Annotated in this window: 43 protein-coding genes, 1 tRNA gene and 1 pseudogene; 23 read left to right on the forward strand and 22 right to left on the reverse strand. The window is 46.8% G+C overall.

Annotation, left to right across the window (positions count from 1 at the left end; translation table 11 throughout):
- The first annotated feature begins 180 nt into the window (after positions 1-180).
- The 4 genes from QUA13_RS02555 (at position 181) to QUA13_RS02570 (ending at position 5776) form a co-directional block, all read left to right on the forward strand.
- Complete coding sequence (locus QUA13_RS02555; protein WP_333196442.1) at positions 181-1716, forward strand: iron uptake porin; 1536 nt, start codon at positions 181-183, stop codon at positions 1714-1716.
- A gap of 11 nt (positions 1717-1727) precedes the next feature.
- Positions 1728-2105 (forward strand): hypothetical protein, encoded by a 378-nt coding sequence (locus QUA13_RS02560; protein WP_333196388.1) that lies wholly within the window; start codon positions 1728-1730, stop codon positions 2103-2105.
- Positions 2106-2211: 106 nt separating this feature from the next.
- On the forward strand, positions 2212-5580 hold the full coding sequence (locus QUA13_RS02565; RefSeq protein ID WP_333196389.1) for an SdrD B-like domain-containing protein: 3369 nt from the start codon (positions 2212-2214) through the stop codon (positions 5578-5580).
- Positions 5567-5776: a hypothetical protein gene (locus tag QUA13_RS02570; protein ID WP_333196390.1), complete on the forward strand. Its 210-nt coding sequence runs from the start codon at positions 5567-5569 to the stop codon at positions 5774-5776. Before QUA13_RS02565 ends, QUA13_RS02570 begins: the two co-directional genes overlap by 14 nt.
- 107 nt (positions 5777-5883) lie before the next feature.
- On the opposite strand, the gene QUA13_RS02575 is transcribed toward QUA13_RS02570, so the two are convergent.
- From QUA13_RS02575 to QUA13_RS02590, 4 genes are all read right to left on the reverse strand, one after another.
- The gene (locus tag QUA13_RS02575) at positions 5884-8616 is read right to left on the reverse strand and encodes an FHA domain-containing protein (protein WP_333196391.1); all 2733 of its coding nucleotides are present in this window, start codon (positions 8614-8616) and stop codon (positions 5884-5886) included.
- 279 nt (positions 8617-8895) lie between these two features.
- The gene (locus QUA13_RS02580) at positions 8896-9798 is read right to left on the reverse strand and encodes a serine protease (protein ID WP_333196393.1); all 903 of its coding nucleotides are present in this window, start codon (positions 9796-9798) and stop codon (positions 8896-8898) included.
- A gap of 20 nt (positions 9799-9818) precedes the next feature.
- Positions 9819-10454 (reverse strand): COP23 domain-containing protein, encoded by a 636-nt coding sequence (locus QUA13_RS02585; protein ID WP_333196394.1) that lies wholly within the window; start codon positions 10452-10454, stop codon positions 9819-9821.
- Between the two features lie 446 nt (positions 10455-10900).
- Positions 10901-11938, reverse strand: a complete 1038-nt coding sequence (locus tag QUA13_RS02590; RefSeq protein ID WP_333196396.1) for an NADP(H)-dependent aldo-keto reductase — start codon at positions 11936-11938, stop codon at positions 10901-10903.
- 315 nt (positions 11939-12253) lie between these two features.
- Between QUA13_RS02590 and QUA13_RS02595 the strand changes: the two genes are divergently transcribed.
- From QUA13_RS02595 to QUA13_RS02615, 5 genes are all read left to right on the forward strand, one after another.
- Complete coding sequence (locus tag QUA13_RS02595) at positions 12254-13393, forward strand: DegT/DnrJ/EryC1/StrS family aminotransferase (protein ID WP_333196398.1); 1140 nt, start codon at positions 12254-12256, stop codon at positions 13391-13393.
- 149 nt (positions 13394-13542) lie between these two features.
- On the forward strand, positions 13543-14418 hold the full coding sequence (crtB, locus tag QUA13_RS02600) for a cyanoexosortase B (RefSeq protein ID WP_333196443.1): 876 nt from the start codon (positions 13543-13545) through the stop codon (positions 14416-14418).
- On the forward strand, positions 14418-15137 hold the full coding sequence (locus QUA13_RS02605) for a cyanoexosortase B system-associated protein (RefSeq protein WP_333196399.1): 720 nt from the start codon (positions 14418-14420) through the stop codon (positions 15135-15137). The genes crtB and QUA13_RS02605 overlap by 1 nt, the downstream gene beginning before the upstream one ends.
- 128 nt (positions 15138-15265) lie before the next feature.
- Positions 15266-16846 carry a polysaccharide biosynthesis/export family protein gene (locus QUA13_RS02610; RefSeq protein WP_333196402.1) on the forward strand — a complete coding sequence of 527 codons (1581 nt, stop codon included), beginning with the start codon at positions 15266-15268 and terminating at the stop codon, positions 16844-16846.
- 172 nt (positions 16847-17018) lie between these two features.
- Complete coding sequence (locus QUA13_RS02615; RefSeq protein WP_333196403.1) at positions 17019-19247, forward strand: AAA family ATPase; 2229 nt, start codon at positions 17019-17021, stop codon at positions 19245-19247.
- A 243-nt stretch (positions 19248-19490) separates the two neighbouring features.
- Here QUA13_RS02615 and QUA13_RS02620 read toward each other — a convergent pair whose 3' ends face one another.
- Positions 19491-19769 (reverse strand): hypothetical protein, encoded by a 279-nt coding sequence (locus tag QUA13_RS02620; protein ID WP_333196405.1) that lies wholly within the window; start codon positions 19767-19769, stop codon positions 19491-19493.
- 445 nt (positions 19770-20214) lie between these two features.
- On the opposite strand from QUA13_RS02620, the gene lpdA reads away from it, so the two are divergent.
- On the forward strand, positions 20215-21654 hold the full coding sequence (lpdA, locus tag QUA13_RS02625; RefSeq protein ID WP_333196406.1) for a dihydrolipoyl dehydrogenase: 1440 nt from the start codon (positions 20215-20217) through the stop codon (positions 21652-21654).
- A gap of 70 nt (positions 21655-21724) precedes the next feature.
- Here the strand turns inward: lpdA and QUA13_RS02630 are convergent, their stop codons facing one another.
- From QUA13_RS02630 to QUA13_RS02640, 3 genes are all read right to left on the reverse strand, one after another.
- Entirely contained in the window at positions 21725-22114 is a 390-nt protein-coding gene (locus QUA13_RS02630; RefSeq protein ID WP_333196408.1) for a HEPN domain-containing protein, read from the reverse strand.
- Complete coding sequence (locus tag QUA13_RS02635) at positions 22111-22437, reverse strand: nucleotidyltransferase domain-containing protein (protein ID WP_333196409.1); 327 nt, start codon at positions 22435-22437, stop codon at positions 22111-22113. Before QUA13_RS02635 ends, QUA13_RS02630 begins: the two co-directional genes overlap by 4 nt.
- Before the next feature lie 160 nt (positions 22438-22597).
- Positions 22598-25198 carry an AAA family ATPase gene (locus QUA13_RS02640; protein WP_333196411.1) on the reverse strand — a complete coding sequence of 867 codons (2601 nt, stop codon included), beginning with the start codon at positions 25196-25198 and terminating at the stop codon, positions 22598-22600.
- A 150-nt stretch (positions 25199-25348) separates the two neighbouring features.
- Between QUA13_RS02640 and trpC the strand changes: the two genes are divergently transcribed.
- Complete coding sequence (gene trpC / locus QUA13_RS02645) at positions 25349-26248, forward strand: indole-3-glycerol phosphate synthase TrpC (RefSeq protein WP_333196445.1); 900 nt, start codon at positions 25349-25351, stop codon at positions 26246-26248.
- 163 nt (positions 26249-26411) lie between these two features.
- Here trpC and QUA13_RS02650 read toward each other — a convergent pair whose 3' ends face one another.
- Complete coding sequence (locus tag QUA13_RS02650) at positions 26412-26600, reverse strand: hypothetical protein (protein ID WP_172189440.1); 189 nt, start codon at positions 26598-26600, stop codon at positions 26412-26414.
- Between QUA13_RS02650 and QUA13_RS02655 the strand changes: the two genes are divergently transcribed.
- Together QUA13_RS02655 and QUA13_RS02660 are read left to right on the forward strand one after the other, a co-directional pair.
- Positions 26599-26844, forward strand: a complete 246-nt coding sequence (locus tag QUA13_RS02655) for a DUF5340 domain-containing protein (protein WP_041623669.1) — start codon at positions 26599-26601, stop codon at positions 26842-26844. The genes QUA13_RS02650 and QUA13_RS02655 overlap by 2 nt on opposite strands.
- 78 nt (positions 26845-26922) lie before the next feature.
- Complete coding sequence (locus QUA13_RS02660; protein WP_333196412.1) at positions 26923-28080, forward strand: alanine--glyoxylate aminotransferase family protein; 1158 nt, start codon at positions 26923-26925, stop codon at positions 28078-28080.
- Positions 28081-28135: 55 nt separating this feature from the next.
- On the opposite strand, the gene QUA13_RS02665 is transcribed toward QUA13_RS02660, so the two are convergent.
- From QUA13_RS02665 to nblR, 4 genes are all read right to left on the reverse strand, one after another.
- Positions 28136-28348, reverse strand: a complete 213-nt coding sequence (locus tag QUA13_RS02665; RefSeq protein WP_172189436.1) for a DUF2949 domain-containing protein — start codon at positions 28346-28348, stop codon at positions 28136-28138.
- 180 nt (positions 28349-28528) lie between these two features.
- Positions 28529-28660, reverse strand: a complete 132-nt coding sequence (locus tag QUA13_RS02670; protein ID WP_281363550.1) for a hypothetical protein — start codon at positions 28658-28660, stop codon at positions 28529-28531.
- A 658-nt stretch (positions 28661-29318) separates the two neighbouring features.
- On the reverse strand, positions 29319-29855 hold the full coding sequence (locus QUA13_RS02675; RefSeq protein WP_333196413.1) for a DUF192 domain-containing protein: 537 nt from the start codon (positions 29853-29855) through the stop codon (positions 29319-29321).
- 94 nt (positions 29856-29949) lie between these two features.
- Positions 29950-30645: a response regulator transcription factor NblR gene (nblR, locus tag QUA13_RS02680; RefSeq protein WP_172189432.1), complete on the reverse strand. Its 696-nt coding sequence runs from the start codon at positions 30643-30645 to the stop codon at positions 29950-29952.
- Positions 30646-30949: 304 nt separating this feature from the next.
- Between nblR and rbsK the strand changes: the two genes are divergently transcribed.
- Positions 30950-31870 carry a ribokinase gene (rbsK, locus tag QUA13_RS02685; RefSeq protein WP_333196415.1) on the forward strand — a complete coding sequence of 307 codons (921 nt, stop codon included), beginning with the start codon at positions 30950-30952 and terminating at the stop codon, positions 31868-31870.
- 132 nt (positions 31871-32002) lie between these two features.
- Here the strand turns inward: rbsK and QUA13_RS02690 are convergent, their stop codons facing one another.
- Positions 32003-32317, reverse strand: a complete 315-nt coding sequence (locus QUA13_RS02690; protein ID WP_333196417.1) for a TRADD-N-associated membrane domain-containing protein — start codon at positions 32315-32317, stop codon at positions 32003-32005.
- Between the two features lie 154 nt (positions 32318-32471).
- Here QUA13_RS02690 and QUA13_RS02695 point away from each other — a divergent pair, with 154 nt between their 5' ends.
- Together QUA13_RS02695 and QUA13_RS02700 are read left to right on the forward strand one after the other, a co-directional pair.
- On the forward strand, positions 32472-33569 hold the full coding sequence (locus QUA13_RS02695; RefSeq protein ID WP_333196419.1) for an ATP-binding protein: 1098 nt from the start codon (positions 32472-32474) through the stop codon (positions 33567-33569).
- Positions 33570-33866: 297 nt separating this feature from the next.
- Positions 33867-36737 carry an AAA family ATPase gene (locus QUA13_RS02700; protein ID WP_333196421.1) on the forward strand — a complete coding sequence of 957 codons (2871 nt, stop codon included), beginning with the start codon at positions 33867-33869 and terminating at the stop codon, positions 36735-36737.
- A gap of 290 nt (positions 36738-37027) precedes the next feature.
- Here the strand turns inward: QUA13_RS02700 and QUA13_RS02705 are convergent, their stop codons facing one another.
- A complete protein-coding gene (locus QUA13_RS02705) occupies positions 37028-38305 on the reverse strand; it encodes a ribulose bisphosphate carboxylase small subunit (RefSeq protein ID WP_333196423.1) in 1278 nt (425 codons plus the stop codon).
- A 128-nt stretch (positions 38306-38433) separates the two neighbouring features.
- On the opposite strand from QUA13_RS02705, the gene QUA13_RS02710 reads away from it, so the two are divergent.
- Positions 38434-39705, forward strand: coding sequence for an aspartate aminotransferase family protein (locus QUA13_RS02710; protein WP_333196424.1), 1272 nt, complete (start codon positions 38434-38436; stop codon positions 39703-39705).
- A 65-nt stretch (positions 39706-39770) separates the two neighbouring features.
- Here the strand turns inward: QUA13_RS02710 and QUA13_RS02715 are convergent, their stop codons facing one another.
- On the reverse strand, positions 39771-39971 hold the full coding sequence (locus QUA13_RS02715) for a hypothetical protein (RefSeq protein ID WP_333196427.1): 201 nt from the start codon (positions 39969-39971) through the stop codon (positions 39771-39773).
- A gap of 494 nt (positions 39972-40465) precedes the next feature.
- Between QUA13_RS02715 and QUA13_RS02720 the strand changes: the two genes are divergently transcribed.
- From QUA13_RS02720 to QUA13_RS02730, 3 genes are all read left to right on the forward strand, one after another.
- Positions 40466-40882, forward strand: coding sequence for a helix-turn-helix domain-containing protein (locus QUA13_RS02720; RefSeq protein WP_333196428.1), 417 nt, complete (start codon positions 40466-40468; stop codon positions 40880-40882).
- Entirely contained in the window at positions 40786-41658 is an 873-nt protein-coding gene (locus QUA13_RS02725) for an RNA-guided endonuclease TnpB family protein (RefSeq protein ID WP_333196446.1), read from the forward strand. Before QUA13_RS02720 ends, QUA13_RS02725 begins: the two co-directional genes overlap by 97 nt.
- 70 nt (positions 41659-41728) lie before the next feature.
- On the forward strand, positions 41729-45385 hold the full coding sequence (locus tag QUA13_RS02730; RefSeq protein ID WP_333196429.1) for a CHAT domain-containing tetratricopeptide repeat protein: 3657 nt from the start codon (positions 41729-41731) through the stop codon (positions 45383-45385).
- A 99-nt stretch (positions 45386-45484) separates the two neighbouring features.
- On the opposite strand, the gene QUA13_RS02735 is transcribed toward QUA13_RS02730, so the two are convergent.
- Positions 45485-45919, reverse strand: a complete 435-nt coding sequence (locus QUA13_RS02735) for a CAAD domain-containing protein (protein ID WP_333190380.1) — start codon at positions 45917-45919, stop codon at positions 45485-45487.
- Positions 45920-46267: 348 nt separating this feature from the next.
- Positions 46268-47710 (reverse strand): annotated as a pseudogene (gene gltX, locus QUA13_RS02740) (glutamate--tRNA ligase); the annotation flags it as partial.
- A gap of 112 nt (positions 47711-47822) precedes the next feature.
- Between gltX and QUA13_RS02745 the strand changes: the two are divergent.
- Both QUA13_RS02745 and QUA13_RS02750 read left to right on the forward strand, forming a co-directional pair.
- Positions 47823-48533 (forward strand): DUF393 domain-containing protein, encoded by a 711-nt coding sequence (locus QUA13_RS02745; protein ID WP_333196431.1) that lies wholly within the window; start codon positions 47823-47825, stop codon positions 48531-48533.
- A 99-nt stretch (positions 48534-48632) separates the two neighbouring features.
- The gene (locus tag QUA13_RS02750; protein WP_172189418.1) at positions 48633-48842 is read left to right on the forward strand and encodes a hypothetical protein; all 210 of its coding nucleotides are present in this window, start codon (positions 48633-48635) and stop codon (positions 48840-48842) included.
- A gap of 58 nt (positions 48843-48900) precedes the next feature.
- Here the strand turns inward: QUA13_RS02750 and QUA13_RS02755 are convergent, their stop codons facing one another.
- The 4 genes from QUA13_RS02755 to QUA13_RS02770 all read right to left on the reverse strand — a co-directional run bounded on the left by QUA13_RS02755 (position 48901) and on the right by QUA13_RS02770 (position 52921).
- Complete coding sequence (locus QUA13_RS02755; RefSeq protein WP_333196433.1) at positions 48901-49563, reverse strand: Uma2 family endonuclease; 663 nt, start codon at positions 49561-49563, stop codon at positions 48901-48903.
- Positions 49564-49726: 163 nt separating this feature from the next.
- A tRNA-Asp gene (locus QUA13_RS02760) sits at positions 49727-49800 on the reverse strand.
- A 56-nt stretch (positions 49801-49856) separates the two neighbouring features.
- On the reverse strand, positions 49857-50984 hold the full coding sequence (locus QUA13_RS02765; RefSeq protein ID WP_333196435.1) for an esterase-like activity of phytase family protein: 1128 nt from the start codon (positions 50982-50984) through the stop codon (positions 49857-49859).
- Between the two features lie 86 nt (positions 50985-51070).
- Positions 51071-52921 carry a TM0106 family RecB-like putative nuclease gene (locus tag QUA13_RS02770; RefSeq protein ID WP_333196436.1) on the reverse strand — a complete coding sequence of 617 codons (1851 nt, stop codon included), beginning with the start codon at positions 52919-52921 and terminating at the stop codon, positions 51071-51073.
- Positions 52922-53081: 160 nt separating this feature from the next.
- Here QUA13_RS02770 and QUA13_RS02775 point away from each other — a divergent pair, with 160 nt between their 5' ends.
- Positions 53082-54233 (forward strand): aminotransferase class V-fold PLP-dependent enzyme, encoded by a 1152-nt coding sequence (locus QUA13_RS02775; protein ID WP_445242670.1) that lies wholly within the window; start codon positions 53082-53084, stop codon positions 54231-54233.
- Positions 54234-54522 lie beyond the last annotated feature (289 nt).

Consider the following 54522-nt stretch of genomic DNA (forward strand, 5'->3'; position numbering starts at 1 on the left):
GCGCCGAGTGCTCACCCGATCCTATCTCAGGAACTGCCAAACAATGCAGCGCCAGCTACAGTTTCCCTGCCGTCGAACAGCACAGAACCTAGTGCAGTTTTTCCCCTCACGACCGCGCCGAGTGCTCACCCGATCCTATCTCAGGAACTGCCAAACAATGCAGCGCCAGCTACAGTTTCCCTGCCGTCGAATAGCACAGAACCTAGTGCAGTTTTTCCCCTCACTCAAGTCAATGTCCAAGCAAATGGGACAGCCAATGATGGGATGCGACAGGTAACATCTGTGTCTCAATTGTCAGATGTTCAGCCTACAGATTGGGCGTTTCAAGCGCTGCAATCTTTGGTAGAAAGGTATGGCTGCATCGCGGGCTATCCCGACGGGACTTTTCGGGGAAATCGCGCCTTAACCCGCTATGAATTTGCCGCTGGTTTGAATGCTTGTTTAGACCAAGTTACCAAGCAACTTGGCGCGAATACAGCTAATTTAGTTACAAAAGAAGACTTGGCAATTCTGCAAAAACTACAAGAAGAATTTGCGACTGAATTAGCAAGTTTGCGGGGGCGAGTCGATGCTTTAGAGGCGCGGACGGCAGAGTTGCAGGCCAATCAATTTTCTACTACAACTATCCTGGGGGGAGAAGTGATTTTTGGACTGGCGGCGGCCAGCGGTGGCAATCCACCGGGGAAAGGTGATAAAAATGTCATTTTCGGACACTTGACGCGCTTGCAGCTTACTTCTTCTTTTACTGGCAAAGACCGCTTTCGGATTCAGTTAGCAAGCGGTAATTTTAGTAATGGGGGATTTGCAAGTGCGAATTCCTTGGGAACCAATCAGGCGAGGCTGTCTTACCAGACGGATTTGAACAATTTAATTGCCTTGGATTTGGTGGAATATCGCTTTCCGGCTTTTAGCGATCGCGTAGTGTTTACAGTTAGGCCTGTTGGCTTCAGTTTAAGCAGCGTTTTGACAGCAAACTCTCCCTATTTTGACACGGGGCGGGGTGCGATTTCCCGTTTTGCTGAAGCGAGTCCACTCTTTAAAATTGGCAACTTAGAAGCGGGGGTTGGTGTTGACTGGTTGCTGACTCGAAAACTGCGGTTGCAGTTGGCTTATGGCACGGCAAATTCTAGCAGTCCGGAACAGGGTAAAGGCTTTGTAGCGAGCGATCGCAGCGCTTTAGGCGTGCAGCTTTTAATCAAGCCTGCTGCTACAATTTCAACCGGGATTACTTACATCAATGCCTATTCCAAGAGTGGTTTTTTGGAGACTTATACAGGTAGCATTAATGCTGACACATCAGGGGGAATTAACCAGCCTTCCCAAATTAATGCTTTCGGGGGGACGCTACAGTGGCGGATTACTCCTAAGCTAAATTTTGCGACTTGGGGCGGGTGGATCAACTCGGATTCTACGAAGTCGAATGCTTTTGCTAAAACTACGACCTATATGTTTACTTTAGGTCTGATCGATCCGTTAGGACGGGAAGGGGATTTGTTAGCATTTGTCTTTGGCCAGCCGCCCCGATTAGTGGATGGGAGGAACTTAATCGCGGGTAAAGACCGAGACACTTCTTTGCACTTTGAACTGTTTTACCGCTTGCGGGTGAACGATCATATCTCCATTACACCGGGATTTTTTCTGGTAACTAATCCTGAGAATAATGCCAATAATAACAGCCTGTTTGTCGGGACTGTGCGGACAACTTTCAGTTTTTAAGGGAGGCAATAATGAATAAAGCGAATATCTTGTTTATCGGTTTAACTGTCGCAATGTATTGCACTTTTGGAGGTGGTCTCAAGGCAGCTAAGGCTGGGGAAGTAGAGGGAACAAAATCTAATTTAACAGCACAAAATCCTGCCACACCTAATGCGAAACCAGCGGGAGAGCCGACAATTCCAAGGCCAAAATCTGCTTTTTTTGAACAAGAAAGAAGAACGAATGACGGGTTTACTGATTTCCTCACCGATGCGGTTGATGGAGTTAGCGATCCGATGGGGGGAACCGGAGGAGTTGGGACTGGTTTTGACGGGCCGAGAACAGAGGCGGGGGTGGGGAGACCGCCGTCCTCCTTTGACCGGACTTCGGTGGTGATTCCCCGGCGGTAGAGAGGACAGTTGGGTGGGCAAATAGCCCGCCTCAAATTTCTGAAAGCGATTGCTAACTATCAGCTTTCGGTTTGACCAGCGTAAACGTTTTAAATAGGAGATAAAAATGCCTTTCAACACAGACAGCATTGGTGGCGGAATCGGCACGGAACCCGGTGCAGGTGGCATTTCCATTGGCGACAGTAACACAGTACAATCGTCGCCATCTCGCACTCCCATATCACTCAATTTTGATGGCATTGGCGACTTACAACCTGTTGCTAACTTTCTTCCTTCTACCGCCGGCGTTTCCATTTCTCCCAACGCTTTAGGAATTGTTGATTTTGCTTCAGGTGGCAGCGGAAATTTTTTGAGCACCACTGGCGGAAGAAATACAGCACTGACATACAAGGAGAGTGATTCAATCGTCCTCAATATCAATGATGGATTTACAGGTCAGCTATCCTTCAAGTATTCTTCACCCTTTTTTGACGGGCATCAAGTTAAAATCTATGACGGTTTGAATGCAACAGGAAGTCAACTAATTTCTGTACCTTTGGCTAGGACTAATGAAGGTCGCGGGTTGATTGGTGCTTACAATCCCTTCCAGCCTGTTACAATTCCTTTTAATGGCACTGCGAAATCAATTCAAATTGGCAGCAGGGCTGATAAACTTTTAATAGATGACATTCAATTAGCGCCAGGGTCAGCAAGCACGCCAACGCCAGCTCTTCCGCCAGTAACGATACCCGCACAAGTAACGACAGCACCGACGCTATTTGCGGATGTTTCAGTGAGCCAGAATGATAGCCCAGAACCGGTTACAGTTGGCAACAATTTGACTTATACGGTGACAGTTACTAATAACAGTCCTGTCAATGCGGCGGATAATGTGGTTTTAACGGATAATTTGCCAGCCGGAGTAACTGTTGTTTCTGCAAATTCTAGTCAGGGAACTGTTACAGTCAACCCTGCGGGAACAGGAAATTTGCCTCGAACAGCGCAACAAGTCACACCAGTTTCTCCTAGTGGAATCACAGCTAATTTAGGCACAATTCCGCCTAATGGCAGCGTTGTCACCACAATCGTTGTCACCCCAAGGGCAGCAGGCTTAATTAACAATACTGTCAGCGTCTCTACCTCAAGTTCAGATCCAAATTTAGCAAATAATAGCGATAGCGAAATTACCGTAGTCAATCCGATAACTCCGACGCCAACGCCGTTGGCGTTCAACATTAGCGGCTCCACAGTCAACGATATCAATCGCAACGGCATTCAAGATAGGGGCGAACTAGGCATTGCTAATGTGACAACCTTCATTGATGCAAATAATAACGGTCTCCTAGATGCAGCAGAACGTTCCACCGTTACCGATGCTAATGGAAACTTCCAATTCCCCAATTTATCACCGGGTAATTATGCAGTAAGGGAAATCGTACCATCTGGTTCCACAACTACCACTGTCAATCCTGTTAACGTTAACCTCACTAATAGTGATGTCACACTTTTCTTTGGCATCACAAGCGAAACTACCGTAGTCATTCCTCCGACACCGACGTTCAACATTAGCGGCTCCACAGTCAACGATATCAATCGCAACGGCATTCAAGATAGGGGCGAACTAGGCATTGCTAATGTGACAACCTTCATTGATGCAAATAATAACGGTCTCCTAGATGCAGGGGAACTTTCCGCCGTTACAAATGCTAATGGAAACTTCCTATTCACCTTATCACCGGGTAATTATGCAGTAACGGAAATCGTGCCATCTGGTTCCACAACTACCACTGCCAATCCTGTTAACGTTAATCTCACTAATAGTGATGTCACACTTTTCTTTGGCATCACAAGCCAAACTACCGTAGTCAGTCCTCCGTTAAGCATTAGCGGCTCCACATTCAACGATCTCAATGCTAACGGTCGCCCTGATCTGGGCGAACTAGGCATTGCCAATGTGACCACCTTCATTGATGCAAATGGTAACGGTGTCCCAGATGCAGGGGAACTTTCCGCCGTTACAAATGCTAATGGAAACTTCCTATTCACCTTATCACCGGGTAATTATACAGTAACGGAAATGGTACCATCTGGTTCCACGCCTACCACTGCCAATCCTGTTAACGTTAACCTCACTAATAGTGATGTCACACTTTTCTTTGGCATCACAAGCCAAAGTACCGTAGTCAATCCGATAACAACGACAACTCCGACACCGACGTTCAACATTAGCGGCTCCACATTCAACGATATCAATGCTAACCGTCGCCAAGATCAGGGGGAACTAGGCATTGCCAATGTGACCACCTTCATTGATGCAAATGGTAACGGTGTCCGAGATGCAGGGGAACTTTCCGCCGTTACAAATGCTAATGGAAACTTCCTATTCACCTTATCACCGGGTAATTATACAGTAACGGAAATGGTACCATCTGGTTCCACGCCTACCACTGCCAATCCTGTTAACGTTAACCTCACTAATAGTGATGTCACACTTTTCTTTGGCATCACAAGCGAAACTACCGTAGTCATTCCTCCGACACCGACGTTCAACATTAGCGGCTCCAGAGTCAACGATATCAATCGCAACGGCATTCAAGATAGCGGCGAACTAGGCATTGCCAATGTGACCATCTTCATTGATGCAGATCGTAACGGTGTCCGAGATGCAACAGAAGCTTCAACTGTTACCGATGCTAGTGGAAACTTCAAATTCACCAATTTATCACGGGGTAATTATGCAGTAACGGAAATGGTACCATCTGGTTCCACAACTACCACTGCCAATCCTGTTAACGTTACCCTCACTAATAGTGATGTCACACTTTTCTTTGGCATCACAAGCGAAACTACCGTAGTCATTCCTCCGACACCGACGTTCAACATTAGCGGCTCCAGAGTCAACGATATCAATCGCAACGGCATTCAAGATAGCGGCGAACTAGGCATTGCCAATGTGACCATCTTCATTGATGCAGATCGTAACGGTGTCCGAGATGCAACAGAAGCTTCAACTGTTACCGATGCTAGTGGAAACTTCAAATTCACCAATTTATCACAGGGTAATTATACAGTAACGGAAATGGTACCATCTGGTTCCACAACTACCACTGCCAATCTTGTTAACGTTACCCTCACTAATAGTGATGTCATACTTTTCTTTGGCAACGCTGCGACCACTCCAACGCCAACAATAACTGCTAGCAGCATCAACACCCTTACTAACAAAGGTGTAGACAATGACACCCTAATTGGTAGCAACAGTGCTGGCATCCCAAAAGACTTCAGCAGCGACGATCTTTTCTTATACTCTCCTAATCAAACAAAAGATATTGCAGCAGATATTGTCGCGGGGAGCGATCGCATCTTTGTCTCATCTGTAGGTTTTGGCAACCTCATTCTCGGTGCAATTTCCCCGAATCAATTCGCCTTGGACACCGCCGCACTTGATAAGTACCTACACAAAATTAATTACACATCCGACTTTGTTATTCTTTAGACGTATCAAGGGTTTCAAGTCAACTCAGTCGGCAATTAATTTTGTTTACCTACTTATCAACGTTCAGTTTATCTACGATCGCCCCAACGGTTCCCTATTCTACGATCCCGATGGCGGCGGCCGTGCATCCCAAGTAAAATTAGCTACACTCCTCGGTTCCCCCGCCTTGAGTGCCACCGACATTTCGCTATTTTGAAGCTACCAGCATCGAAATATTACAGCGCCGTTCAACTTGTTAACTGATAACTGATAACTGTTAACTCTTCCCGTTAAAAGTTATCAGTTATCAGTTAAGTCTTTAAGCTACTTGTCTTTGAACTTTTGGGCAACGAGAACCATGCCCAACATGACTGCGATTTGGAATCCCAGGATGCCCCAATTCCGAAAAACATTCACATCGAAAGTTTTGCCAAAATCTTTGTGGATGTTGTCAATGATGCCTTCGGCCTTGCCAATAGCAGACTCGCGATCGCCCTTCCACGCGCTGTACTCATCTTGCCAGCGGTTCATATCTGCTTTGTAATTGTCCACCTTTTTCTTGTAATTGTCCAACTGGCTCAAGTCATCGGGGAATTTGCCCGGATCTGCCGGTTTGGCCGGTTCAGCCTTGTTAGTAAACGGTCGATCTTTATCCTTAATTCCCGGCACTTGACAGCCCTCGAACAGTTTTGGTCCCAAGCACTTGCACTGTTCCTCCTTCTGCTGGTCCGTCAGTTTGTCCCGTTCCGATTTTGACTTGTCCCTCCAACAGGGGTCTTCGGCAATATTGCTCCCCACTTTCACGAGCGTTACCAAGGACTCAAACGACCATTTCGTCAAGGTAAAATTGCTCACCACTTGACCGATAGGGGACAGTGCCGGTACTGGCACTGTTCCCCCCCCAAAAGTAATTTGAGGGACTAAAAACAGGATCGTCAGCATGGGAGCGACGTTTTGGTTGGGCGAAATGGCAGAAACGACCAGGCCCATCATCATGGCTGCAATGGTTGCCAAAACCAGAGTGACATACATCGCCCCCCAGTCTAGGCCGTCCGGGAAATCAATCGCCATTTTCTTAAACAGCAGAATGACTGCTGCCTGGTACAGGGCGAGGATGACAACCATCCCTACTTTAGAGAGGATGTAGGGGAGAACTTGGATCCCGATCAGGTGTTCGCGACGGTAGATATCGACTTCCTTGACGATCTCGCGCATGGTCAGCAAGCTGCCAATTAAGATGGCAAGCAGGGGCGTGTTGAACAGCATCCCGATCGCCCTGCCTGCATTCCCCCCCTCAACGTCAAACATCTGGCGCTGCCAGAGTATGAAGTCTAAGGAAGCGATCAGTGGAGTCGCTGCAAAGGTGAGAGCTAAAGTAATGCGATCGCGGAACAGGCAAGTCCAGTTGCGGCTCGACAAAATTAAGAATTGCCGCAAAGCTGAAATCGGCTTGGATTTGACATTCGACAGTTTGCCAGAGCCACTGTACCTTTGCCCACCGCCCTGTGCCTCGGCGCTGAGATTTTTCTGCCGTTCCGCCACGTATTTTTGATACTGGGGCGACTGGAGGTAGCGCTTTTGCCACTCTTCGGGAGGCACTACCCGCGCCACTCTGGGATCGGGCGCTTTTCCTTCGACGAGGGGGTAAATTTCGCTGAACTTCTCGACACCGAAATAGGCAGGCGCTTCTGCTGGAGGCCCAAAGTAGGCAACTCGCCCCCCCGCAGCTAAAAACACCACCAAATCGCACAAAGTCACGTTTTCTGTGGCGTGAGTGATCAGCAGCACCGTGCGGCCCTGGTCAGCCAACTTCCGCAGCAACTTCATTACGTCTGCTTCCGTGCCGGGGTCTAGCCCTGAAGTCGCTTCGTCTAGGAAGAACAAACTGGGTTTTGCCAGCAATTCCACCCCCATCGACACCCGCTTGAGCTGGCCGCCGCTCAGGGCGCTAATTTGTACATCTCGCCGCTGGGTGAGTCCCAAATCTTTGAGCACTTCATTAATGCGCTGCTGCCGTTCTGCCGCTGTGGTGTCTGCGGGCATTCGCAACTTGGCAGCGCAGTCTAAGGCTTGGTAGATGGTCAATTCCAGGTGAATGATGTCTTTTTGGGGGACGTAGCCGAGTTCGTTGCGGTAGGCGTTGAAGTTCTTATAGAGGTCAGCGCCGTTCACTAGGACTCCGCCGCTGGTAGCGGGCCGAAAGCCGTTGAGCGCGTCCATGAGGGTAGACTTGCCGCCGCCACTGACACCAGCAATGACAACGAACTCCCGCGCCTCAACGCACAGGGAAATGTCGTTGAGCAGGATTTTTTCGTCTGGTGTGCCTTTGTTGACAACTTTACTCAGGTGAACTACATCAATGCGGAGGTTGCCCTCTTCGTTGTAGCGCACCATCGTTTCGTCCACGTTGAGAACGAAGCGACAAGGGCCGATGCGGACGCTATCGCCTACTAGCAACGTCCGTTCCGATATTTGCTTGCCGTTGACGTAGGTGCCGTTGGTGGAGTCTAAGTCCTTGAGGATGAAGGAGCCGTTTTCCCGCGTAATTTTGGCATGAAACCGGGAGACGGCTGGATGGTTGACGACAGTGTTATTTTTGGGTTCGCGCCCGATTGTCAGGATGTCGCGCCCCCGCAGGTCTAACTGGCTGAGGAATAATGTTTCCTCCCCCACAAAATTCTGGGCAACCACTGTCGCCCCGTCTGAAGACAGCTTTTGACGCGGGCTGACAGTAGTAGGCACACTGTTGCTATTAAAAATAAACTGCAATTCGCTGTGGCCAATGCTGATGGTATCGCCGTTTGCTAGGGGGTGAGGAATGTTGGGTTGGAGCCGGATCTTGTTGACGCGAGTGCCGTCAGTGCTGCCGAAATCTGTAATTTGATAGCGAGCGCCGTTTCTGCTGATTTGAGCGTGCTGGCGCGACACGAGGGGGTCATTAATGACTAAATCGCTGTCGGTAGCGCGGCCGATAGTTACGACTTCAGTATTAACTGAGTATTCCCAGACAGGTTCGCTACCCTTATGAATTTTTAAAATGGCTGGCGATACAGGCATAGAGCTATTTCCATTAATCTTACGTCTTTTATCTCATACTGCCACTAACTTTTATCAAAGATGTTTCTCTTCTTAACTATCCTGCACTTTTTAATAAAAATTAATATTTTTAATCTGCTAAACAATCTAAAATTCTAGCGGCAATACTGACTAATGGTGTCATTCAACCAAATATCCTCACTGCGGAAGACAGCCGCAAAAACTCCTCCCTTGGCCTTGAGGCGATGGGTTTCCGTTTTGGAGAAATTTATGAATGGCTAATTGAGCAATAATTAGCCTTCACCACAACCGTCCATTTTCCGGGGCGCTACCTCTATACTCATCTTGCGGTTGAGGATAAGAAATTACTGGAGATGGAAGAGGAGGAGAGACTCTTATGGGTGTGTCGCCTGCCGATTTATTGCCTAGTTGCACAAAGGTCTCAATCGGAATTGCCCAACTAGATTCGATCATTAAATCTCTGGGCAAATTCGGCTTAGAACCATCCTTAAATACATAAGGATCGCCCCACAAAGGATAGGCGTGCATTCCATTGATTCCCACAACTTCCCCCCTGCTATTCAGCAGTGGCCCGCCGCTCATTCCCTTTTCAACTGGATTGCTATAGCCAATCTGATACCCTCCAACTAATGCTTTTGGAGACAGAAAGGAAACTCTCCCTAACATAAATTCAAACCCTCTTTTCTCAGAACCTTCTTGACCGGGAAACCCGGTAGCAAAGACTTCATCTCCTACTGCTATCGACGAAGAAGCTAGCCGCGCTACTGAATATTCCCTCGTACTTCTGAACTGTAATAAAGCGAGATCGTTGCCGTCAAAAGAGCGATTTTTTAGCAATTCACCCTGATATATTTTCCCATCTGGAGTTTGAATGCGGTGGGTTTCGCCAACGGCTAAAACATGATTGTTGGTAAGAATTGTGTAGGTCTGGCCTTGCTTTTTAATCAATATTCCTGAACCTGCACCGTATCCAGATAGCACTTTAACGGCGATCGCCCGTGCCTCATTTTTGATTTGGGCTACTGTCAGTTGTTGAGCGTTTTCTCGGCTGCCATTTACCTCAATCAAGCGCGATCCGCTGACAGGTAAGGACTGTACTGGCTGTTGAGTATACCAACAGCCAATACAGGTGATTAACAAAGAGCTGAAACGGAGTCTAAACCGCAGGCTCGACCAAAGCATGGTGCATTCCTCAGTGCTTTTTACCAAGACCCGCCACCACCACCGTTACTCGGCTCAACGTTCGGCTGAGGGCGAGTGGGAACAGCAGCGGGTGGAGAATTGAGATCGGGATTAGGAGCCGAACCAGCGGTTTGAACGACGGGCGCTTGTTCGAGAAATCGATTAAAATCGACGGTAGCAGATGAATTGCTATCGGCACTTTCTAGAAGGGGAGCGTTAGATGCACCAACACTAATATTAAAGATTTGCTGGATACGAGCGGCTGCATCTGACCCTGGTTTGAGGGTGAAAAGCAATTTGTCCGAAGTGCATGGAGGGTTGCTATTTCCTGCACAAATAGCTGCCTGGCCGTTAAGATATCCAGCCGTGAGGAAGTTCAGTTGGCCGCTGCTACGGTGCCTTTGGAAGCGACTGGATACTTCTTGGCAGCGCCGTTCTGGGGTGTATCCTGAGTAGCTAAAATATTCAGAATTCCACTTCACGACTGCCACCGTTCCTCGCCGTGTATTAGCAAAGGTGGTTGGTATACCGTCGCTACTTACGCCACAAAAGAAGGTGGTGCCTTGAGCGTAGCTGGGTTGATTGAAGGCGGTGACAGTGCCGATCGCGATCGCGCCCAATGTCACCGCAGCCGTTAGTGATTGCCATTTAGTCATTTTGAGTTAACCTATTTAAGAAAATTAATTGAATTCAAACTTTGAGTTATCTTGAGAAATAACAGCGATTATACAACTTCCAGCAACAGTTTGGCTAACTTTTATCGGAAAATTAGCATGATTCCCAACTGCAGGCTATTGCTAATACAGCCACTTAACCTTTCAAGTCCTCAAAGCAGCGATGCACTTGACGAATCTGGTCTAATGTGTTGAGTGATATCTATTTAATCTTTTCTAACATACCGCTCTGAGGTAAGTCAAGATCATCTCAGGGGAATTTGAACTAATCTTGACTTTCCCCCTTAACTGTAGACTAAAGCCCGTGGCAGATGGTCACTCCGGCTCACCCCCTCATATCGTTTGCGGTTGCTTAAATCCTCCCTCTATTTCTTAGTCCGCGCAGGCGGAGTTTGTGTGTGTAGAAGCGGTTTAACCGCCGATATATCTTACGGTGTCGGATTCGGATACTTAGCGTGCACCGCATTGATTTCCGCTATGATATCCTTATCCAAATTCACCTCCAAACTACCGATATTTTCCTCCAACTGTTCGAGGCTGGTTGCACCGATAATAGTGCTAGTTACAAACCAGCGCGATCGCACATACGCCAAAGCCATCTGCGCCGGACTTATCCCATTTTTCCCCGCAATCTCAACATACGCTTTCACCGCATCGTTCAGATTAGTTTTATCGTAACGTTGACCAAAACCCGCAAATAAAGCCAACCTTGAATTTTCGGGAATTCCATTCAAGTATTTACCCGTTAACAGCCCAAACCCCAAAGGACTGTAAGCCATCAATCCCACATCCTTAAAACGGCAAGTTTCTGCTAAATTTAGGTGAAATGTCCGATTGCTCAAACTGAAAGCATTCTGAATCGATACAACCTTCGGCAATCCGTGTTTTTCAGCCAACGTGCAAAACTCGCAAACTCCCCAAGGCGTCTCGTTACTCAAACCCAAATAGCGGATTTTCCCAGCTTTAATCAAGTCAGCAAATACCTCTAACTGTTCCAAAATCGGCACTGTTTCGTGCTCTTGGGCGATGTCGTAATCCGGCGCGCCAAATAAGGGGACGTAGCGATCGGGCCAGTGGATCTGATACAGGTCGATGTAGTCAGTTTGCAAGCGCTTCAGGCTGTCATTCAGGGCTTTTTCGACATTTGGGCGATCGATCTGATTTTTCCCTTCCCGAATCCACTTTAAGCGAGTGCTTCTGCCCGCCACTTTAGTAGCTATAATGACTTTATCTCGCTGCTGCTTCGCCAACCATTCGCCGATATATTCCTCTGTTTTGCCCTGAGTTTCCGGTTTTCCAGGGACGGGATACATTTCTGCCGTATCGATAAAGTTGATGCCTCTATCGATCGCAAAATCGAGCTGTTGGGCCGCTTCTGCAACGGTGTTCTGCTGGCCGTAAGTCATGGTACCCAAACAGATTTCAGATACTGATAAGTCGCTGTCGCCGAGTTTTTTGTATTCCATGATTGCGATTGCTTGCTGCAAAATTATCTGTTTCTATCTTACCGAAAAACTTTCACATGGCTTACGCAAGAGAGCAAAAAACCCCGGTTTATCGTTGTCACATTCCATATCGGATGACCAAATAACGTGACAAAACCGGGTTTTTGCGTAAGTCCTGTTTCATTTATTTGATGACTCACAAAAAAGTACGTGAAGCGCAGCTATTGCGTAAAAAATCTCCCTTTTCCCTGTTTTACTCTGCGCCTCTGCGGTTAAAATTTTTTAAATGCTATCCGCACGAAAATGTTAATATAAATAATTATGCCTCGATAGTTTATGAGTAACCGCCCGCCAAAAGTTCCGTTTGTAAACTTTTCCTTGCAACACCAACCAATCCAATCGCAAATAGCAGCAGAAATTGGAAAAATTATCCAGAAAGGAGAGTTTATTTTAGGTCAAGCACTCGCGGAATTTGAAACAGCATTTGCAGCAGCTTCTGGAGTAAAATACGGCGTAGGAGTGGCTTGCGGAACTGATGCGATCGCTCTGGGACTCCAAGCTTGCGGCATTAATCCGGGCGACGAAATTATCATACCCGCTAACACTTTTATCGCCACCGCGATCGCCGTCCTAGAAGCCAAAGCTATACCTATTCTTGTAGATTGCGACCCGGAAACTGCCCTGATTGACCTCACAGCAGCCGAAACAGCAGTTACCTCAAAAACTAAAGCAATTATCCCCGTACACCTCTACGGTCAAATGGTATCGCCCCGGCAGCTTTTAGATTTTGCGAAGCGCCACGATTTGATCGTATTTGAAGATGCCGCCCAAGCGCACTTAGCCGAAAGAGAAGGATACCGCGCGGGCTCCATTGGTAAAGCAGCAGCATTCAGCTTTTATCCCAGCAAAAACCTCGGTGCTTTTGGCGACGGCGGGATGTTAATTACTAACGATGCAGAGCTCGCAGAAAAAATGCGAACTCTCCGCAATTACGGAGCACAAAGCAAATATTTACACACAGAAATTGGCACCAACAGCCGCCTCGACAATTTGCAAGCGGCCGTGCTCAATGTTAAATTGCCTTACTTAGAAAAATGGAATCGCGATCGCACCGACGCCGCCCAACACTACAATACTCTACTAGAACCCTTGAAAAACAAAGGTATTGTACCGATCGCCAACCACAGCAGCAGCGGTCACATTTATCACCTATATGTTATCCAAATTACTGAGGAAAGCTCGATCGACCGCAACACCCTTCAGGAAAAACTCGCCCAAAACGGCATTCAAACAGGTATACACTATCCCGTACCTTGTCACCTGCAACCCGCCTACCAAAACTTAGGCAATCGGGGCGACTTCCCCCGCGCCGAAACCCTGTGCCAACAAATTTTATCATTGCCCATGTATCCCGGATTGAGCAATACTCAGATCGAGCAAGTTGTTCGGGCGATCGTACTATCATTGAATTGCTAATTGTTCGTAAAACTTATGCTGCAGGTGTTTCAAGCAGTAAGGTGCGGTTCTCAAAGCGTTTTTGTGGGAAATTAACAATTCTTTAACTGACAGTTCAAAACCCCACACCGTTGCGAATCCAGCGCGGCAACCTCAAAACTTCTCAAACCATGCACATCCAGCGCCGAATTCGCATTGTTTTCAAGCGATACCTCCTGGCGGAAGGTATCGCGGTACTCCTAGTGCTGCTGTACGCCCCCCTGCTAGTACACTGGTACGACGGCTGGCTCAACAAAAATATCAGCATCGAACACGAATATTTCAGCCACGGACTAATTGGTTTGCCCTACGCAGCTTATATTGCTTGGATGAACCGAAAGTGCTGGCGCCGGTTGCCCAACTCACCCCATCCTTTGGGAGGCTTTTTGCTGGTACTAGCCACCCTTTTTTATCTGAGTCGCTTGAGCGATTTAGTAAATTTATCCCTGCCAATAATGCTAGTCAGCATTTGCTTATCTTTAAAAGGAATTCCCGGCTTGCAATTGCAGGGGATGCCGCTTTTATTCGTATTTCTAGCCTCACCAAACCACATTCCTTACCTCATAGAACCCTACGCCTTGCCGTTGCAGCAATTCATTGCTGAAACATCAGGCTTGATATTAATTAAGGTTGGTCTCAACGTGAGAGTGGAAACAATTTATCTCTACGTAAACGATCGCATTGTAGAAGTTGCTCCCCACTGTGCAGGCTTGAAAATGCTGTTTACCAGTCTTTACGTCAGCCTAATGCTGCTGGATTGGACAGGAGTTTGGAGTTCCCACAAAAGAAGCCTTTTGTTTTTAGTTAGTACATCTATCATTAGCATCACTTCCAACATTTTTCGCAACACTTTGCTAACTTACTTTCACGGAACCGAGAGAGAGGGGCTTTTTACTTGGCTGCACGCCGGATGGGGCGGAGACTTGTATTCTGCTTGTATACTAGGCTTATTGGTACTTCTCCTCAACGGGGTAGAAAAGTATTTCCCAAGCAAGTCTGGTAATTAATGAAACAGATGATTTCAGCACGGAAACTACTGCGGCGGTATCAATTATCTAAAATTATGGTACTGGTGTTTTTGCTGGTATTAGTTGGGGCAGTAGCAATTCCGGGCTACGGGACAGGAAGGTGGCCTTGGACAAACCCGCCACCAGTTGCCAACCTCAATCAATTGAAAAGTTTGCGCCAAAATGGGATGACAATTCCCGGGTGGCAGGTGATCCGCGTCCAGAATAACGTCCAAATTGGCGGTCACAGATGGTTAGTGGAAGAAATTAAAAACGATCGAACAATTGCCATTTTATTGCTGTTGCCTCAAAATAGCCCCAAAAACCAGCCCCAAGTAGAATGGCTAGACCTCGATGGATTTCACCGGTGGCAAACAGATTCTCATCGCACTCTGAGGTTTACAGTTAAAGTAGCGCCAATACACGACCAGCCACCGCCTAATGTCGAGACCCGGTTTTTCCGAAGCTGGACTCCCCAACAAACTTTTGCTGTCATGCAGTGGTACGCTTGGCCTAACGGAGGTTCTCCAACAACCAGCCGCTGGTTTTGGGAAGACAGCATTGCTAGACTGTCGAACCGGCGCGCCTCTTGGGTTGCTGTCAGTATCATCCTTCCCATTCAACCGCAGGGCGACATTAAGATAGCTCAACCCTTGCTCGAATCTCTCGGCGAAATTGTACAGGCTAAATTAATGGCAGAAACTTTTCGGTTTGAGTAAGTAGCTAGGTGCAAATAAATCGGTATACGGGGTGGGCGGGTTTTGGCACAATAAACTGCCTCTTAGTAAATATCCGGCTTCAACCAGCCCCTAAAATATCTTATTTTTTTTCGCCTCGCTCTATTTAGATGAAACTTAAAACTCAGCTAATTATTCAAAATATTTATGTTTTTAATCCTCTCAAAATGCTTGTAAAATCCACAATTAAAAATCGCGTCGCTGTTTCCTTGGCAGGCTGGTATTCAACTGCTTGGACTCTATCTTTTGCTGCTGTATTCTGGGGCTTTAACAGCAAAAATTTTTCGGAAACTGCTTTAGCTCAATCTGTTGTTCCTAGTTCCCCGCGACTCGTGCCGCCACCGCCATTGCGCGTACCGCCACCGCCGCCTGCCAATCTTAACCGGGAAATTAACCCAGCTTTTCGGAATCGGCCCTACCGCCTGGGCCCGGGAGACCAGATTTCTGTTCAAGTTCAGCGCTTCCCAGAGCTAGGTTTTACAGGTGCAATCAGCCCTGAAGGGGTAATTGTACTGCCGCTAATCGGAACAGTAAATGTGCGCGGTCTTACCGTCGAAGAATCACAGCAGCGCCTCCGGGAGCGCTTTGGCCAATTTATCAAAAATCCTCAAGTCTCGGCTGCTTTGCTGGTTCAGCGCCCCGTAGTGGTAACGGTGACGGGGGAAGTGGCCAGACCGGGTTTTTATCCGCTGCAAACCCCCCAGCTTCCTGCGGCTCTGGCGGCTGCTGCTGGGACTACTCCTACGGCGGAACTGCGGGCGGTGCGGGTGCGGCGGACTCTGCCGGGAGGTGCTGTCGCGGAGCAAGTTGTTGATATTTTGACACCGCTGCAAACTGGTATTGCTCCGCCGGATTTGCGTTTGGAAGATGGAGATGCGATCGTCGTACCGTATAAACAGGTTACGCCCGATCGCAAATCCGATCAAGATTTAGCATCCAGGTACAGCCTCGCTGCTGCCGCTGTCCCCATCCAAATCACTGTCACCGGAGAAGTCAGCAAACCCGGTTTTTACACGCTTCCGGCGGGTTCTGGTCGAATTTCGGCTGCTTTGGTGATTGCGGGGGGAGTCACGGGAAAAGCCGATTTGCGGGAGGTACGAGTGCGGCGGACGCTGATGGACGGCTCGTCGGTCGAGGAACCAATCGACCTCTACACTCCCCTAGCAAACGCTAACGATTTGTTCGATTTTCCTTTAGCATCGGGAGATGTGATTGTCATCCCGGAATTGGACGCTAGTACCAAAAACCTAGACTACGACAAAGCTCTTGTTTCGCGGTCTACTCTGATTAAGCCGAGGATCTACGTTCGAGTTTTGAGTTACGCTAGTGGTGGTTTGACCTCGTTCTACGTAGAAAATGGCAGCAGGTTTTTGGATGCTCTCAATAACTTGCCTGTTAATCTTGCTGACTTGCGGAAAATAGCCCTGATTCGGTTCGACGAAAAGCAAGGTAGAGCAATCAACCGTTCGATAGATGCTAAAGCTGCTTTGGAGGGCAATGTTTCTCAGAACCCGATGCTCGAAGATAATGATGTGATTGTGATTGGCAGGAATTTGGTAGAGCGAATTGGTTATGTAATCAATACTTTTACTCGACCATTCCGCGATACTTTGGGATTTATTCTGTTCTTTGAGCAGTTGAGAAATGGGGTAACCGATCTGTTCGGACCGTCACGTAATAATGATAGGTAGTCAGACTATTTTCGATTTTCGATTTGAGATGGGGAATGACTTATGCGATATGGGTTTAGATCGCAGGCCGAAAGTTCTAAGGTTTTTGGGAATGGGTATCATTTGTCAGCAATCATTAGTTATCGTTAACAATTAGCAATCTAAAATCTAAAATCTAAAATCTAAAATCGTCATGACTTTATCCGTTGTTAAACGTTATTTAATTGCTTTTGACCAATACAAGTGGGTGGGACTGGCTACTCTCGCGGTGACTGTGGGCGTGTCGGGAGTAGTGGCTTTGCAGCCAACTCCGCCGCCAGTTTACGTTGCTGCAGGTACGCTGGCCTACCGTAGACCGAGCGTGATTTTTTCATCGACTACTACTAAAATTCAACAGGAAGGACAAGAAATAACTAAAGATATGCTGCTGGATAGAAGGGTGGTTGAAGCAGCAGCGAAAAAAGTAAATGTTTCTGCTAAAAAGCTGGCAGACAACGTGCAGGTAAAGATGCCGAGTAAGAATAATGACCCCAGCGCTTTGATTCAAGTATTGTACAAAAATGTCGATCGCAAAAAAGCAGAAGCGGTAGTAGAGGCGATGATGAAGGAAATGGTCGCTCGCAGCCAAACTATTAATACTTCTAGACTGCGAGAAACGATCGCCCAAATTAACCAGCGTTTGCCGAAAGTAACTCAGGAACTCAGAGAGACAGAAGCAAAACTTGAAGCCTACGAAAAACGAGAAGGAACTTCAATTTTAGCAGCTCAGAGCGGTGTACTGCCGCAAGCGATTACCAGCAGCCAACAGCAGCAGCGATCGCTCCGCGCGCAGTTGGGAGGAATTGAAGCTCAAATGAAAAGCTTGCAGGATCGCTTGGGATTGAATGTGGAGCAAGCTTATGTCGCTCAAGCACTCTCTGCCGATCCAATTATTGCGCAACTGCGAGTGCAATTGTTTTCGCTCGAATCTCAGCTCAAAATTCTCCGCAGCGACTTGCAGGAGGAACACCCAAAGATTGTAGAATTGGTCAAACAAAAACTTGCTTTTGAGCAGCAGTTGCAGCAGCGACAGTCTGAGGTGCTCGGCGGTAACGGGGTGGCGGCTCCGCTCAGAAGTGCCGATCGAATTCGGGTAGACTCTTCTTTAGACCCGGCGAGACAGCAGTTAGCTCAAAGTTTGATTGCTTTGCAAACGCAGCAGGATATGGCGAAACAGCAACTCAAAGGAATCGAGAAAACTGAACAGCTATTACGCCGGGAACACGCGACAATCCCCAACAAGCAGTTAGAACAAGCCCGGTTGGCCCAGCAAGTGGCGCTGAAAAAAGCTCTCTACGATAAGATGCAGTCGGCTTTGGTAGATGCTTCGGCGGCGGTAGCTGAGACAACGGGGAGTTTGACAATCGCCCAACTTCCCAAAACGAATGACGTTGAGTCAAACAAGAGAGGTTTGCCCGTGATGCTGGCGGTGGGAGGATTTGTGGGATTGCTGCTGGGCGGCGGGTTGATATTTTTGTTGGGGATGCTCAACGGCAAGTTTTACAGTTGGGAAGAAGTGCGGGCGGCTTTGGTGGAAAAAGAGGTGCCGATACTGGCAGTTTTGCCTGAAGTGACGGTGTTTGATTCCTACGGCGATGAAATGCCTCTGGCCCTAGAGGCAAATTCTCCCTATTTGGAATTTTACGAGCGGTTGCGCACTAATTTGCGCCGGATCGGGGACAAACCGGTGAAGGTGGTGCTGCTGACTTCGGCGGCCGGTTTGGAGGGGAAAAGTTTTAGTGCTTACAATTTGGCAATTGCGTCGGCTCGATCGGGTAAGCGGACTTTGTTAATTGAAGCAGATTTGCGATCGGCTTCTAATGTTGAATCTTTGAAAATCGCTGCAGATCCTCTGGCGGCGGTGGAACCTTTGCACTATTACGGCAATATTAGCGAGTGCGTCTTTTTGGTTCCCGAGGTAGAGAACCTATATGTGGTACCGAGTCCGGGCTTTTTGCGGCAGGCCTCTGCCGTACTCGAATCGAGCGAAATGCGGAGATTGTTCGACGATGTTCGCAACCGCTTTGATTTTGTGGTTGTGGATTCTCCGGCCTTGAGCGAGTGCAACGACGCGCTGACGCTGGAACCGTACACAGACGGTATGATTTTGGTGGCGCGGCCTGGTTACACTTTGTCTAGTATGTTGTCTGAGGCGGCAGATCAGTTGCTGGAATCTGAGGAGGAGGAGTCGCATAAATCCGGCCCGCGGCTGTTGGGAGCAATTATTAACGGTGCTGATATTGCGGTGAAGTTCCGCAACGATATTGAGGAATTTGAGTTGCCTTTGAGTGCGATCGGCGATCGGGCGATCGAAGTGCGATCGAGGCAATTACCGCAGCAATCAAGGCATAAAAATAAGGCTATTAATAGTAAATTGAGCTAATTTATGCGGCTTGATTCTGGTAAAGCAATCCTCAACGAAATGTGAATGTATTGTAGGCTGCAACCTAAGCAGCTTAAGCCGAAAGCACCGTTAACAGTCAGTCGATTTTAGATTTTAGATTTTAGATTTTAGATTTAAAAATTGACTCCACAGATGAATCTGGGAGCGGGAAATTAGGTGTAAAATTTTTCGCTTGTCAACAGTCAACCGTCAACAGTCATTACTTGAAAATGTGTCATCGCACTATTGATTCGATTCCGGCCGTTTCTGGTGTTTCTTCTGGATGAACTGTTCCAAATCGGCGATCGCATCTTCAAAATCAGACAAATTAATTTTCGCAGGTCTAGTCTTCTTCGGCAAACTCGAAGACTGACTCGAAGACTTAGCCTGAGGTGGTGGAGATTTAGGTTGTGCCGCTTGACTGCTGTTCGATTCTATAGAATCGAACAATTCATCCAGGGACTCAAAAAATGATTGAGCCGAGGCCCGGCGTAAATCTTTCTGGTCGTCGTCATCCGTCATAAGCCACTCCATAGGGTCTAAAATTTGCCAACAAAGTCTGTCCGCCCCGGCGCGTGCAGATATTAGACATGAAAACCGACTAAAACAAGCAGGAGGACAGAATTTAACCGGGCGATGGGAATGCCTGTGGCTGAACTTGCTGCCCCATATAAAACCTGCTGCGGGCATTGTCAGCCTTCAAACTATATTTAACTCTACACCCGCCTACTGAGTGATTTGAGACTTGGTGCAGACCCTGCTCAAAATCATTGACCCTGAAAAAATCTCAGTTACGGCTCTTTCGTTGTCTAATTAACCCTAGTCTAGTCGAGAATAAGGAAACAGGACTTGCGCAACTATTACCGCTGTTCAAGGGTTGCGATGGCAACGCGCCAGCTCGAAAGGACGGACAGACGGTGTTTTTTGCTTGAGTCCTAAGATTTCAAAGGCATTAGGAGATTTTAAGGTGACTCAGGGATTTGATTACGATTTAGCAATTATCGGCGCTGGCGTGGGCGGACACGGCGCGGCCATACACGCGGTTAGCTGCGGGCTGAAAGTGGCAATTATCGAAGCGGGCGACATGGGCGGGACTTGCGTCAACCGCGGCTGCATTCCCTCGAAGGCGCTGTTGGCGGCTTCCGGGCGGGTGCGAGATTTGCGGAATGCCCACCACCTGAAGACTTTGGGAATTCAATTGGGGAGTGTGGATTTCGATCGCGGGGCGATCGCCAATCACGCTAATACCATTGTTAGCAAACTTCGCGGCGACTTGACCAACAGCCTCAAACGTTTGAACGTCGATACTATCCAAGGTTGGGGAAAAATCGCCGGTTCTCAAAAAATTACCGTCGAAACGACGGATAAAGGCGAGAAAACTATTACCGCCAAGGATATTATTCTCGCTCCAGGTTCGGTTCCCTTCGTCCCCCCCGGGATAGAAATTGACGGCAAAACTGTATTTACCAGCGACGATGCTGTCAGGTTGGAATCGCTGCCGAAGTGGATTGCAATTATTGGCAGCGGTTATATCGGTTTGGAGTTTTCGGATATTTACACGGCCCTAGGCTGCGAAATTACGATGATTGAAGCTCTAGACCAATTGATGCCGACTTTTGACCCGGATATTGCTAAGTTAGCAGAACGAGTGTTAATTGCACCCCGCGATATTGAAACAAAAGTTGGGTTGTTGGCGAAGAAGATTATTCCTGGTTCGCCAGTAATTATTGAATTAGCTGATTTCAAAACTAAGGAAGTTGTCGAAGTTTTGGAAGTTGACGCTTGTTTGGTAGCAACTGGCAGAGTTCCGGTGAGCAAGAATTTGGGATTAGAAACTGTTGGCGTGGAAACGATGCGCGGTTATATCCCAGTTAACGATAAGATGCAGGTTTTGGTGGCGGGAGAACCGGTACAAAATTTGTGGGCGATCGGCGATGTTAATGGCAAGATGATGTTAGCGCATTCTGCGTCTGCTCAGGGAATTGCCGCAGTAGAAAATATTTGTGGCCGTGCCCGCGAAGTTGACTATTTGAGTATCCCGGCGGCGGCTTTTACTCACCCGGAAATTAGCTATGTGGGGATGACTGAACCTGCGGCCAAAGAGTTAGGAAAAACTGAAGGGTTTGAGGTCGGTTCTGTCAAGAGTTATTTTAAGGGAAATTCTAAGGCTATTGCGGAGGGTGAAACCGACGGTATGGCTAAGGTGATTTACCGGAAAGATACTGGGGAGTTGTTGGGAGTTCACATTTTCGGTTTGCACGCTGCGGATTTAATTCAGGAGGCGGCAAATGCGATCGCCCAGCGCGATTCTGTTAACAATTTAGCATTCCGAGTTCACACTCACCCGACGCTTTCGGAAGTGCTGGATGAGGCTTTCAAACGGGCGGCTGGAGCAGGTAGCCATTAATCTGTAGGGGCGCTCCTCTTGTTTTAGATCCCCGACTTGTTGAATAAGTCGGGGATTTGGGTATACTGTTTTAGAGCGGTGGTAGAGTGCCGATCGCATTTTCAGCTAATTCGAGAAATTGCTCGCCGCAGTTAATTTGCTCCGCAGCTTGCTCGACAGTGACAGTATCAAGTCCCCCGTAATCCCCACTATTTCGCAAGTCTTGAGCATCGATTAAAAATCTGTGAAACTCAGCAGGAAGTCTTCCTGTACGGGCAAATTCTCGGCCAAAAGCTCCAATCACTGCGGCATGACTGGAAAATGACATTCCTTCGCCATCTAAAAATGCCTCAGCAATATAAAACATGGCGTAATAAGCGCGAGATGCTGTATAGTCTGGGAAACCATTATTTAGTAATAGCTTTGCCGCCGATAGACTTTGACGAGCTTTCAGGAGTAAGTCTAATTGTTCTGGTTTCATAAAGCTATTCCCTCTTTACGAATGTTCCTCAATAAAGGCCCGTTGTAGTGCGTAAATCGCTGTTCGTCCATAAACAGACAGCTAATGACTTCATCATTTTGGAGCGACAAATCGGCTCGAATGTGGCTGGTTCTTTTAATTTCTTCGCCTGGGTTTACTTGCCCTTTGAGGACGACTAAAATATCAATATCAGAGTCGGGGCGTGCATCGCCTCTGGCTTGGGAACCGTAGAGCACCATTTGTGTGAGGCGATCGCCGTAGAGTTGCTCGAAGTGCGATCGTAATTGCATCAATATGTTCTTAAGTTTATCGTTAATGCTCATATTTGTTATAAATGATTGGAGGCCAAACTTTAAGCAAAATGCTGCAAACCTGGCTGATTTTTGGCACTAACGAAAGGGGATTCGAGATCGATCGACCAGTTTTCATCAATAACTTTGAGATTGGTCTCTAAAATCCGACTTCTATGAGTACCTTTTATTTTTAGCCTTCCTCCGCAAGTTCTTCAGTTTTCTTTTGTCCTTGATAATACAAAGCTTTGATGTCTTCCTGAAACTCCTGATATTTCTCAATTTTTTCCGTTAGATTCGTATCAAGTTTGTGATATTTTCGGAGACTTTCAACGGCTTTCCTAATTGCTTCAGCATCAAAGCTAGTATCTCCTGTTAGCAAAACATTCAGCTTATGCAAAAAACCAACAGCGTCTTCTTTATTAGCACCATTCGGATGATTATTGAAGAAGCTTTTCTGTAAACCTTTGATCTTCTCTTTAGCTTTTTCATTAGTTCTTTCAAGTTCTGCTTCACTAATTCGTAGATAAAGTTCGCCGAACAGAATCTTAAAGTTATGGTTGAACTTAAGGAGTGCCTCTAAATCTTTTGGATCTAAATCTTTTGGGTCACTACAGCTTTTTTTATGAAGAACCTGTACTACCTCAATGACATTTCTGGCAAAAGGAAGCTTGCTTAATTGGCGTTTATCTTTCGATGCGGCTTCAACACAGGAATAGACAGCTTTGAACATTGTCATACCATCGTTGAGTTTTTTCTGAATGTCTTCCTCCTTGATATCTTTTATATCCTGCTCTGCCATCCCCCAGATAACTTTTACATACCTGTGGGCTGCCAATACACCGATTCTCAAAGGAATAAGATCTTCTATTTGAGGCTCTTTGAGTTTTTCAGGAAGATTAACTCCTAGTTCTCTCAAATCACCGATTTGAAGTACATAACGTTCGTCGAGTAAACGAGCTTTCTGCCAACCATACTCTTCCTTTGTCAGTTCTAGCTTTGCCTTATCTCCATCTGAGTCACTGTCCATAAGGACAATCACTGCTGCTTGCTCACGATCGCGACTACGTGCTAAGTAAGTCATGTAAGGAACATTTCCAGTTCCTCCAGCAGGCACAATCGTTATTTCATTCAAGTTCAGAGTTGTTAGCTTTGATTCACCCCTGCGTAGTAAATGAGTTGATGCACCTGCCAGCAAAACTTGATCGACAGGTCCCTCAACCATAATATTACACTGACTGATATAAACAGTTTCAGCGACAAACGCCCCTAATGAAGAACGAAGTGGTTCATAGCGGTTGTTGGCAGCACTATTAACCACTTGTGTTCCCTCATATCCAATTCCTTTATTCAAAACACGGATGCGTTCAGAGTGGTTTTTATCAATCAGAAAAGGAGAGTGAGTAACATAAACTACCTGAGAACTGGGAGTACCATCTTCAGAACTGGCAACTTCTTCAAAAATCTTCAGCAAATCTTGTTGAGCCTGATTGGATAAGTAGGTGTCGGGTTCATCCATGAGAAGAATTTCAGGGATATTATTAGGTGGTTGATACGACTTATGTTGTATAAAGTAACTGAGAAAATATTTTAAACCTGAGCTTCTCTCCTCAAAAGAGTATTTTGTTCCTGTCCGATCGATTATACTGAATTCTAAATTATGGTCTTTAGCTTGAACGAGAATTTGAAATTTCTTATCTTGTGGCCAATACTTCGGAAAATTTAGATTAGCTGATAATTGTTTGTTAATTTGATCTATTAATGCTTCCGTATATCCTATATCGTTTTTTGCCATTGCATTTGCTAGCTCAACAATAGCTGTAGTGCTAATCTTGGCAATAGTACATATCATATCATAGGCAAGGTTTATACTTTTTTGTTGCTTTAAATCGCTGTCATTATCTGTATTTATATAGTGATTTTGAAGTTCTTTTAAAAGATTATTTATTAGTTCATCTCCCTTTTTTTCCTCGTTATTATAAGAGGGAGCATTTGAAGTAGGTATTTTTTGAAATAAGGTTGCATTTTGCATTAATTTATCTAGCAATAGTCTAATATTCTCTCTTTTTTCAAAAGACAACAATTCATATCTTGTACCTTCAGGATTTCCCTTTATCTTTTCAACTAACTTTTGAATCGGTACACTATCTGGGAGGGCTGTATTAGTATCGAGTCTTCTAGTAGTTGGTAGTACCTTTTGAAATTGTTCAAGAGACTCTGGTTTAACTGGATGTGGGTTGGGAGCATGAGGTAGATAAATGATTAATTCGTTAATATTTTTTCTTAATAAGAAAAATCTGTCGAATTCTTGAGCTTTTGGAATATCAGAGAATTCCTTGATTTGGTCGGCTTCTTCTTTAGAAACGTCAGACCATTCAGTAACAAAATCTGGAATACGTGATTTATCAGCCGTGATGAGAAATCTGTCAGAGTATCGGCAAAAATCTGACGCGGAGATTTTGTGAGTCTTATAATCACGCCCAGTAATTGCTTTCTCTATCGCGGTCAGTAGGTGTGATTTACCTGATTCATTCGCACCGACAACTGCCGTGATTTGCGGCTCGATAGAGACTCTAATAAAGGGAAACCATAAGTCGCTACCATCTGCCTTAATCATTTCCCACGGATATTTTTCGATTTTTTTATTGGACTTATTGGGCTTATTGAGCTTGGTAGATTGATTGTCGGTAGCGAGGTATTGCCGCGCGTGATCGACGTTGAAAGACTTATAGAATCGGATAAAAATTGTATCTAGTCTCATAGTTAAGGAAAAATGGGAAACACTGAAATTCATTATAACTCAACAAGGAGAATGGCAAAAAGCCCGATCGCCCCTACAATATCCTTTAGCACTCACAAGCAGTTACGCTAAACGCACACTACACTGCAAATGTCAACGCTTTTAACTGAAAATCAAAGCCAGATCGCCCTTTATCCCCCTATCATGCTTCAAATCCGCCGCCGTCCCCCTAGCACATCCGTCTCTGTACTCTACCTCAGCTACCAAATCGCCGTACCCGACGCCGAACCCCAGCACATCCTCGAAGAAATTGTCTGGCAAAAAGAAGCTGAAGTAGCCCAAAAGCGCGATCGCACCCCGTTATCCGAACTTCACAAAAAACTCCCCTTTGCACCGCCTACTCGCGACTTTCTTGCCGCCCTTAAAAATGGCAAAACCAAACCCGCTATCATCGCCGAAGTCAAAAAAGCTTCCCCTAGCAAAGGAGTAATTCGCGAAGATTTCGATCCCGTGGCGATCGCCCTAGCTTACCAACAAAACGGCGCTAGCTGCATCTCCGTACTCACCGATGAAAAGTTCTTTCAAGGCAGCTTTGAAAATCTAGCTAAAATCCGTACCGCCGTCGATTTACCCCTGCTTTGCAAAGAGTTTATTATCTATCCCTACCAAATCTATCTCGCCCGCATTCACGGCGCTGATGCTGTTTTGTTAATCGCCGCCATTCTATCTGACAAAGACTTACAATATTTTGTCAAAATTGTCAAGACTCTGGGCATGACAGCTTTAATAGAAGTTCACACTCTCGAAGAACTCGATCGAGTATTAACCCTAGAAGGCGTCAACCTGATCGGTATCAACAACCGCAACCTAGCAGACTTTTCCGTCAGCCTAGAAACGACCAGCCAACTATTAGCCTCGCGCCAAACCGAAATCCAAGCAAAAGGCATCCTCATCGTCAGCGAGTCAGGAATCCACACTCCCGACGACCTAACTCAACTTGCCAGCGCCGGAGCAGAAGCCGTCCTCATCGGCGAATCTCTGGTCAAACAGCCCGATCCAGGCGCCGCTTTAGCCTCCCTTGTGGAAGCCCATCCGGGTCTGTGAAAGGCGAGACCGCTTGACAAATCCCCCTTAATTCTGATAAAAAGTGATTAAGTAGGTAAATAATGAGAATTTCTAGCCTGCATCGACTCAAGCGCTACTGTAAAAAAGAAATAGCACTCAAAGCTACATGGCATAGAAATATTTTGCCAGAAAGCAATTAAATCTATTCTGTAAGCCTGTCGATCGCAAGATTTAGCGTGTCCAACGCACCCAGCCCCGAATATTCGATCGGCAAAGCAGGGGTTTTTGTACGGTGAGAAAACAAATAAACAATCGGGCATCTAATGTTCACCTGTGATGCCTCATGCAATTGCAATGGGGTGTCGGTTCGCTGAGGTATGTTAGCTTTCATGGAGCCAATCCCCCTTCCTTCGTACATTCATTATGAATTGCTACTTCAATTGTTAGAACGCAAAACGATGTTTGCTGTCAGTCCACAATCGCCGCAGCAGCAACAAGTTCACCAACTTATTATTACCCTGCGCAAAGCCCTTGCCATTCAAAAGCAATTAGAACAAAGCTGCGAGCGATCGAACTTAGCGGTAGAACATCGCTGGTCTCTAAATGAAATTAACCACAAGGGAGTTAAAAGTTAAAAAACTTAGAGTAGCGCGGTGACGTATCGTATTTGATTTATTCTATATAACTCCCACAGGAAAAGTTAGGACAATATCATGGACAACAAATTAATGCTGATGATTCCCGGCCCGACGCCGGTGCCGGAAGCGGCATTGTTAGCGATGGCAAAACACCCGATGGGCCACCGCAGCAAGGAATTTGACGCGATTTTTGCAGAATGTACCGAAAATCTCAAATGGTTGCACCAAACCAGCAGCGACGTGCTGAGTTTAACCGTTTCCGGTACCGGGGCGATGGAAGCTGGGATAATTAATTTCCTGAGTGGGGGCGATCGAGTTTTAGTCGGTACTAACGGCAAATTTGGTGAACGCTGGGCAGAAGTTGCCGAAGCTTACGGTTTAAACGCCGAAATTATTAAAGCTGAGTGGGGCCAACCTTTAAACCCCGAACACTTCCGCGAAAAACTCGAAGCAGATACAGAGAAGCAAATCAAAGCTGTCATCATCACCCACTCGGAAACCTCCACCGGCGTACTCAACGACCTCGAAACCATCAACCGCCACGTTAAAGCCCACGGTGAAGCTTTAATTATGGTCGATGCTGTCACTAGCTTAGGCGCTGTCAATATTCCGATGGACGCTTGGGGCATCGATGTCATTGCTTCAGGTTCTCAGAAAGCTTACATGATTCCCCCTGGTTTGGGTTTTGTGGCCGTCAGTCCCAAAGCTTGGGAAGCTTACAAAACTGCGAAACTGCCCCGCTATTATTTAGATTTGGGCAAATACCGCAAAGAAGCTGCCAAAAATACCACTCCTTTTACTCCGCCGGTCAATATGTTTTTTGCGCTGCAAGTAACATTGCAGATGATGAAAGCCGAAGGATTAGAAAACGTTTTCGCGCGACACAAACGTTTGATGACAACTACTCGCGCTGCTGTAAAAGCTTTAGGTTTGCCCTTGTTTGCCGCTGACGATGCCGCCAGCCCTGCGATTACCTCGGTTATGCCACCAGAATCGGTAGATGCTCAAAAAGTGCGGACGTTGATGAGAAAAAGATTTGACATTGCTCTCGCCGACGGACAAGACCATTTGAAAGGTAAAATCTTCCGAATCGGCCATTTGGGCTTTGTGTCCGATCGCGATATCCTAGCAGCAATTTCCTCTTTAGAGGCGGTGTTACGAGAATTGGGCCATGAAGGCTATACTCCTGGTGCCGGCGTTGCCGCTGCTGCCAAATTCTTGGCTGAATCCTAATCTCAATTGTTAAAGGATTTTGGATTTTGGATTCTATCTAAAATCTAAAATCCTTTTAATATGCTTCGGATAACCAATCAAAGATTTTATCCAACTGTTCGAGAGTGACTAAACCGTATTGCCACAGAACCATCGGCAAGGAATTCGGGTCTTTATCGCGCTGGCGCTGTTTGTCACCGCCACGTTCGGCGACAGCAATTGAGGCGGGAGAAATTGCCAAATCTTCTTGTAAAAATCGAATTAATCGAGTGTATGTAGCGGATGCCATCTGATTTCACCTCTAAGTATTGGACACCATTTTCTAATGGGAACCTGATGTTTTGTGATTAGTAATAAGCCAGTTTTAAATCTGTCTTGTAACCGTCGATAACTGTTTTAACAGTATTGGCAGTTGAAACTGCCAAATGTAATGCTGAGTGCGACTATAAAGCCAACCTTTTCCAAAAAGCTAAAGGTTTTGCACTTTTGCTGCTGCCAGCGCGATCGAATCTAAACTGAATACCTCGGCATCTTTGCAGCGCGAATCGGAATAAATTCTGCTACCTAAAACTAATAAACCAGGTTCAGAGTTTAACTTCATCTGCCCAAATGCAGAATCCGCAAATCTACTTCCGAAACATTGGTTAGATATTTCGATCCAACCCCAACCTGCTACCAGAAGTTAACTTTGCCAAATAACTTGGCTTGTAGCATTTTACTTCCGATAGGTTTAGTAGATTTAGCTCGAAGTTCAGAAGTCCCAGAGAATTTCTTTTCGTGCTGCTACCTCTTGAGGCTGAGTATCGTCTCTCAGGATTGGTAACGAATCGCTGACTCGTCTCATACCCGCGACCAACTATCTACAGCTTCCGCAAACAAGCTCAACTCCAGACTGGCTGAGATCGACATCGTAGCAAATCTGTTGGTGTTTGTACTGAATTTTACATTAATATTTTAACAGATTTAATCAATATTTGTAAAGTTTCTAAATTTTATCCGGTATTCCGAAGCCAGGCGGATCTCTGGGGGATGGAAACCGGGGATTGTGTTTGTGTGCAGGTTTTACTAGAACAACAGTTTGGACATTTTTTGATTGCCAACCTAAGGGTTTCAGACTGCAACATCAAAACTTAGTTCGCTGAGGCAGGTTGACCTCAGAAACCGGGTTTCTAGGAAATTTTGGGTTGAGTAACGAGAAATATCGCAAGAAACCAGGTTTCTAGCCCCTATACAATCGCCAACTGAAACAATCCGTAGTTTTACTGGAAAAACTCGATTTCAATACGATCGCCCACTTTGACACCGAGTTCAGCAGCTCGCCCGCCCCGGAGTTCAATAACTCGATCGACAACAGTGTTGGGCCCGTAGGTAGGGCAAGGATCGGCAGTACAAGGAGGTGCAGAAACTTCGATCGCCTCAACCACCCCATTCCGCAGAAAAATCATATCCAGAGAAATCTTGCAATTTTTCATCCAAAAATTGACCTGCCGCGGCGATTTAAACTCAAACAGCATTCCTCTGTCATCCGGCAAAGAAGTTCTGTACATTAAACCCATAGCCTGTTGTTCCACTGTTTTCGCCACTTCGAGTTCAATCCTCTTCGAGGGCTCCGCTGACGGGCGATCGGCTATCCGAGCTCTAGCAGAAACAGGCAGCACTTGACCCGATGTTGTCGCCGTCGGAGACTGCGACGCCAAAATACCAGTAGCACCAGTATTCGCAACAGGTAAAGTCGGGGAACATCCCAGCAAAAATAGAATTACCGCAATACTCAGCAAATTACCTAAATAATTCATAATGATTTTAGATTTTAGATTTTAGATTTTAGATTGGGAATTGGCAATTGGACATAGGAACCAACTGTCAACTCTCAACTGTCAACTGACTGCTTCAAGATTCGCGCATCACGTAGCCAACACCGCGCACCGTCTGAATCAAGCGCTTTTCGCCTTCATCTTCAATCTTGAGTCGCAGATAGCGGATGTAAACTTCAATCACATTCGACTCGCCCAAAAAGTCGTAACCCCAAACATTTTCGAGAATTTGTTCCCGAGTCAAAACCTCGCGGGGATGTTCCATCAAATACTTTAGCAGCTCAAATTCCTTCATCGTCAGGTCGATCGCCCGTCCGTTGCGCAGGGCCCGCCTAGAGGCCAAATCCAAAACTAAATCGCCAAACCTCAATTGTTCGTTGCTGGTGTTATCCGGCTGCAAATACAAGCGCACCAACTGCAAAAACTCCTCAGTGCGGTAAGGTTTGAGAAAATAATCATCCGCCCCGGCTTCCAGACAAGCTACGCGATCGTCAACTGTATCGCGACCGACCAATAGCAGCACCGGCACCCGATTGCCAATACTTCTGAGGTAAGAACACAGTGACAGCCCCGACTCAGGGCCAAGTATCCGATCGATTACAATCAAAGCTGGCTGCAATTCATGAGCTAAATGTTGGCCTGTGGCGGTATTAGAAGCCACTACCGGTTCGTAGCCGGAGGATTTTAAGTCGAGACTCAAGTGTCCGGCGAGAACTTCGTCTGTTTCAACTAGCAGGACACAGGGATTGCGATCGAGAGTAATTGCAGCCATTGAATTGACCGGTGGAGACCATAACTGTTCTAGCACGTTTGATGGCCGTTGGTTGTTAACTGTTGGTTGTTGGCTGTTGAGTGTTGGCTGTTAGCTGTTGTTTGTTGGCCGTTGACTGTTGTTATTTGTTGTTATTATACTTCTCCTAAAAATTAGATTTTGAACAGGCATCCTGCCTGTTCCACGATAATTATGGGAGATGTCTATTCGTTATGGGTTATTTGCGAGTTGCTACCATTACCCATTCCCAATTCTATAATGCCCCATCCCTCCGCTTCGCTCCGCCCAATTCCCAATTTAAATTATGACCATCATCGTATTCGGCAGTATCAACATCGACCTAGCAGCAAAAACTCCCCGGTTGCCGCAGCCGGGCGAAACAATCATCGGTAGCAATTTTTTCACGGCCGGCGGCGGCAAAGGAGCAAATCAAGCCGTCGCGGCCGCCCGTCTCGGCACTTCTACCCACATCATCGGTCGCGTCGGCAACGATAAATTTGCTGAAGAATTATTGACAAATCTACAATCTTATGGGGTAAATACAGACAATGTATTAATAGACCAAAACACTCATTCAGGAGTGGCAATTATCGCTGTAGACGAGACAGGTCAAAATAATATTATTGTGATTCCGGGCGCGAATAACAATGTCGGTGAAGCAGATATAGAACGTCTCAAAAAACTCTTAACAGCAGCTACATCCTTACTTTTACAGTTAGAAATTCCCCTGGAAGTTGTCCAAAAAGCTGCGCAAGCTGCTCGTCAAGCGGGGGTGCGAGTTATTCTCGATCCAGCACCGGCTAGGGCGGATTTGCCGATCGAACTTTATCCGCTAATTGACATTATCACGCCGAATGAAGTGGAAGCGGGGCAGTTAGCCGGTTTTCGGGTGAATGACACGGAAACAGCGATTGTAGCTGCCAAACACTTGCAGGAGCGCGGTGTCAAGAATGTTATTGTCAAATTGGGCGCTCGCGGGGCTGTTGCTGTTACGGCGGATGAAACCTTTTTTGTACCGGCTTTTGCTGTGGAGGCGATCGACACTGTGGCTGCTGGCGATGCTTTTAACGGCGGGTTGGCCTCCGCATTAGATGCCGGTCTGTCCTTGTCAGAGGCGGTGCGGTGGGGCGCAGCAGCGGGCGCTCTGTGCACCACTAAAGTGGGTGCTCAAGGTGCTATGTGCGATCGGGCAACCTTTGATAAATTTTTGCATAATTTTACTTGAATTTGTCAGGTGCGTATTAGTTGAATTTGTCAGATGCGGAAGGCGCACCCTACTTTGACTTGTAAAGCGCGCATTAGTTGAATGTGTAATTTGTCAGGTCCCGAAGGCGCACCCTACTTTAACTATTTTTATTTAATCGTCATCTTTGAATTCTTTGGCTAGGCGATCGAGTCTGTCGTTCGTTTCTTTAGTAAACTTGAGTAACTGAACGCTGACAATCTCTGATGCTAACCCGCCAGCCGTGGTAACTGTTCCTTCTGGGATTTTTCCCGAAAACAACATTCCTATACCTAAAATACTTATAGAAGCACTTAACATTGTTAACCCAAGAGTCGCATTAAAACTGGATTTAGCTTGGCGTAAACGTTCTCCAATGACATCACGCTCGATTTGGTCGGAATTATCAGAGGGCGATGGTTGGTTGTTTTTTAATTTCTTGTTAGGCATTTGTTTTATTTGAACTCTATAATCCTATTGAAATGCAAGGAAAGTTGAGTTCAAGGTTAAGATCAGTTGAGAAAGAAGGTTGAGGGAGTTGACTTTTGGTTGACTTGTAGTTGAGATTGGATTTATAATCACATTAATTTTCTCTGGAGGCATCATGGGGCGCTCGCTAAAAGTTTCTCCAGGGTACATAGAAAAAGTCAAATCGGCTGTAGGGCGCAACGGCTTCCCCAGTCGGAAGCTTTTGGCTGAGGAATTGGGATTATCCCTATCGACTGTCAAGAGCTTTCTGAGGGGAGATCCTGTTGATTATATAAATTTTGTTGAAATTAGCCAGAAATTGGGGTTTGAGTGGAAAACCATTGCGGATCAAGAAGTAACAGACTCCCAGTCACCTCAGCCGAGATCACAACAAACCTGTGAGGACATTTCCCCCTTCATCACGGGCAATCCCATCACCAATCCGCGCTGCTTCTTTGGACGCGAGAAGGAACTCAAACGCCTATTCAACTTACTGAGACGCCCTCCCCTGCAAAATGCTGCGATTATCGGCAAGAGGCGCAGTGGCAAGACTTCTTTGCTGCACTACTTGAAAAATATTACCACCACCCCAACAGAACAGTTGCGTCCCGGTCAAAAATCTGACTGGTTGCCCCATCCAGAAAACTATCGTTGGATTTTCGTAGATTTTCAAGATTCGCGACTGCAAAATCGGGAAGGGCTGCTGCGCTACATTTTAGAATCCCTAAAAATGTCAGTTCCCAGCCCTTGCGACTTAGATAGATTTATGGATGTGGTTAGCAGTAATTTACGTCAGCCTACAGTCATCCTATTAGATGAAATTGGCGCAGGATTGCAACGCTGTCCCGAATTAGATGATGGGTTTTGGGAGAGTTTGCGCTCTTTGGCGACTAACCAAACCAATGGGAATTTAGGCTTTGTCTTGGCAACTCCTGAATTACCGATCGAATTAGCGCGTAACACCGGACATAGTTCGCCTTTTTTCAATATCTTTGGATATACCACAACTCTGGGAGCTATGACTGAAGCTGAAGCGCGCGAGTTGATAGCCAGTTCGCCCATGCCTTTTTCGGCTGAGGATGTCGAGTGGATTTTGACTCAAAGTCAATGCTGGCCTCTGCTGCTGCAAATCCTTTGTCGAGAACGATTATTTAGTCTGGAAGATGGGGAAATGGGGGAGGATTGGCGTGAAGAAGGGTTACAACAGATGCAGCCCTTCACTCATTTATTTTAGAAACTTGTCTAGCAATACTCCGGACAGTTTTTGGAACGATACTACAAGCTTACGCGGGGCAAGGATCATAAAAAAGTCGAATTAAATGTAAGTCAGGGGTGGAGCTGACATTGATTTAATTATCCACAGGGGCTGCGAAGTCAAGCGAGCATAAGCCATTGGGCCATATAAAAACAGTCCGGACTATTGGTCTAGGGCTCGTTATATTTGTGAAACTACTCAAAATTAAGTAAGTAAAGCAATTGGATCGCAAGCCCTCGCATTTATCTGTGGGCTCAATCTAAAATTTATAATCGGATGACCTCCCCAAATGTGCCGCGCAACGCCTACACCAATGAACCAGAAAAGCATCCCAACCTGATTCTGGGTAGCTTGCAATTGCTGTTCTGGCTTTTCTTCCGTCCCTCGGCTTGGCAAAACTATCTCAAGCGCAATCCAGCTTTGTGGAAATTACGAATACAAGCATTCCTAGTCGTGCCTGTCCTAGCCAATTCAATTGTTGTTGCCTTAATACTTTGGTTATTAGGTGCGCCAGTAGAAAAGATTGCATCGGGCGTAGTGTTAGGTGTGGTGTCGGGCGTGGTGTCGGGCGTGCTGTTGACCAGCTTGGGGTTCAGCTCACGAAAGGACAAGGAGTTGAACGTGGCGCTCGCCATAGCGTCGGGAATGTTGTTGGGCGTAGCGTTGGGCGTATTGTGGGGCGTGGCCTCGGACTTGGTGTGGGGCGTGGTATCAGACTTGTGGCGCGTGGCATCAGACTTGTGGCGCGTGGCATCAGACTTGATGCGGGGCGTGCAATCCGTGGCATCGGACTTTTTCTGGGGCTTGGTGCCGGACGTGAGGTCGGAGCAGTGTCCCGTGATGTTGGAGTGGAAGAGAGGAGACAAGCACTGGTGGGGGCGGACGTTGAGCCAGTGCCGCGTGATTTGGGAGTGGAAGAGATGGAACTGGAGCTGGTCCATCCCGGCGACTAAGTTGATCGTGTGGTTGCCAGTAGTGTGTAGCGCGGTGTGCCAAGGGATGACGCAGGTGGGCGTGGGGGGTGCGCTCAGGAACGTGTGGGGCGTGGTGAGAAACGTGTGGGGCGTGGTGAGGAACGTGGTGAGGGGCGTGGTGGTCGTGGTGAGGGGCGTGGGCTTCGTGGTCATGGCCTTATGCCTGCCAGTGGTACTGTATCCCTTCCTAACAGGATGGAATATTCTGCTCTACCAACTCGATAAACAACCCACAGCTACTAAACCCAGTTTCTTACGTTGGCATTCTGCTTTCTGGTATGAGTGGCAGCGCCTTCCCCTACAAGGCTTAGACCAGCACGTTCTTTTGGTAATGGAGCGTAACCCAGAAGAGGGCAAAGCCGCACTCAACTATTTAAACACCAGCCCCCAGCTTTGGGCAGCACAAGCTGTACAAATTGAACTTAATGCAGCGGAATTAGAACGTTGTGAAGATCTAGCTGCTATCGGTAACGCCTACCGCAATCTAGTCCTTGGAGAACTGAATAGTCCAGTTAGTTCCCTCCTAAGTAGGTTTAGTCGCATCAGCGAGGATGTAGCAGCAGCCCTCAACCAAAACAGTGCTTACAACCAGCGTTTAGCCCTCAGTTCTGTAGCAGAAAGATTAAATGGTTTAATTCTTCCAGAATGGACCCGCAGTGGTGACAAATATGCAGTACGTTTTCGCCCTATTGCATATAGTTGGTATGAAATTGTCACCAACGAGGTACAATTTGGACTTGATGCACGGGGGTTAGAACGTTGTGAAGATGTAGCTGCTATCGCTAACGCCTACCGCAATCTAGCCCCTGGAGAACTAAATAGTCCAGTTAGTTCCCTCCTAAGTAGCTTTAATAGCATCAGCGGGGATGTAGCAGCAGCCCTCAACCAAAACAGTGCTTACAACCAGCGTTTAGCCCTCAGTGCTGTAGCAGAAAGATTAAATGGTTTAATTCGAGAATTGACCCGCAGTGGTGACAAATATGCAGTACGTTTTCGCCCTATTGCACATAGTTGGTATGAAATTGTCACCCACTATGTGCAAGAACAGGCGAAAGCAGTTGAACTACGACAAGAAATCGACAACCCTTATATCATCGGCGTACCCCTGACAGAACAACAGGAAATCTTCACCGGACGTGCTGACATTGGTACGCGCATCGAGCAATTACTTCTAGACCGCCGCCGCCCTCCTTTGCTACTCTACGGTCAGCGGCGCATGGGCAAAACATCCCTCCTCAACAACCTGGGACGCTTGCTACCGAGCACTATCATTCCCATGTTTGTAGACTTACAAGGGCCAGTTTCATCAGCGAGTGATTATGCTGGTTTCCTATACAATATCGCCAGGAGTATGGCAACCTCATCCCAGCGCCAAAGTGCCTTCACTCTCCCCTCCCTTAAGCGCGAAACACTGCAAGATGATCCTTTCACCCGCTTTGATGAATGGCTGCACGAAGTAGAACAAGCGCTACAACAAAATAATGCCCTGCTTGCCTTCGATGAATTCGAGGCGCTAGATAATGCAATCACAAAAGGACGCTTTGATCAGGAAGATGTTCTGGGAATGTTGCGTCACCTGATTCAACATCGTCCCCGCTTCAAAGTGCTGCTAGCTGGTTCCCATACAATAGAAGAATTTCAGCGTTGGGCTAGCTATTTAATCAATGTCCAAGTCGTTCATATCACCTACCTGAAACAACCCGAAGCGCGTCAACTAATTGAGCAACCAGTCCAAGATTTTTCCCTGCGTTACGAACCCAATGCGGTTGAGCGAGTCTTGCAACTCACCCGCTGTCACCCTTTCCTAATACAACTCCTCTGCGCTGAAATTATCGCACTGAAAAACGAGCAAGATCCATCTATCCGCCGACTAGCAACCTTAGCCGATGTAGAAGCAGCAATACCAGAAGCTTTAAGTGTTGGCAGTTTCTTTTTTGCCGATATTCAAAGCTATCAAGCAGATGCAGCAGGATTAGCTATTTTGCAGTTTTTGGCAGCACAAGGAGAAGGGGCAATAGTCAGCCGATTAACTATTTTGCAACACTTTCCCGATAAATCCGATGCTCTCAATTTACTTCTGCAACGCGAATTGATTGAGGAAGTTAGTGAAGGCTACCGTTTCCAAGTAGAATTAATTCGCCGCTGGTTTGCATCATCTCTGTCTGTCCAGTAGTCTACGGCGAGATAAAGAAGATATTGCCTGTAGGGACACAACAGTGTTCATTGGTGTCCACTTAACGTTAAACCGATAGTCCGACAGGGGTTGAAACCCCTGCCTCAAAGCTAAAGTCCTCTCAAGAGGACTGAGAAGAAAAACTTTTAAACTCATTAGTCCTCTTCAGAGGACTTTAGCTATTAGACAGGGAATTCATTCCCTGGCGGACTACCGGGTGGGCCGGCTTACAGCTTAAGTTGACACCTATGAGCACTGTTGTGTCCTTCATAACTTTAACTACTTTAGCTTTAACCCTGCGGTCGCTGAATAATTGTTTCAACTACCCGTCGCTTGACTTTTGGATCGATACCAATCAGTCGCACATATTCGCCGCCGTGTTCCGCCAAACAAGTTTCTAAAGATGCAACCACATCTTTTTCTTGTTCATTTTTAATCGTCGCGCAACTTTGCCAAGAACCAGTTTTAAATCGGCGATTATCTGCATATTCCATGCCAATTTTGCAGCCTCTTGCTAACAACTGCTTTACTTGTTCCAATACCTCGGAACTCAGCCGCGCCGCATGACCGTTACCACCTTCAGAACTTGGCTCATCGTAAGCCTTATAATATTTGGATGACGGGTCGTTTAATTGACTTTGCGTTGGCGCAGCAGCAGGGGCATTGGGGGTTCCTTTAACGTTAAACAGCCGCGATTGGTTGTATTCATCTACTAAGCGCATTTCCTTAATCCGCTTTTGTTGGCCCACCATCAAACTGCCCATTTCTATTAAATGAGCGAGACTGAAATTCGGGTTGTGGAAATCTGGCGCTGCTTCCAAAGTGTTTACCAAACGCTTGGAAACTCGCTCGATTCCTACTTTGTGAATGAATTCGCGGATTTGTTCGTCATAAATGCGCGATCGCAAAGCGCTAAAAAAGTCGATCGCCTGATCGGCAAAATTATCCACTAACGCCACAATATCGGTTTTTGACAATTTGTCCGACTCAAAAATTCCGCCAACAATCCCAATTTTATCATCCCTGCTGGGTTCCCAATAAAACTTCTCCATCCGCCCGTCGCGAATCAGCGGCGCGTAAAGCGTAGAAAAATCATTTCCAGTGACAATAATCGGCACTCGGTGCAGCGGCGTGCTGTCATAACTTCCCGGTAACTGCACGTTAGTTGGATTATCAGCAATATTCATCAGAGTGGCATTGACCATCTGAGTATTGACAGTATATTGAGTAGTAGTATCGAACCTGCCAGCACCAGCATCCAAATCGTTAATAAAGATGGCGCACATCTCGCCGCGCACGCGAATTTGCTCCGCCGCTTCCCGGTAGCGCAAGCGAATTAAACGCGACGGATCTCCTGCATCCGGACTTTCTAATTCCCCACCAGATATCATCACCGGTTCAAAGCCCATCCGCCGAAAAACCAGCTCGGTTTGAAAAGTTTTGCCTTCTCCTTTACGGCCGTGAATTCCCAAAATTAGGGGAACTCTTACCCCGGGCAAATTTAAAAAGTTCTTAGTGACGTGCACCGCAACTTTATCGAGAAAGTTAGGAGAAATGTAATAACTCATCAGTAGATTTGTGAGGGATTAATAGAGGTTACTGTTATGATTTTATGACAAAACTAACAGCCTGCACCGCTAACCTGGATTTTTACCGTACAATCGAGGTCTGCATATTATGTGTTAAGGAGCGATTCGTGAGTCCAGAAACCTTACTAAAAGAACCAACCGTGCAAGCCGAAGCCAGTCCCTTCAGTTCTGAGGGCTTCGACAGCTATGTAATGACAACTTACGGGCGTTTTGCGATCGCCCTAGAACGGGGCCTGGGCTGCCGCGTTTGGGATACCGAGGGCCGCGAATATCTCGATTTTGTGGCTGGTATTGCTACCTGCACTCTGGGACACGCCCACCCGGCAATGATTGCAGCGGTAACTCAGCAAATTCAGACCCTGCACCACGTTTCTAACCTTTATTACATCCCCGTACAGGGCGAGCTGGCGAAGTGGCTTGTAGACCATTCTTGCGCTGACAGAGCCTTCTTTTGCAACTCCGGCGCGGAAGCTAATGAAGCGGCAATTAAACTCGCCCGCAAGTACGCCCACGAAAAATTAAATATCTCGAATCCGACGATCGTTACCGCTGTTGCGAGTTTCCACGGGCGGACTTTGGCGACAATTACGGCAACGGGACAGCCTAAATACCAGAAGGGTTTTAGCCCGTTGGTTCCGGGATTTCACTACGTGCCCTACAACGATATTAGTGCGATCGAACTTGCGATCGAGGAACTCGACAAAGACGAACGCCAAGTAGCTGCAATTATGCTGGAAGCGCTGCAAGGTGAAGGCGGAGTTCGCCCGGGAGATATCGCCTACTTCCAGCGCATTCGGGAAATTTGCGACGAAAAAGGCATTTTGCTGATTCTCGACGAAGTGCAAGTCGGGATGGGACGCAGCGGCAAATACTGGGGCTACGAAAACCTCGGCATTGAACCGGATATCTTTACCTCTGCCAAAGGATTGGGCGGCGGTATCCCGATCGGCGCTATGCTGTGCAAATCTTCCTGCGATGTATTTGAACCGGGAAGTCACGCCAGCACTTTCGGCGGCAATCCTTTTGCTTGCGCTGTAGCTTTGTGCGTTTGCCAAACTTTAGAACGGGAAAACCTTCTAGAAAACGTGCAGCAGCGCGGTGAACAGTTGAAAGCAGGGCTCAACAAGTTGGCGGCCGAATATCCGCATTTAATTGCTGAGGTGCGCGGCTGGGGTTTGATTGTCGGGATGGAATTGCAAGCTGACATCGAACTTACATCGGCTGATATCGTCAAATCGGCGATCGCCGCAGGAGTGCTTTTGGTTCCCGCAGGGCCGAAAGTGCTGAGATTTGTCCCGCCGCTGATTGTCACTGCCGCTGAAGTCGATCGAGCTCTGCTGGCAGTGGAATCAGCCTTGCGTTCTCAAGCGGTACAGTAAAATTTACAGAGTTGATTTTTGTTAGCTGTAGCGCTGAATCTCGCACAATATCCTAGATAACTCACTTAGTCTAGGACACACTCTTCCTCAGAAACCGGGTTTGTTTCGAGATTTCTCGTTACTAAACCCCATAGTTTCCCAGAAGCCCGGTTTTTTAGCCTAAGTCCGATCGGGGTAAAAGTAAACCCGTCCCGCTGCAAATCTGTCGGGGCGGGTTTGTCAAATTTAGAACTGTCTGTGATATCAATTCCGGTTGCACTCTTCATGAGTGTTGACTGTTTACTGTTTGGACATTTGGATATTTGAACAATATTGATGCAACCGGAAACGATATGAAAACCACCCCCAAAGACTGACGGCGCTTTTTACCGGGATTTTACTCAATAGCAGCGCGCAACATAATACTATTAGCGATTCTATGTGCTAGTTGCGCTATCCGCGTGTCTGTTGGGACTTGTGAATCCTGGTTTAACTATTTTGCGCGCTTCCCACTATCACCGTACTCCGTTTAGTGCTAGTTGCGCTATCCGCGTGTCTGTTGGGACTTGTGAATCCTGTTGTAACTATTTTGCGCGCTTCCCACTATCACCGTACTCCGTTTAGTGGGAAGGGCGGGTGACGACCATTGCATCTTTGAGCAATTATTGGGACAGCTTTCAAGAGAGGAAGAATGCAATCGCCGTCACCCAATTTTTCCGTAATTCTTTGCTCATCAACTGTATATTGTGAGAGAATAGAAGAACCAAAGAGGTGATGTTGATTGCTACACAAAGCTATCCAAGTTCGTTTGTATCCTACCCAAAATCAACAAATACAAGTAGTTCCCACTTTGGGTTGTGCGCGTTGGTGGTGGAATTCTGGTCTAAATAAATCAATTGAAGTTGATAAGACAACTCGTAAAAAACTTGGCTGCTCCAGGCTCAACACACTTTTTCTTGCTCTCAAAAAATCAGATGGCAGTGCATCGTTAGATGAGTGTTACAGCCAATTTGTGCCAGCTAATGCTTACATTAACCGCTGCCTACAATTTTTTTTGATACATGGGCTGGGCTTACTAAATTCAATCTTCAGGATAAAAAACTGTTATTTAAGTATCGTCAAACATCCTATTTTGGAGATAAAAATGTCAAAATTTTCGGCAATGCGGGAATACAAAAACCCAAAATACATAGATTAATTGAGGGGAAAATTCAGAATTTAATTATTAGTAAAAATTGTTTAGGGAAATATCTGGCATCTATACAGAGTGAAATTGAGGGTGAGAACCAGACAACAAAAGAAGGTAGGATTTATGGCAGTGATTTAGGATTGAAACACTTTGGTATTGTCAATGAGGGCAAAAAAGTATCTAAATATGACAATGCCAAGCATTTTGCCAAGCACAAGAAGAACTTGAAGCGCCAGCAGCAAAAGTTAAGGCGCCAGCAGAAAAGAAGTAATTCTAGGTACAAATATAGAAAAGTTGTTGCCAAGGTATACGAACGGGTTGAGAGTTCGCGGCAAGATTTTATACATAAACTTAGTTATAAGTTTGTCAGCGATAGCCTCGCAGTCATAGTAGAAAACCTTAGTGTCTTGGGCATGGTTGGCAATCCAAAGTTGGCGAAACCAATATCAGATGAAGGTTTGGGAACTTTTACCAACTTCTTAGCCTACAAGTTGGAACGCAAAGGCGGGAACTTACTTGAGATTGATAGATGGTTTCCCAGTTCTAAACTATATTCTAATTGTTTCCATCAAATGACCGAGATGCCCTTAGATGCGAGGGAATGGACTTGTCCTAACTGTGCGACCGATCCTCGCGATCGGGAGGCGAACGGAGCGATAAGTATGATAGCAGAAGATATCACTATACTAAAGGCGGAAGGTGCAGCCGTCTCTGCTTTAGAAGGCGAGGTAAGACCAAAGCTGGGACGAAAGTCTAAGCTGAGGCACTCGCCTATAAGTACATAAGCCCCTACTATATTCGGTATTCCGATTTAGCGGTGGGTAGTTCACTTGGTTGCACGGAAGCAGCGCTCCTATGGTTAATAGTTTGGCGGAATGCACGATGGACGAACAGCGTCGCAAAACAGATGTTAATATGCTCCAAGCGCTGCTGGAAAATCCTGGGGACTCAGGAATAGATTTGATTTTGAGCATGAACCCAAAGTCGATCGACTTTGGGTTCGTGCAAACGCTTTATTTGGAAGAACCGGCACTGACGCGAGAAAGTTTGCTGAAAGCTGCAAAATTTTTCCAAAAGGCGATCGCACCCTTAGAAGCTGCAAAGGGCAATTATAAATTGCCCGCAACCGGGGCAGCATATCTGACTTTTTTAGCAGAAGTATTGCAGGCAGTGGCGCGCGGCACTGATTCGCAGCACCTGTACTCGCTGCTGACAAACAATTTAGACAAACTCGACCAGAATTTTGCAGAACTGCTGCGCCACTGGGCTACTTTGGTGTTTTCTGCTGCCAAAGAATCCGAGACAAGGCGCATTGCAGCTTTAATCGGCAATCTGAGCAACAAAATTGGGCGGTTTCCCCTCGGCAGCAAGGCTAATAACTTGGAAATCGAAATTGCCGGTTACGAAACAGTTGCTAAGGTGTTTACCCGCAAATACTTTCCCCAAGAATGGGCGGTGATGCAAAACAATCTGGGCAACGCTTACAGCGATCGCCCCAAAGGTGATAAAGCTCAAAATATCGAACAGGCGATCGCTTGCTTTGAAAATGCCCTACAAGTGCGCACTCCCGAACAGTACCCGGAACAGTGGGCGACGCTGCAAAACAATCTGGGCAACGCTTACAGCGAGCGCCTCAGGGGAGATCCGGCAGAAAATCTAGAACAGGCGATCGCCTGCTATCGAAACGCGCTGCGAGTTCGCACCCGCGAAACTTTCGGGGAAGAGTGGGCGAGCACTCAAAACAATCTCGGCCGCGCTTACAGCCGCCGCCTGCGAGGCGACAAAGCCCAAAATCTGGAACTGGCTGTCGCTTGCTACCACAATGCTTTGCAAGTCTACAACCGCAAGCTGTTTCCCCGGCGCTGGGCGACGACTCAAAATAATTTGGCAAATGCTTACTGCGAGTTCCTGCGGGGCAACCGAGCCGAAAATCTCGAATACGCGGTTACCTGCTATCAGAGAGCTTTGCAAGTGCGGACTCGGGAAGCTTTTCCGCTGCAGTGGGCGACGACTCAAAAAAATTTGGGTCGGGTGTTTATCGATCGCATCAAAGGCGATCCCGTGGAAAATGTGGAAATGGCGCTCGCCTGCTATCAAAATGCTTTACAAGTCTACACCCGCATCAAATTTCCCGAAGCCTGGGCTTCGATCCAAACTTACCTCGGTAGGATCTACAGTCGCCGGCTGAAAGGGGAAAAAGCCGAAAATATGGAAATGGCGATCGCCTGCTATCAAAATGCTTTGCTGTTTTGCAACCGCCAAAAATCTCCCGAACGCTGGGCGATGCTGTGTGCCTACCTCGGCCGCGCTTTCTGCGAACACCTGAAAGGGGAAAAAAACCGCAACCTCAAAAGCGCGATCGCCTGCTATCAAAATGCCGGCCAAGTCTACACCAAACAGGGATCTCCCAAGCGCTGGGCAATGCTGCAAATTTATCTCGGTAGGGCTTTTTCCGAACTGACGAAGACGGAAAACTCGTCCCACCTGGAAAGTGCGATCGGCTGCTATCACCGTGCCGCCGAAGTCTACACTCGCGAAACCTATCCTCACCGCTGGGCTGAAATTTTATTTTATTTGGGTCAAGCTTACCGAGTTCGAGGCGAGTTGCTTCGCGCCTACAGCGTTTTTACTGCTGCTGTCGATACGGTTGAATTCTTGCGATCCGAACCAGAGGTTGATGTGACCGATTTGGGCGATGTGACGAGTACCGCAAAAGTCAAATTAACCCGCACCTGGGCTGGACTCTATAAATGCCTGGTGCAAGTTTGCCTGGATCTCGGCGCCACCCAACCTGAGTATTGCGCAAAGGCCCTGGAATACACCGAACGCCACAAAAATCGAAATTTGGTAGAACTGCTGGTTAAATGCCACTTGACTCCGAAAGCCGAAATTCCCGCAGCGGTGCGAAGCGAATTGGAGTTGCTGCAACTTGAAATAGCCAGGGAACAGCGGCACCAAGAACAGCGAGAGATCGAGCCGAGCACTACCTTGATTTCTGAAGGCGACAGCCAAGGTTTAAACAGCGCTTGTTTGCTTCCGAACTCCGACTTCGTGCACTTAAATCAATTGTGGCGGCAGTTTGATGGGTTGATTGCTCGGGAGGTGCAGGCAAACGACCCTTTCTTCAGCCTAGCTCGCAAAGTTGAGCCGATCGCTTTCGAGCAAATTCGCCAATTGTTGCCTGGTGCCAATTGTGCTGCTGTGGTGTGGGGGAGTTTGGGGGAGGTGCTAGTTGCTTTTGTGGTGGTCAAGAGTGCACAATATCCGGCCGTTCACCTGTGTTCGCCGGCAAATGCTTTGGCTGCCGAAAGTTGGGCCCAGGAGTACCTCAGCGCTTATTCCGAACAAAAAGGTCGCTGGATCAATCATCTCCCGGCTCGCCTCAAACGCTTGGCCGCGCTGCTGGAAATCGATCGAGTGGTGGCGCTGATTCCGGAGAATTGCGATCGGCTGATTTTTGTGCCGCACCGATTTTTGCACGCTTTGCCGCTCCACGCTTTGCCTCTGGGGGTCAGAGACGGGTTTGAGGAAGGTGGGGGAATTTTTAGGTCTGGGTTGAGCGATCGCAGCGGTTTAGATCTGGAGACTCACAGCGTTTCGGATTTTGCTCAAAGTTCGGCTTTTGGCGAGGTTCCAGCGCCTGCTGCTTATTTGATCGATCGATTTGCTGGAGGAATTCGCTATGCTCCTAGCTGTCAGCTATTGCTGTTGAGACAAAGTGCGCGCGAAGCAGCTATTGGTCGGTACAGACCCCGTTTGCAGCACCTTTTGGCAGTTCCAACTTTCACCAGAGATTCGTTCTACAGCAACATTGAAATTGGCAATATTTCCCAGTATTTTTCTAGTGCAGAAGTTGTGCGCCAGAAGCCCGCAATTAAAGAGGCTTTTTCTCTAAGAATGTCTGCTAATAATGACGATTTACCCCAGCCAATAGGGCAGTTGCAGCAGAAAAAATGTGCTCATTTTTCTTGTTTGAGTTTGCTGAATTTGGCTTTGCCGCTGAAATCTGGCGTGTTTTTTAGGAATGAGTCTCTGAGTTTGGAGGAAATTTTTAATTTGGATTTTCGGCAATATTTTTTAGTTACTTTATCGGGTTGCGAAATTGCGGCCGGCGGAGTTAGCGGTGCTGGAGGAGATTTTGTCGGTTTGTCGGCGGGCTTGTTGTATGCTGGCACGTCTAGTGTGGTCAGCAGTCTTTGGAAGGTGAACGATGTTTCTACGCTGCTGCTGACGAGTAAGTTTTATGAAAATCTTGGACGGTTTCCTAGGTTGCAGGTGGGAGATGCGGCGATCGCGCTGGCGGACGCTCAAAGGTGGCTGCGGGATTTGACTGGCGAGCAATTGGAGGTGTTGCTGGCGGATTTTCAACCTCAAATTTCGCAAATGTTCGATCGGCTTTCTCAAAGTTCTCGCCTGATTGCGGAGGCTTCTTTGCAGCAAATCCGCAACCGCAAACCCTATCCTTTTGCTAATCCTTATTATTGGGCGGCTTTTACTGCGGCTGGGGTTTAGTTATCAATTATTAGTCATTAGTCATTTAAAAACCCGGCACTAACAACTTATTTAAAGTTGTCAATGTCGGGTAATAATTCAACAAATTACAGCAAAAGTTTAGGATTTTTTGCCTAAAATTTGTTCTTTCAAGGCTTGAATTTCTTGACCTAATTGTTGCCGGTTGGACGATCGCAGCAAATAGCGGTAGATAAACCACCCGGTGTATCCGATACCAATTAGCTCGAATGTGGGTGCTAGCAGGGGGATGTCGTTGAGTTCATCTATTATCCCCAAAAGCACTTTCAAAGAGATAATCGAGGCTACAATTACACCGATCACAGTCAGGGGACTTTTGTATTGCTCGTAAAAGCTGCCGATGTAAGCGGGAAACTCGGACAAAATTGAGATAATTTGTTCTTTGATCTGCTGGGTCTGACTTGGCGGTTCGTCGGTAATTATGACTTTTGTTGTACCGAGCGAACTGTCTGCTTCATTTCCGGCAGGAATGTCGGTGACGATAACGGTTGTTTCTGGTTCGTTTGATGAAGTCATTTCTCCACTCGCAATAGTTTTTTGCTGGTTGGCGGCAGGTATTTCAACTGCTGCTGCGGCTGTTTCAAGAGCCGGTATTTCGACTGCTGCAACCTCCCCGTCGGTTGGTTCAAGAGCCGACACTTCGCCTGTTTCTGAAGTCGGTATTTCGACTGCTGAAACGGGCGCCGCCACTGCTTCAGGAGCCGATATTTCGACTGCTGAAACCTCTGGTGCTGAAGTCGGTATTTCGGCTGGTGAAACGGATGCTGCCGGCTGTTGTGCGACAGAAGTTTCGGTTGCAGTTTCCGCGTTTTGCTGTTCTGGGGTAGGAGTTTCGGCCGCGACACCAACAGCCGGCAAATTCAAGTTGCTAATGGCATCAAGCAAGCGAGTTTTAGCCGTTCCTCGCTGGTGAAGGATTACCCAAGATTCTATCAGGTCGGGGCCGTGCATTGCACCTGTCAGAGCGGCTCTGAGCGATCGCATAATTAGCCCTTTGTTAAGATTTTTCTCTTTACTGAGCTTTTTAGTGATTTTCTGAGCTTCCGCTGAGGTCAGGGAGGAATGACTTTCCATCGCTTCTACAACTGCTTGTAAAGCCTTTGCAGCCCCTGTTTGCTGCAACTGTGCGAGTGCTTCTTCTTCGTATTCCACCGTGGTGGAGAAGAATACCTTACACATATCCACAGCATCAGTTAAGCGAACGAGACTCGGGCCGATTAAAGCAGCTATTTGTTCGAGCCAGGGGCGATCAGCCTCCAAGTCAAACTCATAACCGCCTTTCTGCCACCAATAAGGTATCAGCAAATCTGTCAATTGCGGCACTGGCATTTTGTGCAGATATTGACTGTTCAGCCAATTGAGTTTATCCCAATCAAATTTTGCACCGGCTTTGTTGACTCGATAGAATGTAAATAATTCTGCTGCTTCCGACAATGTAAATATTTCCTGCGTTGAATCCGGCGGAGTCCAACCGAGCAAAGTCATGTAATTAACTAAAGCTTCGGGCAGGTAGCCCATATCTTTGAAGTCAGAAATCGAGGTTACGCCGTCGCGTTTAGAAAGCTTTTGTCCTTGGGAGTTTAAAATCAGCGGCGTGTGGGCAAATTCTGGGATTGTCGCGCCCAAAGCTTCGTAGAGCAATATTTGTTTCGGAGTATTGCCGATGTGATCTTCGCCGCGGATGACGTGGGTGATGCCCATGTCGATGTCATCGACAACTACGGCGAGGTTGTAGAGTGGTTGGCCGATGACGCCGCCGCTGGATGCACGGGCAATCACCATATCGCCGCCGAGGTCGCTACCTTTCCAGGTTACGGTGTCGCGCACCATGTCGTTCCAAGAAATTGTGCGATCGTCGTCGATGATAAACCGAATCACAGCTTGTCGCCCTTCGCCTTCAAAAGCTGCGCGCTGTTTGCTTGTCAAGTTGCGGTGCCGGTTGTCGTAGCGGGGGGCTTGTTTGTTGGCTTTTTGTGCTTCCCGCATTTCGTCGAGTTCTTCCGACGTGGTGTAGCAGCGGTAGGCGAGTCCATTGTCGAGAAGGGTTTGGACTGCTTGGCGGTATATTTCCAGACGCTGCGACTGAAAACTCGGGCCTTCGTCCCAGTTCATACCCAGCCAGGTGAGGCCTTCGAGGATGTTATCGGTGTATTCGCTTTTAGAACGTTCTACGTCTGTGTCTTCTACCCGCAGGATGAATGTGCCGCCTTGGTTGCGGGCAAACAGCCAGTTGAATACGGCGGTTCTGGCGGTACCGATGTGTAGGTTTCCGGTGGGACTGGGGGCTAGACGGACTCTGACATTCATGTAGATTTTTGCTTTTAGATTGGGGTCGATTTGCTGGTTGGGCGAATAGCTGATGTTTAAGACTTCAAATTTTATTATATTTTGTTGCCGACTTAAAAGTTGTCCTTGGCAGGTGTTTTGCCTCGAATTGCTTGATAATAGGCGATCGGGCTACAGTCTCCGGCAAGGCAGCAGACGGCATCTTGATGATATTAGCATTGCGGGCGGCCCAGACTGGATTCACCTTTGGGACTATTTTCAAAGCACAAATAACTGTCGTAGGGCTACCCAAATAATTCTTGTAAAATGTTTGTGTGCGATCGACGACATTCAAATATATTTCCCTATGTCTGCTGCTAAAACTGAGTTTTCCGAATCTGTTGCGCCATCACCCGAGTCTGCTGCCCCTGCTTGGCAGATTGAGTTGCTGTACGACGGTGAATGTCCTCTGTGCGTGCGGGAGGTTAATTTCTTAAAAAAACGCGATGCGGGGCGAGGTTTAGTGTCGTTTGTGGATATTGCGGAGGATGGCTACAACCCGGAGGCCCACGGCGGAATCGACTACGAAACGGCGATGGGTCGGATTCATGCGATATTACCCGACGGTACGACGGTTAAAAATGTGGAGGTTTTTCGCCGCACTTACGAGATTTTAGGTATGGGATGGGTTTATGCTGTGACTAAGTTACCAGTGCTCGGGGCGATCGCCAATTGGCTGTACGGAATTTGGGCAGACTGGCGGCTGATGCTGACGGGAAGACCGGATTTAGCAACTATTATGAGCGATCGAACTCAACGGATCGAGTGCGAAAGTCAAGGCCGCTGCCAACCCAACTCAAAATGAGTCATATTTAATAAATTCGATCGGTCTATCAGAAGATGTCAGCAGAAACAGACTGCAACTAACATTAAAGATCGACTACTATCATAAGCGGGAAAGAAAATGCAAGATGCAGGCTATACAGTTTTCATTGGCTTCGGCGGCCTCTGGGTACTTATGGGAATTGTCGCTGTGATTGTCCTCTTCAAATCGGACGGTCAAAAAATTAGCTTTGGGAAATGGGGATTGTTAGTGGCTATTCCGATCCTCGTGCCCATCGTTCTAGTTTTGACTTATCAGATAGCGCGCCCGTTTATTCTCCAACACCTTTGAGCGCTGCTTGGAGTCGATCATCCGTGGGAGAAAGGAATTAGTTAAATTAAGTTTAGTATTATTGCTCATTTTCGGGCGATCGCAACTGCTCGTTCGCCCATTGACGCAAAGACCGAATTATGGCATTGTCATCTTGAGTTTCTGCCATCTGCAAGAATTGATTGAGCATTGCTACAGAAAGGATGGGAAATGTCGGACTGCGATCGCAAGTAATATATTCCCGATTTTGCAATTGATAAATTTGTACAGTTTGTCCCCGATACCGCCAAACTTCAGGGATTTCTAGCTGTGTGTAAACTACAAATCGATTAGAAGAAGGACTGGTAATATCAACTTCAATTACCAAGTCTGGGGGAGGATCGGTTGAGATGTCAAGCCTTCTCCCTAGAATGCGATCGACATTTTGGATATAAAAACATGAATCTGGTTCTGCACCTTGTTCTAAATCTTCACGGTTGAGAGTCGTCGAACCAAATCCCTTAATCTTCAAGTCCAACTCCTCAGTCAAAGCTGTAACAATCCGTTTGAGCAAACAGTTAATAGTTTCATGCAAGTCGGATGGCATGAGAATTTCTAAGACTCCTTGAGAATATGAAAATCGCGAGGATCTCTTGTCTCCTGCTTCTGCTAATAAGCTTTCGTAAGTCTGCCAACTGATATTAGATAATACTACCCGTTGTGTAGTTTCTTCCGGTGAGGGCTTAATGTTCGTAACGGTCATGTTTTCCCGCTCCTTAATCATGTCCTGCTATCTAAATAGCATAAGATTCGCAGTCAGGACTTTAGTCCTTTTTTATCCGCAGGAGCAATGAAGTCCTGACTACAAACGAACTCAATTTAGAAAGAGATTTATGAAAGGTTTAAACTTTCTATTTACGATAGAACGGGACAGACGGGGCTCGAACCCGCAACTTCCGCCGTGACAGGGCGGTGCTCTAACCAATTGAACTACTGTCCCTCGTTTTGCCGTTTTTTCAGGCACAATTTCTATTATGCCTATAACTTCACCTTTTGTCAAGAGGTTTTTTGAACTTTTATTTGGAAGCCCAAAATTTGAGTCTCTTGCAGGTGACTGAAGTTGTTGTCGCTTACCAAAATCAGACCTCTGCTACCATCGCCTAACACCGGGCCTAATGTCAAGCCCTCAATGTTATCTAGGGGAATTTTCAGGGTTTCCAAATCCAGCAGCAGGCGTTTTTGAGCGGGAGAAACCTCGCTGAGACGGCTTTGGAGGCTTTCGAGTGCTTCAATACGATCGCTCTTTTCCAAGGAAATCTCAAATAGTTTAACAGTAACTCCGGTTTCCAGGGAGAAAGCACGCTCTAAACTCAGCAAGCGGTTATCGTCGATCGCCACCAAATCCACTAAACCGTTGCTAGTTAATTTTCCCACAGGATTCGCACCAGCGGGTAGCGGTTCGGTGATGTAGAGAAACGATGCTTCGGGATTGCCACTCACCGCATCGTAGCGCAAAATCCGGCACGGGCTCCCGGTTTCCAGGGAAGGTACAGCGCCATCTTGAACCAACGCATTTTCTGTGGCGGTGAATAGGTATTTGCGATCGGGCGTTAAAGTTAAACTTTCAAATGATAGATTGTTGCGGATGCCTTTACTGCCCTTGTCGTCGGGCAAAAATAGGCCAGGAATTGCCAGCGTTTTCAGGAGTTTACCATCGAGGGAGAACTCTTTGATGAAAGGATTTATTTGGCGATCGACATCTCCCTCAGAAGAAACAAATATGCTATTGCCAGTAAAAACTATCCCTTCCGGATCTAAACTTAATTCAGAAAAACTTTTACCCTTTTCATCTAATAAAGTAGTGACACCAGTAAAAGCAATTTGGTCTTTTTCCAGTTTACCAGATTGCAAGTTAATTTTGAGAGTATAGAAGCGCGCCGGAGCCTTGCTGCTGCGGTCATCAGAAATGGCATAATAAACTTGTTTGTCGCCATCATAAGTAATGCCGGAAAGTCCGCCAATTTCCGTACCCTGAAAAGGAGAACCTGTAGGAAATATTGCTCTGCCGATAAAATCAATTTTGGTAACTGCGAAAGATTGGGCTGACTGGTTTACCCAAATAGCAACAGTTGCTGCCATCAAAAAACAGACAATAAATATAGTTGCTTTTGCTAGCTTTCGCATTTTACCAATAAATACATTATTACCTATCTTCCTCTTCCCTTTCTTCCTTCGCGCCCTTCGCGTCTTCGCTGTTCGTTAAATCTAAATCACGGCTCATGATTTAGCAAAAAATTGGTCAACCAATCTTTAACTACATAAGTAGCACGACAGTCGTCCTCATTGTAGCGGACGATCGCCTCCAAGAGCGATCGATCGCCAGTTTTGAGCCAATCGTCGTACCAGCAGACGCACTGAGCACCATTAGCCTTAGCATCTCGCCAGTCAAAACCCAGCCAGCGGGCAATTGGTTTGAGTGCGTAACTTTCCACCGGCATAATCGCCTTTTGCGTCACTTGTTTGTGAATATCTACAAACCGTTTCAGCACGGGTTTCCACAAATAAGCTGGAGTATTGTAAAGTTTAGCCAGTCGCTTAAAAGTCTTGACTTCGTAGTCGCAAAAATGGAAAATCGGAGCAATAGGATAAGCCCACATTAATTCTAAAAATTGCTCCCAAATTGCACCTTCCTCTGCTGCTGATTCTGCTAAAAAACCGTGGAATTTTTCCGTATTGTTGTACCTGTCAACAACTAAGACTCCGTGGAGGTAATCCAAGTTTAACTCTGGTTCGGCTTCAATATCAAAGTAGAGTTCGATTGGGGCGATCGGCAAAAAGACAGATTGGGAATACGGAATTGGTTTCTTGCGAAGAATTGGCGCAGGTATAGAAGATGTCGCAGGTTTATTTTCTCTAATTTTTACTTCCTCAACTGCGATGTCATTCAAGATATTGTAGACAATATCTGGTACGATTTCAGATGAGTTAAGTTCTTCTGAATTCTCACTTCTATCTTCTTCTCGATCGTTAATCCCTGTATCCGTGTCAAAATCCGTATCGTGCCTTCCTTCTTCCTTCTTCCTGACATCCGTTACATCCGTTACAGAATCCGTTGCCGAACTTCCTTCTTCCTTCTTCCTTCTTCCTTCTTCCCGCAACAGCGGTTGATTTAGCAAGTGCGATTGAGCTTGCTGCACCACATCAAAAGCCACTCGGTCTGGGAACTCTGGATGCTCAGCAAGCAGTTCGGAACTAGCATTAGCGAGAGCTTCTACATCAGTAATTTCGAGAGTTTTTAGTCTAGCATAGCGGCTGGCAGTAACTCCCGGCAATAAGGAAAGATGTTTAATAGATTCGGCTTCGGCGTGACAGATAGTATACCAACCGCAAAGATTGCACTTTTGCCGAGAAATGAACACCTCTGGTTTATCCCGATGTTCTATCATCTGAATGCAATCATCTAAAATCTCGAACATCTGAGGAGTTCGCTGGTCTAGATTCACCGACCACAGCCCTTTTTTTCGCAGCATCAGCCACGCAATCTCGGGCCTTGTTTCCTGCACGGAAGCTAAAACTTGGGCGTGAAAAGCTGCGATAATTTGATACTCTTGTTTTGGTCGCTTGCTAAGCCAAATATCCGCAGTAATATAGCTCCAATCGCCAAATTTTGAGTGTCCCGGCTGTTTAATTAATAAATGGGGGCGACCGATCAGGGTAATGTTTGAAGAGTGAAGATTGGAGGATGAAAGAGGAACGGGAGTTTCGGGGAGTTCGCCAAATTCTGGAAAATATTGACCGTCAATTCCTACCAGAGAAGTTGTTGCGCCGTTGGTTTGGCCGAATTCGCCCTGGATCAGAACTCCTCGGTAAATGCGATCGACTCCTTGCTGCATTAAACTCAATGTAGCGGCCGCGCCGGCTTCCCAATCCCCTCTAGGATAATATGGTTGTTGGTAAGTCTCGTGTTCCAAAGCTTGCTGCTGGTATGTCGCGCTGTCGCGCATCAGTTTCAACAGAAAGTCGCTGGGGGGGTCTTGTTGTTTCCAGTCTCCGCAGGTGTCTAAAAATGCTCGGAGATGGCACCGCTGATAGGAAAGTAGTAGTTTGTCAGTTATTAACATTTAGTATTCGCAAGGCATAGAATAATTAGAAGGAAAGCACGACAGGGATTTTGACAGGGATACACGGATTGATTATTTAGCTTGAGGCACAAGTCAAAGGATAGAAAGTTCACACCATCAGTTATTCAATATTAACGCTATGAATAATTCCCCAGAAAAAATGACAAAGGACAATCACCGGCAACAATTCCCAGCTTTGGCCAATAAAGCTTATTTTAACTACGGTGGACAAGGGCCGCTGCCTGAGCCTGCTTTAGACGCGATTTATCAGGGTTTCAAAGGGGTGCAGCTTGGGGGGCCGTTTTCGGCCCAGGTGCTGACTTGGGTGGTTCAGGAGGCGATGCTGACGCGACGTGCGATCGCATCTGAGTTGACGGTACCTCCTGAAACCATCGCCTTGACTGAAGATGTCACGGTCGGCTGCAATATTGCGCTGTGGGGCATTGACTGGAAAGCAGGCGACCATTTGCTGATTTCTGACTGCGAACACCCGGGCGTTGTAGCTAGTGTAATGGAACTTCAGCGCCGTTTCAACATTGAGGTTTCGGTTTGTCCGTTGGCGGCAACTTTGAATGAGGGCGATCCGGTGGCGGTGATTGCTGATAGTTTGCGGCCAAATACTCGCTTGTTGGTTATCAGTCACATTTTGTGGAATACTGGCCAACTTTTGCCTCTTACTGAGATTGTGAAACTATGTCATCAAACCGGAGTCAAAGTGTTAGTTGATGCGGCTCAATCTGTGGGGGTTTTGCCTTTGAATTTGATTGAATCGGGGATTGATTTTTATGCTTTTACTGGTCACAAATGGTGGTGTGGCCCGGAAGGTTTGGGGGGGCTTTATGTGAGTGCTGAAGCTTTGGCAGATTTGCATCCGGTGTTTATCGGTTGGCGGGGAATTGTGACGGATGCTAATGCTAAAGTGCTTGGGTGGAAGCCTGGATCGCAGCGCTATGAAATTGCGACTTCGGCTTATCCTTTGTATGCGGGTTTGCGGAGTGCGATCGCCCTGCAACATGAATGGGGTACGATCGAGGAAAGGTATGCAGAAATCTGCCGTTTAAGTAAGTATCTCTGGGAGCGTTTGTCGGAACTTCCCGATGTGGAATGTTTGCGAAAATCTGCGCCGGAAGCTGGTTTGGTTTCGTTTCGATTAACTAATGGGATGCCGCACAACAAGCTTGTCAGTTTGTTGGAGAAACAGGGGATTATGGTAAGGACTATTCTTAATCCTGATTGTGTGCGGGCTTGTGTGCACTATTTTACAACTGAGGCGGAGATTGATAAGTTGGTTGGGGCGATCGCCATAGCGTAGGGTGCGGCGCCACCGTTAGCTATTTCAACTAGCTGGAAAATCTCACGGCGACGCACATACAAAATTAGGGGCGATCGCACTCCACCCCGAAAAATATTATTTCAAACTAGGATGCAAGAGGCGTTAGTTTTTTATGGAATTTACCATATAATATGGTAAGTAGGTTGCAAGCACATTTTTTGAATTTGGTAAGGAATGAAAAATAAATAACTTAATGAATTACTCAGGTTGAGGTACGGCTCGATAATTCCATTTGGGCAAATATTCGTCAAAAACAATTTGCATAGTA

Source organism: Microcoleus sp. S28C3, assembly GCF_036700785.1.
Lineage (GTDB): Bacteria > Cyanobacteriota > Cyanobacteriia > Cyanobacteriales > Microcoleaceae > Microcoleus > Microcoleus asticus.

What these genes read in the sequence shown, in the direction of transcription:
- QUA13_RS02560 (WP_333196388.1), top strand. Translation starts at nt 1,728, where the DNA reads ATGAATAAAGCGAATATCTTGTTTATCGGTTTAACTGTCGCAATGTAT.
- QUA13_RS02565 (WP_333196389.1), top strand. Translation starts at nt 2,212, where the DNA reads ATGCCTTTCAACACAGACAGCATTGGTGGCGGAATCGGCACGGAACCC.
- QUA13_RS02575 (WP_333196391.1), bottom strand. Translation starts at nt 8,616, where the DNA reads ATGCCTGTATCGCCAGCCATTTTAAAAATTCATAAGGGTAGCGAACCT.
- QUA13_RS02580 (WP_333196393.1), bottom strand. Translation starts at nt 9,798, where the DNA reads ATGCTTTGGTCGAGCCTGCGGTTTAGACTCCGTTTCAGCTCTTTGTTA.
- QUA13_RS02585 (WP_333196394.1), bottom strand. Translation starts at nt 10,454, where the DNA reads ATGACTAAATGGCAATCACTAACGGCTGCGGTGACATTGGGCGCGATC.
- QUA13_RS02590 (WP_333196396.1), bottom strand. Translation starts at nt 11,938, where the DNA reads ATGGAATACAAAAAACTCGGCGACAGCGACTTATCAGTATCTGAAATC.
- QUA13_RS02595 (WP_333196398.1), top strand. Translation starts at nt 12,254, where the DNA reads ATGAGTAACCGCCCGCCAAAAGTTCCGTTTGTAAACTTTTCCTTGCAA.
- crtB (WP_333196443.1), top strand. Translation starts at nt 13,543, where the DNA reads ATGCACATCCAGCGCCGAATTCGCATTGTTTTCAAGCGATACCTCCTG.
- QUA13_RS02605 (WP_333196399.1), top strand. Translation starts at nt 14,418, where the DNA reads ATGAAACAGATGATTTCAGCACGGAAACTACTGCGGCGGTATCAATTA.
- QUA13_RS02610 (WP_333196402.1), top strand. Translation starts at nt 15,266, where the DNA reads ATGAAACTTAAAACTCAGCTAATTATTCAAAATATTTATGTTTTTAAT.
- QUA13_RS02615 (WP_333196403.1), top strand. Translation starts at nt 17,019, where the DNA reads ATGACTTTATCCGTTGTTAAACGTTATTTAATTGCTTTTGACCAATAC.
- QUA13_RS02620 (WP_333196405.1), bottom strand. Translation starts at nt 19,769, where the DNA reads ATGACGGATGACGACGACCAGAAAGATTTACGCCGGGCCTCGGCTCAA.
- QUA13_RS02630 (WP_333196408.1), bottom strand. Translation starts at nt 22,114, where the DNA reads ATGAAACCAGAACAATTAGACTTACTCCTGAAAGCTCGTCAAAGTCTA.
- QUA13_RS02635 (WP_333196409.1), bottom strand. Translation starts at nt 22,437, where the DNA reads ATGAGCATTAACGATAAACTTAAGAACATATTGATGCAATTACGATCG.
- QUA13_RS02640 (WP_333196411.1), bottom strand. Translation starts at nt 25,198, where the DNA reads ATGAATTTCAGTGTTTCCCATTTTTCCTTAACTATGAGACTAGATACA.
- trpC (WP_333196445.1), top strand. Translation starts at nt 25,349, where the DNA reads ATGCTTCAAATCCGCCGCCGTCCCCCTAGCACATCCGTCTCTGTACTC.
- QUA13_RS02655 (WP_041623669.1), top strand. Translation starts at nt 26,599, where the DNA reads ATGGAGCCAATCCCCCTTCCTTCGTACATTCATTATGAATTGCTACTT.
- QUA13_RS02650 (WP_172189440.1), bottom strand. Translation starts at nt 26,600, where the DNA reads ATGAAAGCTAACATACCTCAGCGAACCGACACCCCATTGCAATTGCAT.
- QUA13_RS02660 (WP_333196412.1), top strand. Translation starts at nt 26,923, where the DNA reads ATGGACAACAAATTAATGCTGATGATTCCCGGCCCGACGCCGGTGCCG.
- QUA13_RS02665 (WP_172189436.1), bottom strand. Translation starts at nt 28,348, where the DNA reads ATGGCATCCGCTACATACACTCGATTAATTCGATTTTTACAAGAAGAT.
- QUA13_RS02670 (WP_281363550.1), bottom strand. Translation starts at nt 28,660, where the DNA reads ATGAAGTTAAACTCTGAACCTGGTTTATTAGTTTTAGGTAGCAGAATT.
- QUA13_RS02675 (WP_333196413.1), bottom strand. Translation starts at nt 29,855, where the DNA reads ATGAATTATTTAGGTAATTTGCTGAGTATTGCGGTAATTCTATTTTTG.
- nblR (WP_172189432.1), bottom strand. Translation starts at nt 30,645, where the DNA reads ATGGCTGCAATTACTCTCGATCGCAATCCCTGTGTCCTGCTAGTTGAA.
- rbsK (WP_333196415.1), top strand. Translation starts at nt 30,950, where the DNA reads ATGACCATCATCGTATTCGGCAGTATCAACATCGACCTAGCAGCAAAA.
- QUA13_RS02690 (WP_333196417.1), bottom strand. Translation starts at nt 32,317, where the DNA reads ATGCCTAACAAGAAATTAAAAAACAACCAACCATCGCCCTCTGATAAT.
- QUA13_RS02695 (WP_333196419.1), top strand. Translation starts at nt 32,472, where the DNA reads ATGGGGCGCTCGCTAAAAGTTTCTCCAGGGTACATAGAAAAAGTCAAA.
- QUA13_RS02700 (WP_333196421.1), top strand. Translation starts at nt 33,867, where the DNA reads ATGACCTCCCCAAATGTGCCGCGCAACGCCTACACCAATGAACCAGAA.
- QUA13_RS02705 (WP_333196423.1), bottom strand. Translation starts at nt 38,305, where the DNA reads ATGAGTTATTACATTTCTCCTAACTTTCTCGATAAAGTTGCGGTGCAC.
- QUA13_RS02715 (WP_333196427.1), bottom strand. Translation starts at nt 39,971, where the DNA reads ATGAAGAGTGCAACCGGAATTGATATCACAGACAGTTCTAAATTTGAC.
- QUA13_RS02730 (WP_333196429.1), top strand. Translation starts at nt 41,729, where the DNA reads ATGGTTAATAGTTTGGCGGAATGCACGATGGACGAACAGCGTCGCAAA.
- QUA13_RS02735 (WP_333190380.1), bottom strand. Translation starts at nt 45,919, where the DNA reads ATGACTTCATCAAACGAACCAGAAACAACCGTTATCGTCACCGACATT.
- QUA13_RS02750 (WP_172189418.1), top strand. Translation starts at nt 48,633, where the DNA reads ATGCAAGATGCAGGCTATACAGTTTTCATTGGCTTCGGCGGCCTCTGG.
- QUA13_RS02755 (WP_333196433.1), bottom strand. Translation starts at nt 49,563, where the DNA reads ATGACCGTTACGAACATTAAGCCCTCACCGGAAGAAACTACACAACGG.
- QUA13_RS02765 (WP_333196435.1), bottom strand. Translation starts at nt 50,984, where the DNA reads ATGCGAAAGCTAGCAAAAGCAACTATATTTATTGTCTGTTTTTTGATG.
- QUA13_RS02770 (WP_333196436.1), bottom strand. Translation starts at nt 52,921, where the DNA reads ATGTTAATAACTGACAAACTACTACTTTCCTATCAGCGGTGCCATCTC.
- QUA13_RS02775 (WP_445242670.1), top strand. Translation starts at nt 53,082, where the DNA reads ATGACAAAGGACAATCACCGGCAACAATTCCCAGCTTTGGCCAATAAA.